The sequence below is a fragment of the Chitinibacter sp. GC72 genome (genome assembly GCF_009760905.1).
Taxonomy (GTDB): domain Bacteria; phylum Pseudomonadota; class Gammaproteobacteria; order Burkholderiales; family Chitinibacteraceae; genus Chitinibacter.
Genome location: NZ_VIRW01000004.1, coordinates 226,561 through 282,654, shown reverse-complemented (window position 1 = coordinate 282,654; position 56,094 = coordinate 226,561). Strand labels below are relative to the sequence as shown.

Sequence of the window (56,094 nt, the reverse complement as noted above, 5' to 3'; positions counted from 1 at the left end):
CAGCGGGGGCTGGCCCGGGTCCATCACCGAATCTTGTATTTTGTCGGCCGCCAAGGGGGGCTATCGGTCAACCAATTGCTCGCCAAGCTGGGCGTGAGCAAGCAGGCGCTGAATGTGCCGCTGCGCCAGCTACAGGAAGCCGGGCTCATTTGCGCCACACCATCCGAAATTGATAAGCGGGTTAAATGTCTGGCTTTAAGCGATGAGGGTATAGCGCTGGAAGAAGCACTGTCAGGCGCTCAGCGGGCAATACTGGACAGGGTATTTGCCGAATGCGGCCAGGAGGCCGAAGCCGGGTTCAAGCAGGTATTGGGCGTGCTGGCCAAAATGACGCAGTAAGAGCTGATGCTACGCTAGACTGATTCAGGGGCTGCAGCGCCCCACTCGGCAATAAAAGTATCGCGAAACTCGCGCAACCAGCGCAGGCGCTGCTCGCCCAGTTTGCGGCCTGCCGCGGTGCTCATGGTGGCGGGCAATGTCGCCAGCTTCACTTCGATGTGATCCAGCGCGTAGGCCTTATCATCCATTTCGCGCCCAAGCGCCTGCGGATCATTCGGATGCGCCAGCGCGCTCCCCATCCTTCCTGCGGTGTAATACAGCCGCGCTAGCCCAACCGCACCCAAGGCATCCAGCCGGTCGGCATCCTGCACGATTCGGGCTTCAATGGTCTGTGCCGTGATACCCGCCGAAAAGCTATGTGCTTCGATCGCATGCACTAGCGCTGGGAGTTGATCGGCTGGAAAACCCAGCGGCGGCAATAACTCGCATGCCTTGGCGGCGGCCAGACGCGAGGCCAGATGCCGCTGCGGATCGTTCTTTGGCATATTGACCAGATCGTGCAGATTGCAAGCCGCCAGCACAATCAGTACATCTGCCTCGGCATGCTCTTTGAGCAGCACCTGCGCGTTCTGCCAGACACGGTGCAAATGATTCAGATCATGCGCGCCATCGTTCTGTGCCTGCATACTTGCCAAATCAATCAGGCGCCAACGCCAGTTTTCAATGTGTTCCAAAGAGGCCATTTGTACAGTTCAGCGTATGAGATGAAAGGGGCTTTCCAAAGGAGAAAACCAGCGCATTTATGTGGCCTGATCAAGCCAGACTTGCACATGCCGCAGCAGCGTTGCCGTTGCGCCGCGATGCGCCTGACTGAAGGCCACCCCAGCCTGTCCCATTGCACTACGCCGCGCTGGATCATCCAGCACCGCCAGGGCTTCGCGACACACCGCGCTGGCGTCATCGCCTTGCCAGGCCGCCCCGGCGGCGATGGCTTCGAGCGAGGCCTGTGCAAAATTGAAAGTCGATGGGCCGATCAGCACCGGGCAGCCGCAAGCGGCGGCTTCGATCAGATTCTGGCTACCATATTTGAGCAAAGAGCCGCCCATCATGGTGACATCGGCGGCGCTATACCACGCGGCCATTTCGCCCATAGTGTCGCCCAGCAGCACTGAGGCTGTAATGGCTTCACCCTGCCACTGGCTTCGGCGCACATAGCTCAAGCCCATTGACTCGATTAGCGCCGCAACAGCATCAAAGCGCTGCGGGTGACGCGGGACGATCATCAGCAGCGTGTCTGACAGCCGATCTTGCAAAGCCTGCAGCACCAGCGCCTCTTCGCCATCGCGACTGGAGGCCAGAAGCATGGTTTTGCGTGCCAGTGCGCTTTTCCAGCCTTGCCCGCGCTCGATCAATAATGGGTCAAGCTGGTTGTCAAATTTAACATTCCCCATCACCTGCACGTGCTGTGCACCCAATTGCGTTAAACGCTCGGCATCTGCGCGGGTTTGGGCGTAAACACCAGCCAGCTTGGGCAAGGCCCAGCGAAACAGCGGGGCCAGTTTCAAATAGCCATTGAGCGATTTTTGCGACAGGCGCGCATTGGCCAGCACCAGTGGCACCCCTGCCTGCTGGCATTCGGCGATGCAATGCGGCCAGATTTCGGTGTCGATAATCAAGCCCAGGCAGGGCTTGAACGTGCGCAAAAAACGCCGGATAGCGGCAGGATAGTCGTAGGGAAGAAACACCACGCGGGCATGAATGCCTGATGCTGCGCCAAACAAATCCTGCGCGGTGGCACGCCCGGTGGGCGTCATGCAGGTCAGCAGCAAGGGGCGTTGCGGGTATTGCTGGTGCAAGGCCAGCACAATGCTTTGCGCTGCGCGCATTTCGCCAACCGAAACGGCATGCACCCAAACAGGACAGGTATTGCCCTGAAAATCTTTTCCAGATTGCTCTAGCGGATAATACCCTAAGCGTTCGCCCCAGTGATTCCGGTATTCAGGCTGCTTGCGGCTGCGTTTTAGCAGATACAGCCAGACCAGCGGAAAAACCAGCCACAGCAGAACGCGGTAGCAGGCGCGTGCCAGCCAGGCGCTCATAGTGTGTTTGATCCGGCCGGCCAGCCAGCCAGCATGGCATCCCACACCGCCTCAACACCGGGCGCAGCACCACGTTGCCCCAGATTGACCGCGTAGCTGCTCGCCCGGATACCGGTCAAGAGCGGATCGGAGGCGCAAAAAATCGCGATGGTTGGCACGGCGACTGCTGCAGCCAGATGCACCAACCCGGTATCAACGCCCACCACCATCGTGCTACCCGCCAGCAAGGTGGCGGCATCGGTTAAACTCAGGCGGGGAGCGACGATCGCCGCAGGCAATGCGGCGGCCAGACGCTCGGCACGTTCGCGCTCAGCCGTGCTGCCCCATGGAAACACCGGGCGCACGCCGCGTGCCAGCAATTTTTGCCCCAGTACAATCCAGTGCGCCTCCGGCCATTCCTTATCGGCGCGGCTGGTGGCCGTCAGGCAGACGACATACGGCGAATCGGGCAGCCAGCTCAGTGCTGGCCGATTCTCGATCTGATCACTCATCCGTAGTCCATAATCAATTGCGCCTTCGGCACGGTAGCCCAGCGCTGCGGCGCTCAGCTGGCGGTTACGCTCGATGGCGTGCAGCGCCTTGCTCACCGGATAGGTACGGCAATACGCCAAACTGGCCAACGGCTCGCGGATCGAGTGACGGTCAAATCCGGCCACCGGGCCGCACGCCATTCTGGCAATGGCCGCACTTTTGATCAGCCCCTGCGCATCAAGCACCAGATCATAACGGCAGGCCAGCAACTCGGTTTTAAATGCTTGCCATTCGCGATGCGACTGCGTTGCCAGCAGCGATTTGCGCCAGCGACGCAAGGCCACCGGAATCACCCGCCGGATGGCCGGATGCAAGCGGGGCAGCTCGGCAAAACCTTCTTCCACCACCCAGTCGATCACCGCTTCGGGATAGGCGCGCGCCAGATCGGTCACCGCTGGCCATTGATGGATCACATCGCCCATCGATGACATGCGGACAATCAGGATTTTCTGTACGGTCGGTTTACTTTTCATTCGCATATTCTAACAGGCTGGCTGGTCGCTGGCTGATGCTTTATACGCTTGGCGGCAGCGCTTGCGCCTTGAATCGGCCACGGCCAATACGCGCGCAAAACTGCAGATTTCAAATGCCCTGCTACGATAAAAGGTAAACCCCAAGCTGGTGCGGCCCATGTGGATTATTCTCGGTATTGCATTATTGATTGTGATTGTCTGGCAATGGCACACCATCCGGCAATTGCGGCAGGATTTGTTCAATAGCGGCCTGAACGACAAGCTGACGGGCCTGTATCATCGCCATCACCTGATGGCGCTAGCCGAAAGTGAAATCAACCGCGCCCAGCGCAGCAATAGCAAAGTATCGGCCATGATTGTGGATCTGGATTACTGCGCCAAAATCAATCATCAGCACGGTCATCAGGCGGGCGATCTGGCCTTGCAGCATGTGGCACGCGCCGCCAATGAGTCGATCCGCGACTTTGATCTGGCCGGACGTTTTTCTGGTGAAGAAATAGTGCTCATCCTGCCCAATACCGACCAGCATGGCGCATGTGTTGTCGCCGAGCGGCTACGCAATAAGGTCAAACAAAGCACGGTGGTGCTGCCCGATCAGCAGCAGCTGAATATCTCGGTCACCATCGGTATTGCCACGCTGCATGAAGAAACCGAAACGATTGAAGACCTGCTGCTGGCCGCCGACACGGCGCTACAGGCCGCGATGAAAGCCGGAATCGACCATATCCACCTGTATCAAGTCGAAGACGAGAACGCAAGCCCGACGTAAAAAATCCATTTGCCCAAGCCCCGCCATACGGCTAAAGTCAGGCCATTCGTTTTTTGCCGACTAGCAGCCTACCATGACCCAAATACAACATTCTCTGGCCGACGCCGCACGCGAGCGCCAGCAACAACTCACCAAACCTGCGGGTAGCCTGGGCCGACTGGAAGAGCTGGCCATCTGGTTTGCTGCACGCCTGCCCAGCCCGCTACCGAGCAGGCTGAACCCCAAGCTGGCGATTTTTGCTGCCGATCACGGCGTTGCCGCCGAAGGCGTTTCAGCGTTTCCAGCCGAAGTCACCGCCCAGATGGTGATCAATTTCATGAACGGTGGCGCAGCGATCAATGTGCTGGCGCGCCAGCATCAGATTTCGCTCTCGGTCATCGACGTTGGCGTCGCCACCGAATACCCGATGCCCGCACAAAGCAATGCCCGCCTGTTCCGCACGCCGATTGCCAAAGGCACTGCCAATCTGCGCCATAGCCCGGCCATGAGTGCAGCCGACTGCACCAAAGCCTGGCAAGTAGGCTATGGCGCAGCCATTGAAGCGGCCAAGGCCGGTAAAAACCTGCTGATTGGCGGCGAAATGGGGATTGCCAATACCACGGCTGCGGCTGCGCTGATTTGCGCCTTAACGGGGTATGGCCCTGAAGAGATTGTAGGCAGAGGCACAGGGATTGATACCCTGGCTCATGAATTAAAAATCCAGGTGGTCAAAGATGCGCTGGCGCGGGCCAGCGCCGCAGGTGCGCATAGCGCAATGGACTGGCTGCGCGAAGTGGGCGGCTTTGAAATTGCCGCGCTCGCCGGCTTCTACGCGGGCGCGGCCGAAGCGGGCGTGCCAGTCTTGCTCGACGGTTTTATCACCACAGCAGCAGCGCTGGTAGCGGTCAAAGACAATCCGGCCGTTGGCGACTGGCTGCTGGCCAGCCATGTTTCGCAAGAGCAAGGCCACAAGCTGGCGCTCGATGCCCTGCAATTGCAAGCCATGCTCGATCTGGGCCTGCGTCTGGGCGAAGCCAGCGGTGCGGCCTTGTGCGTGCCACTGCTGCAAAGCGCGCTGGCCCTGCACGCTGAAATGGCCACTTTTGCCGAAGCGGGCGTTGCCGCGGCCAAGATGGTGTAAAGATGGCCTGCCGCTTGACACTGATCCGCCACGGCGAAGCCGAGGGCGCCAACGAGGCCATTTTCGGCCAGAGCAACCCGCCCCTCTCCAAGCTGGGCCGTGCGCAACTGCAAACCCGCTGGCAAATGCTCTCGGCGCAACCCGTTGATGCCATTGCCAGCTCGACCTTGGCGCGCTGCGCGGATTTTGCCCTCGATTGCGCGCAGCAACTGCAAGTACCGCTGCACCTCGACCATGGCTTTCAGGAAATACACCTGGGGTGTATTGACGGTAAAGCCAAGGCAGAATGGAGCCCTGATGACCATACCCATTGGGACAGCTGGCAGCGCAATCCACGTCAACACCCTTTACCGAATGGCGAAGGCTGGGATGATTTCCAGCAGCGCGTGCTGGCGGCACTGGATGGCTGGTTTGCCCAAGGCGAGGCCGAGCATCGTGTACTGATTGCGCATCAGGGCACGATCAAGGCGATTTTGCTGGCGGTGTTTAATTTGCCGCCCGAGCGCCACCAGCAATTCTGGCTCGCCACGGCAGGTGCGGTCACGCTGTGGTGGGATGAGCACTACCCACCCATGCTGCTTGAGCTATCCAATACGCTGGCAGCCGACTGATGCGTGCACTGTTCGATTGGCGCCTGCCGGTACTGGCCATTCAATTTCTGACCCGCTTACCAACCCCGCAAATCAAGCAATTTGAGCCGCGCTTATTGGCGCAGTCGGTAGGCTGGTTTCCAGCGGTGGGTGCCCTGATCGGTGCACTGCTACTGATTCCTGCCTATACTCTCGCCCACGAGCCTTGGCTGGCCGCGATTGTGGCGCTGCTCGTCTGGGTGTGGGTCACGGGCGGCTTACATCTGGATGGTCTGGCTGACTTATCCGACGGGCTCGGTGCTGCGCATCGCGACCCCGCGCGTTTTCTGGCGGTATTGAAAGACCCGCATCTGGGCAGCTTTGGGGTCTTGAGCCTGATTATGCAATTGGCGCTCAAGCTGATCGTGCTGATGATCTGCATACGCGAGCAGCAATGGGCGGCGCTGCTACTTGCGCCGGCCTGGGCACGCAGCGGCGTGTATTGCTGGCAGACCCTGGCACCGCTCGCCCCCGGTATGGCCGAGCAATTTGGCTGGCAAAAAACACCTTATCTGGGCTGGCTCTGGTGGCTGGCGCTGCTGGCGTTATCGGCCTGGCTTAGCCCGTGGCTGTGCGCAGCACTGCTGGTGATGGTGGCTTATCGCTACTGGCTCAAGTGCAAACTGGGCGGCGTCACGGGTGACTGCCTGGGGGCAGGGATTGAAATCAGCGAAAGTGCCTTGCTCCTGCTGTTGGCCATCACCGTCAGTCTTTGAGGGCACATCAAAGCGCCAGATTAAAGAGCCAGCGGTGAGCGCAGCTGGACGTAGCACGGCACAGTGGCGATAATCGCGTTTTTATCTGAGCCGGTCTGCACCATGAAAATTATCCGCGTATTGGAAGTCTGGGAAAAAGGCATGGAGGGCGGCTTTGTCGGTACACTGCCACTGAGCGACGAGCTGCCTGTGGATTTTCTGTTTAGCCTGTTTGCCGCCGAACAGGACAAGCCCGACCCGGAAATGAAACTATCCTACTTACTCGACGAAGCCCGGCTGGAAGCGCTGCAACCCTTTTTGGCGCAGGGTACGGATTTTAGCCAGTTTGATTATATCCTTAGCGCGCACGGCATTCCGGATTACGAGTAGGTATTGCCACGCAAAGCTTGCTGAACAAGGCCTCCATGGCAATACCCATCATTCCGGGTAAAACTGCAATGCCACCGAATTAATGCAGTAACGCTCGCCCGTGGGCTCGGGGCCATCAGGAAAAACATGGCCCAGATGGGCGTCGCAGCGCGCGCAACGGACTTCTTCACGAATCATGCCGTGGCTTAAATCGCGGTGACGTTCGATACTGCCCGGCTCGGCTTCCTGCCAGAAGCTTGGCCAACCACAACCCGCATCAAACTTTGTCCCCGATTTGAACAGCAGGCTATCGCAGCAAATGCAGTGATATTCGCCTGCCGCCGTCACCCGATACAGCTCGCCCGAAAAAGGGCGCTCGGTTCCGGCCTGGCGGGTCACGCGAAAGGCTTCGTGGCTGAGCTTCAATTGCCACTCGGTTTCGGTTTTACGGATTTTGTCCATTTTGCTCTCGATCAATCAGTAATCAGGTGTAACGCAAGCGGCTTAACTCCAGCCGCAATGACAATTCAATCTGGCTAAGCGGTTTTTGAAATACCCGGGTCAATTTGCGCTCGGCTTGCCGCTGGAACAAATCCAGCTGCTGGGCATGGGCGTATTCCAGATGCACCAGCGCGCCTTCGTAATCTCCTTGCTGGGCACATAAAGTTTCCAGTAGCTGATGGGCTTGCTGCCCCATGGCAAAGCCACGAATCTGCTCGCCTAGCTGCAGGCATAATTCCAGCGCTGCGCGCGCCTCGAGCAATTTTTGCTGCTTTAAATAAATCCGTCCCAGAATCAGCGCCACATACGAGCGACACCACAAGCCACCCCATTGTTCGGCCAGCACCCGGGCCAGCTGCAGTTGCTCGTTGGCCAGCTCAAGCTGATCCTGATCGAGATAAATCAGCCCGGTGTAGATGTGAAATTCGGCCTGGGTTTCCAGATGCGGACGAAGCTGGAGCTTTTGCTGCAGGCGCGAGAGCAGGGTTTGCATTTCATCGTACTGCTGGCGCCGGTAGCAAGTGGCAATCAGCGCCAGCAGGCAATCAATATTCAATGCAATATCGTCAATACTGCTGGCCAGCGCCAGTGCGCGGCGCTGATATTCAAGCGAAATATCGAGCTGGTTAAATACCAGACACACCTGCGCCACACCGGAATAACCACGGATAAAGGCACGGCTGTCCTCGGCCTCGATTGCGGTCTGTAAAGCCTGCAGCCAGACATCGAGCGCGCGCATGTATTCGCCACGCAGCAGCTGGCTTTGCGCCTGCCAGTGCAGCGTTTGTGCCAGAAGGCTCCAGTTGCGCAGCTGGCGGGCAATCAGCCCGGCTTCACGAAAATCTTTCAGGGCGGCAACGGGCTGCTCACCAAGATCAATCAGATATTCGCCGCGATAGAGCAAAGCGACAGCCTGGCCCTGCGGATAAGGTATGCGCTTGGCTTGCTCGATGGCTTGCGTCATCAGCTCCGGTTTTTTTTCCTGCAGCATGGTCTGTTTTAATTCGGGCAGCGCAAGGTCAAATTCGTCCGGGCTCATACATAAGACTCCACACGGTTTCGGCCATCCCGCTTGGCGCGGTACAGCGCCTGATCGGCGTGCTGGAGCAATTCATTGCAATCGATCTCGCCACACAGCTCGGCCACACCAATGCTGCAGGTGGCCTGCAGCTGCGGGTGTATATCGCTCCAGCTATAATTTTGCAGCCGGGCCCGAATCCGCTCGGCGACCTCGACTGCCACATTGGCAGCCGCACCGGGCAGAAGCAGGATAAATTCTTCACCACCAAAACGGGCGAGCAAATCACCGCCCCGGCAGGTTTGCAGCAAAATAGTCGCCGCAACCCGGATCACTTCGTCACCCACCGCATGTCCAAACGTGTCATTCACAGCTTTGAAATGGTCCAGATCCAGCATCAATACCGACAAGGCACGCTGCTCTTCGCGGCAGCGTTGAAAGAGCACCGGCATTTCCTGATCCAGCTGCCGACGATTGCCGATGCCAGTCAGCGGGTCTTGCAAGGACGCATTACGCAAGGTTTGCAGCAATTCCGAATCGGCATTGCTTTGCTGGCGCAGCATGACGTTTTCCTGCCTGGTTTGCAAAACCATCAACTGGGTATCCAGTTCGCGAATGCGGCGCTCCAGCGCGGTATTGAGCTTGTCTTTGGCTAATTGCTGTGCATTCTGAATGGCCAGCTCATGATATTTTCGCCGGTTTTTCCAGGCCATTTCATGATCACCCATCAACTGCCCTAATTCGGACAATTGCGAGTAAACCCGGAGCATCAAGGTTAATGCGCCAATTGAAGCAATTTTGTGGCGCGCCAGCTCAAGAAACTCAGCTGCTTGGGGATAATCCTGCAAAGCAACACACACCTTGCCCAGATTGAGTAAATTGAGCGACTGACTCCACAAATAGCTGGTTTTCCGGTTAATTTCCCAAGCTCGGTATAGCCAATCCTTGGCTGCGTCGAGCTGACTCAAAGCCAGATAGGCTTCGCCGCGATAGCTATACCAGTCCGCCAGCCAGGCCGGGTGCCGGGTATTGAGAAAAGCGGCTTCCCCTTTGTGCGAGAGCGCCAGCACTAGCTCATAATGCCCCAGTGCATTCATGTCTGCGACAGTATGCAAATAGCTTTCGGTCAGCAAATCCTGATCATTGACCTGCAAAGCAAATTCCAGTGCTATTTCATGCCAGCGCAGGGCATCGCCCGCTTGCTGATGCGCGAAATAGACATTGCCAACCCCTAAGCAGGCCTCGATATACAGATCAACAGCCTGAATACTCAATGATTTTCTCAGGCAACTCATCCAACTTTTTAGCGCTGCGCCATATTCACTGCCAGAGAAATACAGCCGCCCGCGGGTGAGCTCAAGCTCTGCAGATAGGCGGGGGTGTTTGATTTTGGCATCCAACACCAGCAAACGAGCGATGGCTGCATGCCCATCGGCCAAATTGCCCAAGGCCCAGTGGCTACGAGCCAGCAGCAGCTGCGCCTGCGCTTCCTTGTCGAGAATCTGCAATTGCTGAGCCAACCGAACAGCATCGGCCATCAGTTCCACCGTACGCGCGCAATCCGGCACAAACCAGGCCAGGCCTTCAGCCAGCAGTTCATCCAGCTTGCGCTGCAGATCGTCGGTCATCGGTAAATTCACTACAGGCATAGTTAAACCAGCCATCCACCCTAGTCTTTCACTATAGCGTTGATTAAGCACAAAAGCTAAAACCCTGCTCGCGCAGGGTTTTAGCTTTTGTCGCCAATTGCCCAATCTATGCAGGCACACCTTCGGCGATGAACTGACGGATCATGCCCAATAGTTCATCTTCCTGATATGGCTTGCCCAGATAGGCATTCACACCCAGATCAAAAGCATATTTCTTATGCTTATCCGCAGTACGCGACGTGATCATGATGATAGGAATATGGCGCGTGTCATCAGCAACCCGGACATTCCGGGTTAATTCAAAGCCATCCATACGCGGCATTTCAATATCGACCAACATCACGGCCGGTTTCACATCGTGCAATTGCTGCAAGGCATCGACACCATCTTTGGCCGTGACCACCTGGAAGCCTTCACGTGCCAACAAGCGACCCGTGATTTTGCGCACGGTGAGCGAGTCATCAACAACCATCACCACAGGTGCAGTAGCCAGTTGTTCCGGCATGGTCGGTTGCGATGCTTGTACATCAGCAGTATTGGCATGTTGCTGCACCGAGCTAGCGATCTGCGTTGACTGTGCCAACAAAGCCAGCGGATTCATAATCAGAATGATCTCGCCAGTACCGAGTACAGTGGCACCAACCACACCGGGAATACGCGCCAGTTGCGGACCAATCGGTTTAACCACGACCTCCTGGTTTTTAACCAACTGATCCAGATGCAAGGCAATACGCTCGGCTCCAGAGCGCAGCAACACTACAGTGGAATAGCGCTTTTGCTCAGGAACAGCGTCAATATCGCCGAGCAAACGCGGCAAGTAGGCAAAGCGATAACGCTGCCCCATCCATTCCTGCGCCTGATTTTTGTAGAGGTCAGCCAGAGCTTCCTGCTTGAGCTCCTGAACCTGCTCCACCATCACCGATGGAATGGCAATCAACCGGTCGCCACCTTTTACCAGCAAGACCTGTGCGACAGCCAGTGTGAGCGGCAGATGGATCGTGAAGCTTGTTCCTTGGCCAGCCACGGTAGCCACGTCGATTTTACCGCCCAGATTGCTGACTTCATTCTTGACAACATCCATGCCGATACCACGACCCGACAACTGAGTCACCGTCGAGGCCGTAGAAAAACCGGGCTCGAAAATCAGCTGGCATACATCAGCGTCAGACATGGTTTGATCCGCTGCGATCAAGCCTTTCTCCAAGGCTTTCTGGCGGATGCGGGCAATATCCAGACCACGTCCATCATCCTTGAGCAACAATACCAGCTCATTGCCTTCCTGCCGGACCTCGATCTGGATCTCGCCAAATTCCGACTTGCCATTGGCAACACGCTCTTCGCTGGTCTCAAGACCATGGTCGATCGCATTACGCAGCATGTGCTCAAATGGCGAAATCATTTTATCGAGTACGCCACGGTCAATTTCAACGCGACCACCTTTCAACTCCAGATTGACCTTTTTGCCGACTTCCTTGCCAGCTTGCCGGGTCAAACGGTACAAGCGCTCGGAAACACTGGAGAAAGGTACCATCCGTACACGCATCAGACTTTGCTGCAACTCTTTGGTCATTCGCGATTGAGCCAACAGTGCCGCCGATGATTCATCGAGGTTTTTCAATAAGTTCTGCTGCACCGTGGCCACGTCATTAACCGATTCGGCCATAAAGCGCGTTACTTCCTGCAGACGGCTAAAACGGTCAAACTCCAGCGGATCAAACTCCCGGTGCATGTCCTGCACTTCTTTTTCACGCGCTTGCATCTGTGATTCGGCCTGAATTTCCAGCTCGCGCAACTGGGCCCGCAAACGCGCCACGTTTTCAGTCAAGTCGATCAACGATGACTTGAAAGCAATCATTTCCGACTCGATTCGGGTGCGGGAGATGGCAACCTCACCGGCCTGATTAACCAATTGATCAATCAATTCGGATTTAACCCGAATCACTGTTTTATTATCAGGGTCAGCGGCAGCCAACAGCTTGGGCATCACTGGCGAAACCTGGGCTTGCTCGACTTCAGGTTTTTCCTGAGCAGCAATCGCTGGCTTAGCGAGTTCGGCAAAGAGTGCCAGCACGATATCGTAGTCAGCCTCCAGACGAGCCACCAGCGTAGGATCGCTCGCCTGACTGTCGATCAGGCGTGACTCCATGATGTGCGCAGCTTCACCCATGCGCATTGCACCGCTCATGCGGGCGCTACCTTTGAGTGTATGCAGAGTCCGTTTGAGTCGTTTGAAAATCAGCTCTGCGTCGTCGCCTTGCGCCAGATTGCGAATATCCTCGCCAATCAAAGGCAGGAGCTCTTCCGATTCCTCGATAAAAATCGGCAATAACTGCTCATCAATATCGTCGTTAAGCGTAGCATCAAGTTCAAGTGCATTCACAGCACGCGGCTCGTCCACTGGTGCAAACAATTGCGCCACAGGCGAAGCATCATGTGGAACCACATCTGCCAGAGCTTCCGGCATGATCAATGCGGAAAGAACTGCTTCTGCTTCTGCTTCTGCTTCTGCTTCTGCTTCTGCTTCTGCTTCTGCTTCTGCTTCTGCTTCTGCTTCTGCTTCTGCTTCTGCTTCTGCTTCTGCTTCTGCTTCTGCTTCTGCTTCTGCTTCTGCTTCTGCTTCTGCTTCTGCTTCTGCTTCTGCTTCTGCTTCTGCTTCTGCTTCTGCTTCTGCTTCTGCTTCTGCTTCTGCTTCTGCTTCTGCTTCTGCTTCTGCTTCTGCTTGCAATGGTGTTGCCTCACCCAGATCCAAGTCCAGCGAAAGTTCTGCCAACTCTTCGCTTAATTCCAAAGACTCGGACAAACCAATCCATTCAGGCACTTCGGTTTCTGTCGGCAAATCGAGTAGCAACTCACCAATTTCGGTAGTTATCTGCGTTTCAGGCGATATATTTTCTACCGGCAAGGTATCAGGCAGGGGTAATTGTTCCTGCTCGGCGGCAAGCTCTAGGGCAGGCTCCTGATTCTGGATTTGAGCAAACAACGCCAATAAATGAGGGGCTGTTGCGGGCGGCTCTTGCTGCAAAATACTGGAGAGCATGCCGTGTAGCGCATCAGTTGCATCAGCAAACAATCCAACCTGCTCTACTGCATCTTGACCCAATTGCTGCAAAGCGTGCTCGACCGCATAAGCAAGCTCACCCTGCGGCAGAAATCCTGCCGTTGATGCGATGCCGCCCAGAGTATGAGCCGCAAGAATAAACTGCGGCTCAACTTGCTTGGTTTCAGCCAATACCGCAACACCATGCTGCATGGCCTGAATATGCTTTTGTGCCTCTTCGCAGAAAATACTGAATAGAATCGGTGAAACGCTAACGCCACCAATATCCAGACTGGCTTCTTCTTTCGCATCGTCCTCAAGACTTAACTCAAGTGGTGTACCGGCAGTAGGCTCATCAAGTTCAGAGTCCTGATCTGCATCCTGACGCAAGGTATTGGCTTCAGCTTCAATGGCGCTGGACTCAACAATAACCTGGCCATTTTGTTGTAGTTGTTCAACCCAATGCACAAAAGCCGTGTGGGTTTGCTGTAGCAGGCTGAGCAGTCGCCTAGAAACCGGCTTTTCGAGCTGCAGCCATTTGTTCATGACCTGCTCGATAGCCCATGCAACCTCACCAAGCTGGAACAATCCGACCATCCGGCCGCTACCTTTCAAGGTATGGAAACTGCGGCGAATAATGGTGATTGCTTCGTTATTCTGCGGATCGAGCGACAAAATCTCAATATTGGCCGAAATTGCCGCCAGCACCTCAACGGCTTCTTCAAGATAAATTTCCAGCAGTTCGGCGTCCATTGCCGCCTCAGAAACAGGCAATGGCTTATTAACTGGATCATCCCCAATCGGCACTGATGGTAGCTTCTCTTCTACTACAACGGCAGGCGCTTCGGATTCCATTTCCAGCGCAGAAGCGGCTTCTGGGAGAGGCAATTGAACTGCAGCCTCAGGAAGATTTGCCCCTCTCAAACGTGATAAGGCAGGCAGCAGTTGGTCTTGAGTTTCACGCTGCTGGGCCATGTCATCAACATAAAAGCCCAGTGCCGATAATGCTTCCGCAAGTTCTTCCAATTGTGACTGCTCAGGCACTTCGGCAGATTGAATATAATTAGCAATCCGCGACAGGCACTCCTGACATAGCTCTACCGCGGTCTGACGCTCCAGCATCATCAATGCACCTTGAATCTGGTGCAGCATCGGTTCAATCTGGGTCAAGCTCGCACCTTGAGTGAGATCCCGGAAATAGGCATCCAGAATTTCTTCCACCCCGAGCAAATTGCTGCGGATTTCATGCGACAATTGACCGAGCAACATTCTTTCCTGGGCTTCGCGGCTCACCTCGTCCAGTTGTGGTAAATCCAGACTCGCAGCAGGATCATTCAAGCGCGCAATCAGCGCATTGACCTGCTCCAGATAATCATCAGACTGGCTAGGGAAAATCAGCAGGGCATTTTCTGCCAGCAATAGACCAGTTGCGATCTCCAATGCCAGAGCATCACTGGCATTCGGAGCCTGCGCTGCTTGCAGCAAGGCGTCCCACAACAAATCAAAGCCGACAATATGCAGTTGAGCCGACTTTACTGCCAGTTGCTTCAAACTGGCTTGGACCGCTGGAATCTTTTCTGAGCTGCCGCTGGCAACTCGCGACCATAACTCTTTGGTCTGCAACACATCATCACGCAAAGCACGAGCAATCTGCTGGGCTGCGATTGTTTCAGGCAGGATAAGATCTTGCTGCTTTGGCAATAACTGAGCCAGTTCAAACTGCTGTGCCAGACCTTTGGCCAGCGGACTATCCGAATCCATCTGTGCCAAGACATACAGCAAATCGCGAAACAGGCGTTCAGCAACTTTGCTTGAACCATCAGTCAAACGGCGGATCTGCAAATTCAAGCGCAATAATAGCTGCCTGATTTCAAGATCAAGTTCTGTGCGATTGCTGCCCAAACCATCCACGACCCCTGCGGCAGTCCACCAAAACGTACGCGGAACGCTTAGACTTTGCGCCTTGGCAATATCTGCCAAGGCTGCGGCCATGACTGCACTGACCTCACTTTGCCCTTTCAACCAGCGCAGTAAACCACTTTCGTAACGAGTACGCTGCTGACGAATATGCTTGACCAAATCCTGGGCATTCAAAGGACTGCTTGGTAAGCCTGCAGGCAAATCGAGAATCAGCTGGGGAAAAAACAGCTCAGCACCCGAAGCACTGCTATTGCGCAATTGCGCCAGCGCCCGAAAGGCGGGCAATAGCGTCAAAGGCACATTGGGCATGCCAGCCATCAGCCGCATCAGATATTGTTTAACATCTGCCAGGGCTTGCTGCAGTTGCGGAACGCATGAATTATCGAGCTCTCCGCGCTCAAGCAGAAGAACAACCTGCTCGATTTCCTCACAGAATCTCGCCGCACCAGCCAACTCAACCAGCTCTAGAGCGCCAAAGGCCTGATGCAAATAGCTGGCTGAGTGTTTCAGGTTGGCGGCGTCTGCCGACTGTACAAAAAGTGTAAGCGCATCACCGGCTTTTGAGAGGGCGCTATCAATTTCAGCGTTCACCCACAACAAAGAGCCTTTATCGAATTCAGTATGCATGCTCATGGCAGAATCCCATGAAAGAAGGGCTGAGGCAGCGCTCAACCCTCAGGATAGAAAAATTAGGACAGCTTAAAGCCGGAAACGGAAGATTTCAGTTCTGCAGCCAAACCGGTTAACTCACCAACGGCTGCAGCTGATTGCTTCGTGCCTTGCGTGGTTTGTTCGGTAATGGCAAGAATGTCGCGCATGGTTGTTGTTACTTTAGATGCCAAGGCTGTCTGGCCTTCAGTTTCGTGTGCAATTGACTCAATCAGACGTGCCAACTCACGAGACACCTTACCAATTTCAGCAAGCGCCGTACCGGCTGCATCAGACAATTTGGCCCCCTCAACTACCCCTTGAGTAGAGACTTCCATCGCAGCAACGGCATCGTGTGTATCGGCCTGAATTGTTTTTACAATTGCACCGATCTGTTTTGTTGCTTCACCCGAGCGTTCGGCTAGGCGCTGAACCTCTTCGGCAACAACCGAGAAGCCTCGACCTGCTTCACCAGCTGCAGCGGCCTGAATAGCGGCATTCAAGGCCAAAACGTTGGTCTGCTCGGTAATATCGGAAATCAACTCAACAATCTCGCCAATCTCTTGTGATGACTCACCCAGACGTTTAATCCGCTTGGCGGTTTCCTGAATCTGCTCGCGAATCTCGCCCATACCTTTAATCTGGTTATTCACGGCATCTGCACCCTGCTCGGCTACAGTCAGCGAAGTTTGTGCCACATGGGCAGACTCGGCAGCGGTGCTTGATACGCCTTGAATCGAATACACAATTTGCTCGACATTGTGATTGGTTGTTTCAATCTCTTGGGACTGGCGCTGTGCAGCAACAAGCAACTGCTCGGAAATGGCCTGCGCTTCCGTGGTTGCCGATGTAACTTTCTCGGTTGCGCGGTTAATACCAGTAATCAACGCACGCAATTCTTCAATCGTGAAGTTGATCGAGTCAGCAATGGCCCCTGTCAGATCTTCCGTAACCGATGCACGAATGGTCAAGTCACCATCAGCCAAATCACCCATCTCATTGAGCAAGCGCAAAATAGCATCCTGATTCTTGCGATTCTCGGCCTCTGAAGCAATTCGACGCTTAACCGATTCCTGATTGAATACCCGCACCAGCAAGAGCAGGGAGCTCAATGCGGCCACAATCAGCAACAACTCGAAAATACCAACGAGAAAACCGCCTACTTTGTTTTGATATTGCTCGGCCAACTCAACAGAATCAACGAGCAACTTATCCGAATCACGCACGATCGCCTGATTGGCCAAACGAGTATTCACCAGTGGCTGCATATTTTTGGAGAATGAGGCAACAACCACTTCAAAGTCTTTAAACAGAACATTAATCTGCTCTAGTTTTTCAGCCAGCTCGGCCGTTTCAACTGCACGCAGTTGCAAATCGGCATTACCCTCAGAGAAACCCTGCACAATCTCATTAAAGGTTGAAACGTCTTTACCCAGCAAAAATACCACCTCTGGGTTGATCAATTCCGACGCCAGCATGGCATTGGCGTTCTTCGACATCCGCTGAGACAGCATTGACAACTGGTTGGCATAATCGAGCTCGCGGGCATTGGCTCCCGCATCGCTCAACATCGAAGTAAGCTGCTGAGTCTGCTCAAGTAGCTTGGCATCATTTGTATTGATACCGTCAACGCTTTTACCAATGGTAATCAACTGCGGTTTTTGTTTAAGAATGGTTTCTACCGTTGGACGGCTAGGATTGGGCCGATAGGAAGAATTCCAGGTTTCATTCAATTTATCCAGTTGCTCTTTTCCTGACACCTGGAAAAAACTGAAAATACCGCCACCATCGGTCAACTCAAGCAAATTGCTGTCGAACTTCTGGTAAGCCTCTTCAAGAATGGCAAACGAATCCGCGTTACCCTGAACGGCCTGATTGGACGCACGAGCCAGACGCTGCGAAAGCATCTGCATTTCTGTTGCAATGGCCTGATGGCGGGCATTATTTTCAGCGGCACGGAATGATAAAAATGCGGTCAGGGCAAACAGGATAAGGCTGCTCAACATCACAACCAGCAAGATCGCCATTTGTTGCCGTGGTGGCATATGCCCGATCACAGGTAATGGCTTGAGTGCTTGCGAATCGCCAGCCTCGGGAAGACGCATTTTGTCCAGAATCCATGTTGTCCTGGACGGATCAAATGACTGCTTTTTAGCCGTAGTTTTACCCGCTTGGTCACTACCGGAAAAAAGCCCTTTAATCTTATCTAACACACCCATTGCAGCCTCCCAAACCACATCCGTTGTGATCTAATTTTTATGCGATACCTGTTTGCAAAAAGCTCGGTTGTGCAACCAGCTCCGCGACATTTAATGTTTTCCACAGCTGGCCTGCCGCATCCTGATATAAGTCACCAGTCCATGGCGATAAATCTGCAGAACGGGGTATAGGAGTCAAATCCGCCAAATGCTTTAAACCCAGCATGCGATTGACCAATATGGCGGCATGAGGCAAATGGCGAGCCTGCAGCAAAATCAGCCGTGACATCGCAGAGAATCCAGGATTGGTGATGCCGAAAAAGGCCGGCAAATCAGACACACTGACCAAGTTACCACGAATATTGGCAACGCCTTTAAACCAAGAAAAGCCCAATGGCACAGAGGCCACCGCAGGTACAGGCATCACTTCGGCAACGTCGGACAAATCAACCAGCCAATTTTCGGTACCAATCATTAGCCCCAATCGGGCGTCGACCTGAGCGACGGCTGCTGCGCTTTGCAATCGGCTCATCACCCCCTGCTGGTACTCCCGCAAACTAATGCGTTTTGCCATTTGATACACCCATCCAGTTAATTACAGACTGGCAATTTTGTTGAGCAACTCTTGCGAATCGACAGGCTTCACGACGTACTCAACCGCACCTTGGCGCTTGGCCCAAACCATGTCAGTTTCCTGATTTTTGGACGTGCACATGATAATCGGAATATTTTTTGTCGCTTCATCGCGGCTGATGGTGCGGGTAGCCTGAAAACCGTTCATGCCTGGCATCACAACATCCATCAGGATCAGGTCAGGCATCAGCTCTTTGGTCTTGAGCACAGCCTCTTCGCCCGACTCCAGAGTCATGATCTGAAAGCCATTTTTAGTGAGCAACTCACCGAGAAAATGACGCTCGGTAGGAGAATCATCAACAATCAGAATCTTTTTGATCGCCATAATGCTTTATGTCCATAGATAAAAAATTCAAACAATCCCCGCGTGCACACGCACTGCGGCTAACAAACTGTCTTTGGTAAATGGCTTGGTCAGATACTCATCCGAACCCACCATGCGGCCACGCGCACGATCAAACAAGCCATCCTTGGAGGAAAGCATCACCACCGGAGTAGCCTTGAAACGGGGGTTTTTCTTGATCAAGGAGCAAGTCTGGTAACCATCAAGACGAGGCATCATCACATCAACAAAAATCACGGTTGGATGATGATCGGCGATTTTCGCCAAGGCATCAAACCCGTCTTCAGCCAGAATGACTTCACACCCAGCTTGCCCTAGAAAAATTTCAGCGCTGCGGCGAATGGTATTGCTATCGTCAATTACCATGACCTTTACACCCGCTAAATTGGACATGACACTCCCCTGGATTAGGCTGCAGGCCTTCGCGCTCAGCCATAACTAGCAACGATAACACACCAAAACAAAAGTAGATGCTATCAAGATCAGTTTTAGTTTTAAGGGAAAAATCATATGCTGCGTCCCTGTATTAGACAAGGGCAACGAGGAAAGCGTAGAAAAAAAGAAACCCCAGTCCGAAATTGGCAAGACTGGGGCCACAGATTGCTCCCGATCAAGGAGCCCCGCTCAGGGAGGAAAAGCGGGAGGTGCAGGGGCGCACCTACAGAGTAAGATAGCCGTCCTGACTCAATTCGCAAGGAGAATCATTCTCCGTCTATCGGCTCAAGCAATTCGCTTTGTTGCTGCACATTTTCAAACCAGCCACCAATCACGTTCTCAACCTCGGCCACGCCCTGCTTTTTCAAACTAGAGAACAGCTGCACAGTAATTTGCGGGTTATTTTTAAACTCATCCTTCACGCCACGCAGAGCCAGTACTTTTTCCTGATTATTCAATTTATCCGATTTGGTCAGCACACAATGCACCGGCTTGCCCGTAGGCAAAAAGAATTCCAGCATCACGCGATCCAGATCGGTCAATGGGCGACGGCTATCCATAATCAAAACCAGACCAATCAGATTCGGGCGGCTTTCAAGGTATTTGCCCAGCAAACCCTGCCAGTGGCGGCGTACCGCTTCAGGTACGGCGGCATAACCATAGCCGGGTAAGTCAACCAGACGGCGCTCGGCGCCGAAATCAAAGTAATTAATATGCTGGGTACGGCCAGGCGTTTTTGATACATAGGCCAGCCGGGTGTGATTGGCCAGCGTATTGATAGCGCTTGATTTGCCCGCGTTGGAACGTCCGGCAAATGCCACCTCGACCCCCTCGGGTGGAAGTGCTTTTAAATCATTGACAGTAGTAAGAAAAGTGAGGCCTTGAAATAGGGACATCTGTGAGCGCCATAGTGGTTTGTATCGGGGTCTTGCTATAGAATACCAGCATTTGATAGACCATCGTCGGCATACTAGGGTGAAAACCCACAAACAAACGACCGACGTACGCTTAAAATTATGGGAGCGGATTTATGCGCAGCATGACTGTGGCGGTAAAGCTAGCAGCATTTTTGATGATGGCACCGGCTGTTTTTGCCGCAGGTACCAAAGGTGACCCTGCCAAAGGGAAAGTAATTGTCGATCAAGTCTGCGCAGCCTGTCATGGCGCCGATGGTAATAGCGTTGCCAGTGCCAATCCAAGCCTGGCTGGCCAGCACCCAGAATATATCGTGAAGCAATTGCAGGAATTCAAAGCGCAAAAGCGTAAAAATCCGGTCATGCTCGGCATGGCAACGCCGCTGTCAGCCGCTGATATGGCCAATGTTGCAGCTTACTACAGCCAGCAAACGCCCAAAGCCAAAGGCGCATCAAACAAAGACCTGATCGAAGCGGGCAAGAAAATCTACCGTGGTGGCATTGCCAGCAAGAATGTTCCTGCCTGTATGGCCTGTCACGGCCCTTCTGGCTCGGGTATCCCGGGTCAATACCCGCGCCTGTCTAGCCAGCATGCGTCTTACACCACCGCACAACTCACCGCCTTCCGTGTTGGCGAGCGCACCAATAATCAGGTGATGAGCGAAATTGCGGCCAAATTGTCGGATCAGGAAATTAAAGCCGTTTCCGAGTATATCCAGGCTATTCATTAATCACTGATTAGGAACTGTTTGCTCTTGCAGCAGACCAAGAGGGGTCGCGATCAAGCGCCCCCTTTTTTGTTATGACTCAAAATACCCGCCACACCTCTTTTTCGCGTGCTTTGTTTGAACTGCTGTCATCCATGCGCTTTGCCATCAGCTTGCTGACCATTCTGGCAATTGCATCGATTATCGGCACGGTACTCAAGCAGAATGAGCCTTACGTTAATTACCGCGTCGAGTTTGGCGACTTCTGGTTTAGCATTTTTCAGCCGCTTGGCTTGTTTGACGTTTACCATTCAAGCTGGTTTTTGCTGATTCTGGCGTTTCTGGTTTTATCGACCAGCTTGTGCATCTGGCGGCACTTCCCCGGCGTTGTACGGGACATTAAAGGTTATCGCGAAAAAGCCAGCGCCAATTCTTTGCGCCTGATGGGTCATCACGCTGAAACCGGCATCGCGCTCGCCCCACAAGCCATCACCGAGCACCTCACCCAGCACGGCTATCGCTTCAAAACCCGGCAGGACGGTGAAGTCACGCTGATCGCAGGCAAAAAAGGCAGCTGGCAAAAGCTGGGCTACCTGTTTGCCCACGCGGCCATTGTGGTCATCTGTATTGGTGGCTTGATGGATGGCAATTTGCCGCTCAAGCTACTGGAAACCAGCGGACAGAAAACGCCGGAAACCCGTGATATACCGCAAAGCCAGATTCCGCCCAGTGCGCGCCTTGAGAGTAATAATCTGTCTTTCCGTGGCAATGTCACGCTCTCGGAGGGTGGCTCGGCCTCGGTGGTGTTTCTGAATGCCGGGCAAGGCTATTTTGTGCAGGAGCTGCCATTTGTGCTCCAGCTCAAGAAGTTTCACATCGAGCACTACTCAACCGGCATGCCCAAGCTATTTGCCAGTGATGTGGACGTACTGGATTTGCACAGCGGCAAAATCATTCAAAGCGGCACCGTCAAAGTAAACCACCCGCTGATTGTCGATGGCATCGCGATTTATCAGGCCAGCTTTGGCGATGGCGGCTCAGGCTTGGATTTTGTGCAGTGGGACCTGAATAGTGGCAAAACCCAGCCACTAAAAACGCGCTCGCAAACCACGCAGTCACTCAACCTAGGGCAAGCGCAATATCAGCTGGAAGTGGGCGATTTGCGGCCATTCAATATTGAAGATCTGGGCAAAACACAGGCCGCCACCTCAACAATGGCCGTCGATCAGCTGCAGGAAGCGATGGCCAGCGCACAATCGGTGCGCAGCGATAAAAACCTGCGCAATCTGGGGCCCATGATCCAGTTCAAACTGCGAGACGATACCGGTCAGGCGGTGGAATACCAGAACTATATGGCGCCTTTCTTTGAAAACGACGCCAGCTATTTTATGACGGGTATACGTCGGGAAGTCTCTGCACCATTCAGCTTCGTGCGCATACCCTTTGACAATGACATGAAGCTTGATACCTTCATGCGCTTGCGCCGCGCTATTCTGGATCCGAATCTGCATGTGGAGATTGCGCGCCGTACCGCCGCCAAAGCGCAGGCCGGAGGCGGTGTTTCGGCGGAAAGCCAAGCTCAATTTGCCGATGTCACCCGTAATGTCCTGACCCAGTTTGCCAGCGGCGGTCTGCCAGCAATCGATCGCTTTATCGCCGAAAAAGTCCCTGCAGACAAACGCACTGCCGTGGCGCAGACTTACTTGAAAATCTTGCAAGGCGCGATGATTGACGCCATGGATGTCACCCAAGAGCAGGCCGGATTGCCAGCCGTTCCTGTCAACGAAGCGCAGTACCGGTTTCTGATGGACAGCCTGGTGGCCAGCAGCCAGCTGTTTGACTATGGCGCTCCTACCCTGCTGCAATTGAGCGGATTTGACGAAGTGAAAGCCAGCGGCTTCCAGCTCACACGTTCACCAGGGAAAAACGTCGTTTATCTGGGCTCATTACTGCTGATTCTGGGCGTGTTCTGCATGTTCTATGTCCGGGAAAACCGGATCTGGGTTCGCCTCAGCCCGCAGGGCACCTTGCTGGCAATGAGCAGCAATCGTAAAACTCCAGAGCTGGAAAAAGAATTCTCAATGCATCGCGATGCCTTGATCAACGAAACCAAAGAGTAACCATCATGACCTCACTCTTGCAAACGCGCCGCTGGCCTGATTTTGTTTTTGCCGCGATCATCATCGCCACAGGCTTGCTAACCTGGAAGCTGTACGGCAATTACCTTGATTATTACGAGCAAGGCATTCTGATCGGCTCGGCTGCGGGCTTGATCTGGCTGGGCTGGTTCTGGGCACCGCTACGCTGGTTTTTCCCGCTGTGTGGCGCAGTTGCGCTTGGCAGTATCGCCCTGTATCAGGGCGAGCTGGCGCGCGGGCAAAGCGCTTTCTGGCTGAAATATGTCCTAGCCAGCCAGTCGGCCGTGATGTGGATGTGCGTGCTATTTTTCCTGGCCATGCTGCTGTACTGGCTGGGGATGTTCAAACGCTCGAACACGATACTGGGCATCGCCAGCGGCCTGACCTGGGGTGCGGCGGCGATGGCGATGATTTCCAAGCTGGTTCGCTGGTACGAAAGCTATCTGATTGGCGCCGATGTTGGCCATATTCCGGTCTCCAATCTGTACGAAGTCTTTATTCTGTTCTGCCTGATGACGGCGCTGATGTATCTGTATTACGAAGCCAAATTCAACGCCAAAGCAATGGGCGCATTTGTCTTGCCGATTATTTGTGCCGCGGTGGCCTTTATCATCTGGTATTCATTTGATCGTCAGGCGCACGAGATTCAACCCCTGATTCCGGCACTGCAATCGTGGTGGATGAAAATCCACGTACCGGCCAATTTTGTCGGCTACGGGGCCTTTGCCTTGTCGGCGATGCTGGGCATTGCGCAGTTGATGGTCTCGAGAGGCTGGCTGGTCAATCGCCTGCCTAGCTACGACACGCTGGGCGAAGTCATGTACAAGGCCATTGCGGTGGGTTTTCTGTTCTTCACCATTGCCACCGTGCTGGGTGCCATGTGGGCGGCCGATGCCTGGGGTGGCTACTGGAGCTGGGACCCGAAAGAAACCTGGGCGCTGATCGTCTGGCTCAATTACGCCGCGTGGCTGCATATTCGCCTGGTCAAAGGCTGGCGCGGCGATGTGCTGGCGTGGTGGGCGGTGATTGGCCTGCTAATCACCACATTTGCCTTCATCGGTGTGAATATGTTCCTCTCCGGCCTGCATTCCTACGGCGGTCTGTAAACCTCACAATAACGCAGATGATGGCCGACCCGGACGCCATCATCTGCAACCATTTCGCCACACCACCAGCAAGTGCTGCAGTGCAGCGCAAGCCCTCACGAATACTGGGTTTCCCCGTCTTTTCACCAGAAAAACACGCCGCTATTATGCTGATGTAACAATTTGATATGTTCAAGGCTGAAAGCAGGCTTTAACATGATTTCCCCGCATACCTCTACATTGCATGCAAGCTCACGGTCATTGCCATGAATAATAACACCCTGTTTTTCCGGACCGAACTCGGCAATCACGAGCTGCAAGCACGCACGCCCGGCTTTCCGATCAAGCAAAGACAATTGTTATTTCTGGTTGACGGACAAAAACGGATTGAGGATATGCTGGCCTTTAATCCGGACATCGAAGATTTAAAACTGCGCCTAGTCAAACTACAGGAAATGGGGCTGATCGCCACCGAGGATCTCAAATCCTTCGCCATGCCTAGTATTTTTGACGCCACCATTCAGGGCGAACCCGAGCCAGTGAGCAACAACAAGGCGCTACCCTCTGCCAAAGCCCTGCAGAATGTGCGCCGCATTATCACGATGACCGACCAGACCTATCTGGGCAACAAGCTTGAATTCATGCTGACCGATGTATTTGACGTGCTAAAAAGCACCGACGAGCTGCAATTCTGTATTGACCGCTGGCAAAGGGCGATGCGAGAAGCCGGGCATAGTGACCTAGCCGATAGCTATATGTGGCAAATCCGCAGCGCGCTCAGCGATTAAAGCGGCGTCATCAAGCAAGCGAGTAATCGCGCTTCCAGCGGCGCCCAATCAGGCGCGGCGCTGGCTTGGACAATCACTTCAAAACGGCTATCGCGGCGGTAAGCGCTCGGCGCTGCGCCCACCATGCCTTCGACCCAATCAAAGCGATACCAGTCGCGCTCGGTTTGAAAAACACCCTTTGCGCGGCTTAACCCACGCAAACTCAATCCGGCCTCAGCATTCAGACCAGACTCGAGCGCTCCCTGCTCACCTTGCGGCGAAAGTTCATCAAACAATGCCGCCACTTTGGCACTGGCAAACAGCACTTGTGGCGGAAAAATCCAGCCGCAGCTATGCGAGCCCATACTTGATTGCTGCTTGCGCACCGGCCAAGCTGTCGGCTCAGTGGGCTCAGTCGCCACGCTGACCTTGCGGCGCGGCATCAGTCGGTGGGAGTGCGTCTGGGCGATCGACTCCGGCACATCGGGCCAGCGCTCGGGATGTAATTCCAGATCAAGCATTTCGGGCGCAAAAACGCCTTGCCTTGCGTGCGCTACCGCCAGCTTGGGCGGAAATTGCGCTGCGGCCATTTTTTCAGCGATGGCGATTTGCTCGGCATCGGCCAGATCGCATTTATTTAAAATCAGTACATCAGCCAGCTGCAGTTGATCACGCCAGGTTTCGTGTGTGGTATAGCGGCTATCGTTTAAATGTCGCGGGTCGAGCAGGGTGACAATCGCGCGCAATTCAAACGCGCTGGCCAGCATGGGATCGCGGAGCAAATCAACTATACCCGCCGGGTGTCCCAGGCCAGAGGGCTCAATCAGCAAGCGGTCTGGCCGTATACCCCTTGCCAGCTTAGTCAAAGTCACGCGCAACTGCGGGCTGGTCGTACAGCAAATGCAGCCGCCAGGCACTTCCGCCACCTGCAAACCCTCACCCGCCACCGACAGGCTGGCGCCATCAATGCCCACCTCGCCAAATTCATTCACCACAATCGCCCAATATTCGTTGGTAGGCTTATTGGCCAGCAGATTCATCAAGGCCGTGGTTTTGCCCACGCCGAGAAAACCAGTGACGATATTAACGGGGATGGGCGTTCTGGCTTCACTCATGGCTTGATTTCTTTATTCAGCAGCTTTGGGGGCGGGTTTGTGCTCGCGTTTTTTGCTCTCGTCGGTGTGCAGCAAACTCATTGCCGGGCCCGATTGCCCGGCGAGCAGTTTGGGCAGCACTACCAGCGATTTGATCAGCGCATCGTCGATCAAAGCTTGTTCTTCTTTACGTGGCGGTTTGAGGACAAAATTCGCCACTTCGGTCTTATTGCCCGGATGCCCTACGCCAAGACGCAAACGCCAGAAATTGGGCGTACCCAGATGTGCCTGAATATCACGCAAACCATTGTGGCCACCATGCCCACCGCCTTGCTTGAGCTTGGCTAGACCCGGCGCGATATCAAGCTCGTCGTGCACGACCAGGATTTCATCAGGCAGGATTTTATAAAACTGCGCCAAAGCCACCACCGCCAAGCCGCTGCGGTTCATAAAGGTTTGCGGCTGCAAGAGCCAGACTTCGTGCCCGGAGATATTGACCCGGCCAATCAGGCCGTGAAATTTGCTGTCGTGGCGCAGCATAATTTTGCCGTCGCGCGCGAGCTGATCGACCAGCCAAAAGCCAGCATTATGCCGCGTGGCCTCATAGTCAGCACCGGGATTACCCAAACCTACGATTAATTTGATTGCCATATCCAACTCAATAAATAACCCGCAAAACGATCGGGCACATGATACCGCACACAGGCTCAAACAGCCCAAACAGGCTAACTAGCTAGCTGGCACCATACTCCATGATTTCCTCATCTGCACTCAGCACCTGCACCGAATGCCAGCCCTGCTGACGATAAAAACCATAAGCTCTTAAGCTCGGATCAGGCACGGCGCTGAGCCAGATTCGCGCCGCAGCGTGTGCCTGCAAAGTGGCCACCGCTTGCGCAAGCAACTTCCGGCCAATGCCCAAACCCTCGTATTCAGGTGCAACGGCCAATACCAGCATTTCACCAGAGCGCACATCAACAGCGCAAAAACCGGCATAACACCCATCCAGCTCGCACAGCCAACCTATATGCCAACCTTGCTCCAGCGCAATAGCGCTACTACCTAGGGTAATACCCAATGCTTCCAGCTGAGCCAAAGATACCGGGTTTTCCCGCGTCCGGGCGCGCAAAGCAAACAGATGCGGCAAATCGTCGGCTTGTGTTTTTCTAATCAGCATTATTTTCCGCCAGATTGATATGAAAAAACCCCGCCAAAGCGGGGTTTCTCGTCAGGCAATGCCGAACAGGAAAAGGGATTAGCCTTTTGCGCCGTTGAGCAAAGACACAGCCAGATCCGCGCCACGCAGCAGGGATACCAGTTGTACGCCTTCTGGCAATACCAGATCAGACAAGTGAACTGACAGATTACCAACCGCCAATTTAGATTGGTCAACGGTAATGAATTCTGGCAATTTAGAAGCAACGCAACGAACCATTACTTCGTTCAGTACGTTACTGATCGCGCCGCCTTGCAGCTTAACGCCCAGACACGTATCAGCACCAACAAAGTGCAGTGGCACTTTCAGTTCGATCACAGAGTCAGCAGTCACACGTTGGAAATCGATGTGCTGTACTTGCTGTTTGAACGGGTGGTATTGAACTGCACGTACCAGAACTTGTTCAGCAGCACCGCCGTCGATCGACAAATTGATCAGCGCAGTGTGGAATTTCTCGTCTTGCAGCGTGTAGTACATGCTGTTGTGATCCAGATTAATCGCTGTAGGGGCAACAGAGCCACCGTAAACGATACCTGGCAATTGACCGGCTTTACGCAGGCGGCGGCTCGCACCAGTGCCCTGCTTTGCGCGGCTTGTAGCATTCAATTCGAAAGTCATTTTAAAACTCCAGTATGGAAATAAACATCTGCCCCCCGCGACCAGAGAAGCAAATGATTCGAGGGTATCGCCCTCGAACTCTTTTACAACAAAGCCTACAGGCATATACCCATAGGCTTTATCAAATCTTTAATCAACGAACAGGCTGGAAACCGACTCTTCGTTATTGATGCGGCGCATGGTTTCAGCCAGCAATCCGGCAATCGATACGACACGGACACGGCCGCTGGCTTGCGCTTCTTCCGACACCGGAATCGTATCGGTCACCACGACTTCATCCAGAGCCGATTGCAAGATACGCTCAACCGCAGCGCCAGAGAACACCGGATGCGTGGCGTAAGCCATGACTTTTTTCGCGCCGAATTTTTTCAGCGCTTCAGCGGCTTTACATAGCGTATTGGCGGTATCGATCATGTCGTCGATGATGATACAAGTACGATCTTTCACGTCACCGATGATGTGCATCACCTCAGCCACATTGGCTTTCGGGCGCCGCTTGTCGATGATCGCCATATCCACGCCCAACTGTTTCGCCATCGCACGAGCGCGCAATACGCCGCCAACGTCGGGAGAAACAATCATCAGGTCTTCGTGGTTTTTGGCGCGAATATCGGCCAGCAACACCGGCGTTGAATAGATATTATCAACAGGAATATCAAAGAAGCCCTGGATCTGGTCGGCATGTACATCAACGGTCAGCACACGGTCAACACCAGCGACTTGCAGCATGTTGGCGACGATTTTGGCTGAGATCGGTACGCGAGCAGAACGTGGGCGACGATCCTGACGGGCATAACCAAAGTATGGAATGGCTGCGGTGATCCGGCCTGCAGAGGCGCGTTTCAGGGCATCAACCATCAGCATCATTTCCATGATGTTGTCGTTGGTCGGCACACAGGTCGATTGCAATACAAAAACGTCGCGACCGCGTACGTTTTCAAGCAACTCTACCGTCACTTCGCCATCGGAGAAACGGCCAACGGTGGCGCGTCCCAATGAAATGTCGAGGTGGTTTACTACACGTTCAGCAAGACGCGGGTTAGCGTTGCCGGTAAATACCATGAGGCTGTCGTAAGCCATTTCCGTTTCCTGAAAAAACGAAAAGCGTGTAATTGGTGATTACACGCTTTTCTTTTTATAGGTGGCAGGGGAAGAAGGATTCGAACCTTCGCATGTCGGAATCAAAATCCGATGCCTTAACCAACTTGGCGACTCCCCTAACGATGCTGTAGCAAGTTAATCCAGAAGACTAATCAAGTACAAAATCGAATAACTGGTGCTGACTCAGTGTTGAACTAACAAAACCGGTCATCTCTTTAGGAAGGCAGGATATTACGGCATTTGCCTGATTTTGTGAAGCGTTTTTTTCACCGCTTTCCCCAACAAAACATGCAAACACGCAGCTGCCAGACCCGGTCATTCGCGCTGGTGCATACTGGCTAAGCCATTGGATATGCTGTGCAATTGCCGGATACTTCCTCACCGCAACACTTTCCAGATCGTTCCGCAGAACGCGCCAGTCGGCCTCGCCGTCGAGGAGCGAAACTCTAAGTGATGGCGTATCCCTTGTCAACCCGGCGTCGCCGAAAATCGCTGGCGTCGGCACGTGAACTTGGGGGTGCAAAACCACAAAAGTCGCTGCTTCGGTTTCAATTGGCGTCATGATTTCGCCAATTCCCTCAACCAGCGCATTGCGGCCAAAAATGAAGAACGGCACGTCTGCGCCCAGTTGCACACCCAGATCCATCAACGGCTGGCGGCGCAGATTAAGCTGCCACAGGCGATTGAGCGCCAGCAGTACGGTTGCGGCATCCGAGCTACCGCCGCCCATACCGCCGCCCATCGGCAGCCGTTTATCGACGCGAATATCAACACCCAAATTCGTTCCACTCGCCACTTGCAGCAATCGGGCGGCCCGAACGGTCAGATCGCTGTCGGCAGGCACATCCGGCATTGGATTGTGGTGAACAATCTGCCCGTCATTGCGCACACGCAGCCAGATGGTATCGTGCACATCGACCAGCTGAAATATCGATTCAAGCAAATGGTAGCCATCAGCCCGGCGGCCAACGATGTGCAAAAACAGATTGAGCTTGGCCGGTGCGGGATAAGCCGCAAAGCCCTGCGCGTCAACAGGCGGGATATAGCTCATGGTGCTGCAGTATTCCATTCGGTAATCATGATGCGAACTTTCAGATCAGCGCGCGATAGCTCGATGCGATACGGATAAGTGCCCGAGCGATAATCGCTGGCACTGATTCGCCAGCCATTTTGTATTAATACCTCGCCATCGCGCTCATACGGCGTATCGGGTCTAGCCTGCCCACGCAGCCACCAGCGCAAGCCTGACACGGGCAATTGCAAACCGGTGAGCGTGTGCAACAGCGCTTCGGGATCGTCAGCGCGGTCTATCTGCGTACCGCGATTAAGCTCCGCCAGGCGGATAGTATCGCCCTGATAATGCAGCACCAGCTCGGCCAGCACGCTGCCAAATGGCGTGGACAGGCTGAGCTGATCCTGTGCCGGGCTCGCCAGCCAGACAAACTGGGCAGTATCGGATTGATTGCCCTGACGGATATTCACCTTCCCTTGCGCCGAAAAACCGGCGGCAGGCGGCGAGGGAAGATGCGTACAAGCACCCAGACAAAGTACAGCGCTGGCCAGCACCAGCTTGACGAGCTGCATTTACAGACCCAAACGCTGGCGAACTTCCAGCGCCACTTCGTCATCCGGCTGGATGCTCAATACATCGGTCAGAATTTGCTGCGCTCGCGCCTGCTCATCTTTGCCGCCTTTCACCCACAACACTTCGGCCAGATGCGCCCCCACCTCAGCATCCGGCATCAGCTGGTAGGCTTTTTCCAGCAAGCTCAAAGCTTCAGACAGACGCCCCTGCTTGAAACGCAACCAGCCCATCGAATCGAGAATAACCGGATTATCCGGTTGCTGAGCCAGGGCTTTACCCAGCAGGGTATTGGCTTCTACATATCTATTGGTGCGGTTTGCAAGGATATACCCCAGTGCATTCAAACCATTAACGCTATTGGGTTCCATCTCCAGATACTTGCGTAAATCAGCCTCGGCGGCGGCAAAGTCCCCGGCCAGATCAAGATACAGCGAGCGATCGTAATACAGCTCACCCTCGCCGGGCTGCTGCTCAATCGCGCTAGTCAGCACAGCCACGGATTGCGCCAGCTGCTTGCGTTCACGCCAGACTTGCGCAGCGACCTGTGCGTAATCAATCTGATCTTTCAGCGTCTCTCTGGGCAGGGCGGCCAAAGCCTGATCGGCCTTGTCCTGCTGCCCCAGCTTGGCATGCAGGCGCGGAATTCTTGACACAACACCCGCCTGACGCTCGGCGGCCACCTTGCCATACCAGTCCAGCGCCAGCGAATACTGGTGACGCTGTTCAGCCAGCTGCCCCAGATAAGGTGCCAGCTGCGGCACACTTTTTGGATTCATCTGCACGGCACGAGTCAGATACTGCTGGGCTTTGGCTACTTCATTGAGGTGCATGGCCACCAAGCCGCCGCCAACCAAGGCTTCCAGCTGATTGGGATCACGCGACAACACGGTTTCATAGGCTTGATAAGCCTGCAGATATTGCCCAGTGTCGGCTGCAATTCTGGCCTGCATCAGCAAAATGGCACTGGAGCCGGGATTGGCCTTGGCCGCCGCGTTCAGCAGTGCGGTACTGGCTGCAGCGTCTTTACCATCGAGCAATTGCACTTTGTACAAAATGGCAGGCTCCCACTGGGGGCGCAATTTCAGGGCGCTATCGAGTGCCTGCTGAGCCTGATTCGTTTGCTGCGCATGACCATAAGCCAGTGCCAGTGCAAAATAGGCTTCGGGCATGCCCGGATACGCGGCTGCCAGATGCTGGGTGAGCGTCAACACGGCTTCCCGGTCTGCATCCTTGCCCCATAACTGGTGCATTTGCATAAAGAACGGTGCGACTTCCTCCGGCTTGGCGGCAAACATGGCATTCAAATGCACTTCAGCATCAGCAATCCGGTTGCTGCGCAGCAACAAACTGACCATCAACTGGCGGGCTGGCAAGGCAGCGGGCGCAGCCGCAATCCAGATTTCGGTCGCTTCCTGCGCCAGAGCCAGCTGCCCTGAGGCAACGGCCAGCTGTGCCGCGCGCTGCGCCACGCGCGGGTCTTTAGTGCGGCGCGCCGAATCAAGCCAGGCTTCGGTGGCCAGCGGGACATTGCCGCGCTGGGCCGCCACATCGCCGAGCAGGAATCGCATCACCAGCTCGTCATCCAGCTCTTGCTTGGGCAATAGCGCCGGGTCATAGTCGGGCAATGCAGCCCGCTCGCCAGTCTGCGTAGACTCGGCAGCCACGGGCTCCTCCGCTGGCGGCGGAGCTGGGTTGCTCGCACAAGCCGTAACTCCGAATAGCAGGACAGCGAATAAAGCCGAAACGCGCAAGGTCATAAAGATGATCCAATCAGAGAGTAAACACTCGGGCAAAATTTGACATCATATACGCCGCCAAAAACGGTAAGCCAGGCACCCGCATCGCCAGACAAAGCAGCGCAGGCTGTGGCGTATATTAAAGACAGAATGCCGATATTAGGTAAACTAGAACTCAAAGTCCAACCCCAAGCCCGTGACCATGCCCGAATTACCCGAAGTCGAAACCACTCGCCGTGGCATTCAAGACCATCTACTCAATGCCACGATAGAGCAAATCATAGTCCGCAACCCTCGCCTGCGCTGGCCTGTGCCTGCCGATTTATCCGCGCTAGCCAGCGGCGAGCGCATATTGTCAGTGCGGCGGCGTGCCAAATATTTACTGCTTGAGCTGGCCACCGGCAGCATTCTGATACATCTGGGCATGTCCGGCAGCCTGCGGGTACTGACCGAAGCGTTTCCGGCGGAAAAGCACGATCATATCGATCTGGTGTTGCAAAATGGCATACGCCTGCGCTATCGCGATCCGCGCCGCTTTGGAGCCTGGCTGTGGCTGACGGGCAACCCGCTGGAACACCCGCACCTTGCCAGCCTCGGGCCAGAGCCATTAAGCCTTGAATTCAACCCAGCCTATCTGGGTGCACAACTGGCCAATAAACGCACTGCCATCAAACCGCTGATTATGGACAACCATCTGGTCGTCGGCGTGGGTAATATCTACGCGTCCGAATCGCTGTTTCGCGCCCGCATCAACCCGACCAAATCCGGCCAGACTTTAAACGATGCAGAAATCCTGGCGCTGAGCGAGCAGATCAAAGCCACGCTCACCGAAGCGATTGCGGCCGGAGGCAGCACTTTACGGGATTATGTCGATAGCGATGGCAAGGCGGGTTACTTTATGATCAACAGCTATGTGTATGGCCGTGCAGGCCAGCCGTGCCGGGTGTGCGGCACACCCATCAGTCAGATTCGGCAGGCGCAGCGTGCAACTTTCTACTGTCCGCAATGCCAGCATTGACAATCTGACACGCAAGCGGCATAAATCAGAATACGAATAAGGCTTACCCAAGGCCACGCAGACGACGCACAGCGCGTAAGGGGACGAGATGAGTACCGATTACCTGCATCAACAGGAAGTGGCAGCAAACGATCACTTGGTCGCCAACTTTCAGGCCTACAGCGCCTGGCGTGGCAATCTGACGCATTCGATAGCCCAGCTCTCGCGCTGGCTGAATGATCAGGATCTGAACGATTCGCAAACCGCCTTGCGCATTGCCGGCATGATTGAGCGTCTGAAAGAAGACAAACTCAATATCGCCTTTGTTGCCGAGTTCTCGCGCGGCAAATCCGAGCTGATCAATGCCATTTTCTTTGCCCATTATGGCAAACGCATTCTGCCATCGAGCGCTGGCCGCACCACCATGTGTCCGACCGAGCTCTTGCACGATGCGAGCAAAGCACCGTGCCTGCAATTGCTACCGATTGAAACCCGCGCCGACAACGTCACCACCGTTGAATATCGCCGCTATCAGGACGAATGGCACAATATTGCGCTGGATATTGATGACGCCGATTCGATGCAGGAAGCCTTCAAGGAAATCGGCCGCACCCAGCGCGTGAATGTCGAGACAGCCAAAAAATTTGGCCTGTTTGATGAAAGCGACCCGGATCAGGTCGTTGCGCTCGACGCCAACGGCGAGGTCGAAATTCCGTGCTGGCGCCATGCCATCATCAATTTCCCGCACCCGCTACTTGAGCAAGGTCTGGTGATTCTGGATACGCCGGGTCTGAATGCCATCGGTACCGAGCCGGAATTGACGCTGAATTTGCTGCCGAACGCGCACGCGATTCTGTTTATTCTGGCCGCCGACACCGGCGTGACCAAATCGGACATCGAAGTCTGGCGCAATCATATTGTGCGCAACCAGAGCGGCAAACGTGGGCGTCTGGTCGTACTGAACAAAATCGACGGTTTGTGGGACGATCTGAAGTCGGCTGATGAAATCGAAGCCGAAATCGTCAAGCAGGTGAAAACCACCGCCGAACTGCTGGCCATGCCCGCGTCACAGGTTTATCCGGTTTCGGCGCAAAAAGCGCTGGTTGGCAAAGTACAGAACGATGAAAACCTGCTGACCAAATCACGCCTGATGTCGCTGGAAAAAGCGCTGTCGGACGATCTGCTGCCAGGCAAACAGGACATCGTGCGCGACGCCACGCAAAGCGAAGTTGAAGATGTGGTGACGGCCGTGCGCGGCATTTTGCAGGCGCGTCAGGATGGCGTGAAAGAGCAGCTCACCGAGCTGACCGGCTTGCGCGGCAAAAACCAGGACGTCATCGTGCAGATGATGGACAAAGTCCAGCTCGACAAAAAGCAATTCGAGCAAGGTTTGGTGCGCTTTCAGGCGCTGCGCTCAGTCTTTACGCAGCAGACCAACAAGCTGTTTTCACTGCTCGGCAAAGATGCGCTCAAAGCCGAAATCGAGCGCATTCGTGACCAGATGGAACGCAGCCTGTTCTCGTTTGGCGACGGCGGCCTCTCGGCCACAATGGATAAATTCTTTGTCGACGTGAATGGCTCGATTTCCAAATCAGCCGAACAGGTTGCCGAAATCCAGGCCATGATGGCCGCGATGTATAAAAAATTCAGCGAAGAGCACGGCCTGGGTACCGCCACGCCGCCACCGTTCTCAACCTTGAAATATCATAAAGAGCTGGCGCGGCTGGAAAAATCCTTCCGCGAGCATTTCAACACCGTCGGCAATCTGCTCACTACCAGCCGCGGCCGCTTGACGCATAAATTCTTTGAAACCGTCGCCAGCCGCGTGGTGTATGTCTTTGAAGTGGCCAACCGCGATGTCGAAAATTGGCTTAAAGCTGTGATGGCACCGATGGAAACGCAGGTACGCGAGCATCAATTGCAGCTGCGCCGCCGCCTGGAATCGATCAAACGCATCCACAAAGCGACCGACACGCTGGAAGACCGTATCCAGGAACTGGATGAAATGAGCCGCCAGCTGGTCGAGCAAATTGCCGAACTCAACAGCCAGCTGCGCGGTGTTTACGGCGCACTGCACGCCGAGATGCAAAGCAAAGCCGCTTAAATCGCCATAGCCCACAACAACGCCGCATATTTGCGGCGTTTTTTATTGATTCAAGCAGAAATAAACGGGTATTACTCTACAAGCCATATTCCAATTGATCTACGTGGCAATACCCAAAGATCGTCAGAACATGTTTTTCGCCATCAGGCACGGAGATCAAATCCAAAATGAGCAATGAGATTGTGTTAGAAATCTGCGCCGGATCGGTGACTTCCTGCCTGGCCGCGCAAGAAGGCGGCGCGCAGCGTGTCGAGTTTTGCGACAACCTGCTCGAAGGCGGCACCACACCATCGTACGGCGCACTCGCCGCAGCGCGCGACCGGCTGTGGATCGGCCTGAACGCCATCATTCGTCCGCGCGGCGGCGACTTTCTTTACTCCGAAGTCGAATTCGAAGTGATGGAACGCGATGTCCTGATGTGCAAGAAGATAGGGGTGGATGGTATTGTCATCGGACTATTGAACAGCAATGGCTCTATCGATATACCCCGAACAAAACGTCTAGTTGAATTGGCAGGCACCATGCCGGTCACTTTCCACCGCGCCTTTGACGTTGCCGCCGATCCGCAGCAAGCACTCGAAGACATCATCGCCACCGGCTGCACGCGGCTACTCTCCAGCGGTCAGGCCGCCACAGCAATGGAAGGCGCAGCCTTGCTGAAACAATTGCAGCAACAAGCAGGAGAGCGGCTGATCGTGATGCCCGGCGCCGGCGTACGCGGCCACAATATCGCCGAGCTGGTACGGCAAACCGGCTGCAGCGAATTTCACAGCTCAGGCCGTGCCCCCTTCCCCAGCGGCATGACTTACCGCAACCCGGCAGTCAAAATGGGCGCACCAGGGCAGGACGAATACAGCATCGTCGAAACCGATGCAGCGCTGGTGAGGGAATTGCTGGCAAATGCGCAGGTGGACAGGGATAGGGTGTGAGAATTCCGTAGGCATTTGCGCACCCTAATTCGCATGGAATAAAGCCAATATGCTTCAATCAACAACATCCCCACGTGCGCAAATCAGGATTTGCGCACGCAACACAACTGATTGCGTCCAGCGAAGCTCGTTCCGCAACTTCTAAACATTTGGGCGACAACGCATGGCACAAAATTTTTTTGATCGGCTTCGTGATTATTACAAAAAAGTTGCAGAGGTACTACGAGGCGAAGCCGAGGCTGCCTCCGTCTTTGCTAACACAACAGATATTGGAATCTCTCGCGAACTTGCATATGCAGAGTTTCTAAAACAGCATGCTCCATCAAAATGCAATGTGTTCTTAGGCGGCTTTCTATTTGATCAGGATGGTGCCGAATCGAAGCAACTCGATATCATCATTACCACCGACACAACACCCAGTTTCAATTTTCATAACAAAGATGGTTCGGGAAAATCCTTTTCACCCGTGGAAGGTACGCTTGGAGTTGTATCAGTCAAATCAACCCTAAACCGAGCGGAGCTTTTTGATGCACTTGGAGGACTCGCCTCAATTCCACCAACAAGAGACTTGGGAAGGCGAGTCAATCCTTCTTTGAAGCTTAGAAATTATGATGATTGGCCGATGAAAATTGTATACGCCACCAGTGGCATTGCGCCTAACACCGTGCTCATGCATCTAAACGAATATTATGTCACACACCCTGAGATACCATTAAGCAGACGACCGGACTTCATTCACGTCGCGGGATCCTATTTTATTGCCCGCATCAAAGAAGATATGAACATGCATCAGCTTAATACTGGTTCATATGAAGCTCCCAATATGGGCACATATCACCTCATAACAACCGACTCCGATGTGCAAGCAATTGTTTGGACTCTATATCGGCTTCAAGTGTATGCATCCGCATCAACACACATACATTTCCAATACGACTTTATAATCAACAAAATCAATTGCTTAGACTAGCTTCATGTCGCAATTCAGATAGTCAAGTAGGGTGTGCGAATCCTGATTCGTGCACGCTGTTTATCCGCATCCCTGTGCACAAATTCTGCGGTATTTTCAAACCTTACCGTTTAAATCACCGCAATTTTTCGCCCTTCCGCGCTGCTCTGGCGTGCCAGATCGAGGATGCGCATGACCTCGCGGGCGTCGCGGGCGCTGACGGGGTTGGGCGCGGTGCCGTGAATGGCGTCACGGATTGCGGCGTAATAGGCGGCGTAGTTGCCTTGTGGCAAGGCATGCTGCTCGGTATTGATTTGATCGTCGATCGAGCGATACAGCGTGGCGCAACGGGTATCAACGCCCCAGTCGGCCCGATCCGGGCGTGACCCGGCTTTGAGCCAACCCTCCTGCATATCGAGCCCGTCAACCGAATACGCCGCCTCGGTGCCCTGCACCAGAAAACGTGGCGTACCGCCGTGCACCAGCGTGCTGGCGGCCAGTATGGCGCGCATGGTTTTGTAGTGCAGCACCACATGAAAATCGTCCACTGCTTGCGCGCCATCACGGCGCAGATTCAGATCGGCGCTCACGGCATCGGGCAGGCCGAACAATTGCAGCGTCTGGTCGATCAGGTGCGGCCCCAGGTCGTACCACAGGCCGGCTCCGGCAATATTGGCTTCGCGCCAGCGCGTGCGCACTTGCGGGCGAAAGCGATCGAAGTGCGAGCTAAACTCAACCACCCGCCCCAGCGCATCCTGCTCCAGCTGGGCTTTCAGATGCAGATAATCGCTATCCCAGCGGCGGTTATGAAACACCGACAAAATCTTGCCCGCCTCTTCGGCGCGCTGCAGCAAATCATCGGCTTCGTGCAGATCGAGCGTAAACGGTTTGTCGATCACCACATGCTTGCCCGCCGCCAGCGCGGCGCGCGCCAGCGGATAATGCGTATCGTTGGGCGTGGCAATCACCACCAGATCAAGGCCGGGGTGAGTAATCAGCCGGTCGGGCTCGGTTTTGACGACAATATCCGGCCAGTCGGCAATCACATCAGCCGGGCGTGAGCTGGCAATGGCGGTCAATTTCAGACCCGGTGTGGCATCAATTAGCGGCGCATGAAAAGTTTTGGCGGCGTAGCCATAGGCAATCAGGCCAACGCGCAAGCGTTCAAACTGGCTCAAAGTGAGCTTCCTTCTGGTGAGCGGTGGCGAATTTATATCGAAAAGTGATCGACTTGTCTGTAAGGTTTTGTCGCAAATCCATGTCCATCAGGACACGCCGGATGGCTCAGATCAGCACTTGCCGGATTTCAATCAAGAAACGGGCAATCTGCCGGTCTATCTGTGGCGCAACCATCACTGCCGGTGCGCGCCCGTGCGGGCATGGCAGACGCGGCGTGGTGCCAAACAAGCGGCAAATCAGCGGCCGCTCGCTGTAGACGGTGCAGCCGTTTTCCCCCAGATGGACGCAGTTGTAATCGGCCAGTGCCTGCTCGCGCTGCGCTGCCGTTTTGCGCGGCAGGCGCGAAACTTCCTCGCTGGAAGCGAGCACCGGGCCACAGCAATCATGGCAGCCGGGAATGCAGTCAAACGCCGGAATACTGGCGCGCAAGGCTCGAATTTGGTCGCGTTGCTCAAACATCGGCGGCGCTCGCCTGCCAGAGCATATCAACGTGGGCAATACCGTCCTCAATGTACGGTTCGCTCACCGTCACAAAACCGTGCGCGGCATAAAAAGCCTGCAAATGCGCTTGCGCGCCGATATGATTTTTATGCCCAGGGTATTGCTCTGCAGCACCTTGCAAACCAAGCTCCATCAGCATATGCCCTACCCCCGTACCTCGTGCTTGCGGCGCAGTAATCACGCGACCGATTGAAGGTTCGGCAAATTTCAGCCCGGGTGGCACCAAACGCAGGCAGGCGGCGATCTGACCATCTTGCCAGCCAAGCAAATGGGTGGAAACCAGGTCCAGCTCGTCAATATCGGGATAAACGCAAGCTTGCTCGACAATAAACACGTTCTGCCGCAAACGCAGATAGGCAAACAGGGTTTGCGCGTCAAAATCGGCAAAGGCATACCAGCGCCAGGTTAACATCAGCACAGCTCAAGAGGGAAAAGCGCCATTTTAACCGAGTTTAAATCGCGCCGTGTTGCCGCCCGGCGCGGTGTCAGGCTGTGCTGGCTCAACAGTTGCGGTGAATTATTCTGCAGGCAGGCTCTCGGGCGCGCGTAGCGGCAGAATTAGCGTAAAGCTTGCGCCCTGCCCCGGCACACTCTGCGCCTCGATCTCGCCGCCCAGTACCGAGTGCACAATGTTGTAAACAATATTGAGCCCCAGTCCCGAGCCGCCATGCCCCAGTTTGGTGGTAAAGAAAGGCTCGAAAATATGCGACAGATGCTCGGGCTTGATCCCGACCCCATTGTCGCGCACCCGCAAACGCACCCTCTCGCCATCCAGCACATCGGCCTCGATCATCACCTGACCATCGGCCACGCCGTCAAAAGCATGAATTTCAGCGTTTGAGATCAGATTGTTCAGCACCTGCACCAGCGCGCCCGGAAAACTATCCAGCACCAGCCCCTCGGGCAGACGCGCCTGCAGGCGGTCGTTGCCATAGAGTACGCCCATGGTTTGCATGACCTGCTGCACCAGCTGGGCCAGATCAAACTGCCGCCGCTGATCGCTGGTCTGGTCCACCGCCACCTGCTTAAAGCTGCTGACCAGCTGTGCGGCCTGCTCCAGATTACGCATCAGAATTTGCAAGCCCTGCTCGGCCACCTCGACATAATCGGCCAGCGCGGCCTTGCGCAAGGTTTGCGCAGTGATTTCCTGCGCCAGCTCGCGGTTTTTTTCCTGCAATGTGGAGCCCATTGTCACGCTCACACCAATCGGGGTATTGAGCTCGTGCGCAACTCCAGCCACCAGCGAGCCCAGCGCAGCCATTTTTTCCGATTCAACCAGCATCTTTTGCGTGGCCTTGAGCTGCTCTATCGTCTGCCGCAATACATCGTTGGCTTGCAATAGCTCGCGCGTGCGCAGATTCACCGTCTGCTCCAGGCTTTCGGAATGCCCTTCCAGCTCGGCCAGATAGTCGGCACGCTCTTTCGCCGTGGCCGCCACCTGGCTAAACGAGGATTGCCAGACCTTGGGGACGCTGGGCAAAGCCGACTGCGGATTGCCCTGCAAATGATTCAGAAAATCAACCAGCCTGAGCGCCGGCACAGCAAACAGATAGGATATTGCCCAGATGGCCATCAGCAACACTGCCAGCAAGCCCAGCAGAATCAGCGGCGTATTGATCACCTGACGCGCCTTGGCCTGTGCCAGCTCCAGCTCGGAAAAATACACCAACAAATACCATTGGCTGCCGCGCAAAGGGAGCACCCGCCAGCGCCACTGCCCGTTCGATTGCAAAGAGCTTTTGTCTTTGAGTAGCTGCGAGAGCGGCAATTGCAGCATGGCAGCGGGCAGCACCTGATCGGCCTTCAGAATATCTTTGCTCTCCAACACCTGCCCGGCGTCATCGGCCAGCACATGACCCAGCGAGTTGAGCACCAGCGCATGCCCCAGCTCGCCACCTTCCTTATGCAATACCTCGGCAAACATGCGCAAGGTAACATCCGTCCCCAGCACCCCGGCAAACTGGTCTTGCAAATACAGGGGACGCAGCAGGCTGACCATGGCCCCTTTGCCACCGGCATCATAGTAAGGCGCCGTCCAGCGGCTTTCGCGCTGCGGATTGCGATTGGGCGACATCATCTGCACCGGCGTCGTGCCGCCTGCGTCAAAAATCACCTTCAGCATGGCATCAATATCCTGCGTGCCCGTGGCTTGCAAAATATCGCGCTCGGCAACAAAAGGGTAAATGCTGGAAAAATCTTCGCGGGGCGAATAGAAATACGACCATTGAAAATACGGGTGCGCCTGATGAGCGGCATACATGGCTGGAAACAGCGCCATCGACGCGCGGATTTCCCGCTCCAGATCAGGCTGCTTGAGCGCGCGGGGCGCAACAAACAATTGGCCAAAGCGCGCCTGCCACCATGGGTCAAGCTGGGCATCAATCAAGGCACCACTACCCAGGCGGCGAGCACCGTATTTTTCCAGCGATTGCCAGGCACCGGGATCCAGACCCAGCTCTGGGCGTGACATCGAATCGCCCATTTGCAGCGCCAGCCTTTGCAGATGATTGGTCGCCACCTGCAGCACCTGCTCGAAAGCCAGTTGCTGCTGCAAAACATGCGATTCGGCAGACGCCAGCAGGCGCGATTCCTCTACCGATTCGGCGTAATGCTGATACCACCACAGCGCCAGCAGCGCTGGCGTCAACACCGCCAGCAGCAACACAACAAAATGCCGTTGCAAGCGCCGCAGCGCCAGCAAGGACGGTGGCTGCGCAGCTGGGCTGGTCTGCATGATGCACCTCGAACGCCGGAAAAAGCATACTTGACTATAGCGAGGGCAGGCACGCTGCGCCAGCAACGAAAAACCCCGGCTTAAGCCGGGGTTGCGGGGGCGAATCAGCGGCTCTGTTTAGCCGCCCAGACGCTCGCGCCACTTGGCGATTTGCACCAGCACCTGGAATGGCGCAGTGCCGCCCACATGGTTGCGCGCATCCAGCGAGCCTTGCAAAGTCAGCACGGCTTGCACGTCGGCTTCGATCAGCGCCGAGAAGGATTTAAGCTCGACCAGCGTCAGATCGGCCAGATCTTTTTTCTTCTCTTCGGCGTAACGCACAGCCAGCGCCACCGCTTCGTGCGCATCGCGGAATGGCAGGCCGCGTTTCACCAGGTAATCGGCCAAATCAGTCGCCGTGGCAAAGCCTTGCTTGGCGGCGCGTTCCATCGCTTCCGGTTTCACGGTGATGCCGCGCATCATGTCGGCGTAAATCCGCAATGTGTCGGTCAGCGTGTCGACGGTGTCAAACAGGCCTTCCTTGTCTTCCTGATTGTCCTTGTTGTACGCCAATGGCTGGCCTTTCATCAAAGTCAGCAGCGCGACCAGATGACCATTCACACGACCGGTTTTGCCACGAACCAATTCAGGTACGTCCGGGTTTTTCTTTTGCGGCATGATCGAAGAGCCGGTGCAGAAACGGTCGGCAATATCGATAAAGCCGTAGCGCGGGCTCATCCACAGGATCAATTCTTCCGACAGGCGCGACAAATGCGTCATGACCAGCGCGCCTGCGGCGGTAAATTCAATCGCAAAATCACGGTCTGACACGGCGTCAAGCGAGTTTTCACAAATGCCTTCAAAACCCAGCAATTTGGCGGTAATACTGCGATCAATCGGAAAAGTGGTGCCGGCCAGCGCCGCCGAGCCCAAAGGCATACGGTTGACCCGTTTGCGTGTGTCGATCAGACGCTCGGCATCGCGACCGAGCATTTCAACGTAGGCCAGCATATGGTGGCCAAACGTCACCGGCTGTGCCACTTGCAAATGCGTAAAGCCGGGCATCACCGTGCTGGCGTTGCGCTCAGCCAGATCCAGCAGCGAATGCTGCAACTCGCGCACCAGCCCCAGCAGCACATCAATTGCGCCACGCAAATACAGGCGGATATCCGTCGCGACCTGATCGTTACGCGAACGGCCAGTATGCAAGCGTTTGCCCGCATCGCCGATTTTATCGGTCAGGCGGCGCTCGATATTCATGTGCACGTCTTCGAGATCCAGACTCCATTCGAAACGGCCAGCACGGATATCATCCAGAATATCGGCCATGCCGCCCTGAATCGCGCGCAGATCATCGTCGGACAGCACCCCTACCTGATTGAGCATACCGGCGTGCGCCAGCGAGCCCTGAATGTCTACTTCCGCCATGCGGTTATCGAAAAACACCGATGCGGTATAGCGTTTTACCAGCTCGGACACGGGCTCGTTAAAACGACCGGACCAGGCTTTATGAGCGGAATCAGACATTGCAAAACTTCCTGAAATAGATAGGGAAAATCGTTCGCGATTATACGGTAAAAACAGTCGCCAAATGGCATTGAATGATGCGGATCAAGCCTCTGCGACATATTTGTTCAATGCCTGCCATCCGCTGGCACAATCGGCCAACTTCAATTGAAAAGACCCTAATCACAATGGCACAGATTGAACAACTCCCTGATTTGGCGGCAATCCGCCCTTTTCTGCCCCTCTTGGGGCACGCCGAATTCACTCTGTATGACGGCAATAAGCCCGAACATAGTCGATGGCTAATCACCAAAATCGACCGCTTGTTCTATTGCGGCGCGCAATTTTTTGGCGCAGTGGGCGAACAGGGCGAACCGATCGGCATCATCTCGGTACTGATCGAGCCGCGCCCTGCCGATTTGTGTGGCGGCTGGCAAAGCGCCGAAATTACCCAGCTTGCCGTCGCTCCCGAGCGTCAAAAACAGGGCATCGGCTCGCAACTCTTGCTGCAGCTTGAGGCTGCCTTGCGCGGCCAGCAGGTGTATTGCGTGTATTTATCGACCTATCCGGCCGATTTTGACGTGATTGCGTTCTATGGCAAAAATGGTTTTATGCCGACCGGCATCGTCCCCGATGTATACGGCCCAGGTCTGGAAGGCAAGCTTTACCTGCGCAAAGTGCTGGCCAATCAATAGGGGTATTGCCATGCAGATATTGACAGGAAATGCATACATGGCAATACCCAACAGACCTATTGCTTATTGAGTACCGCCAGCTCGGCGTCGGTCAGAAAACGCCATTCGCCGATGTCCAGATTCAGATCGGCCAGTTGCAAATCGCCAATCGCGGTGCGGCTCAGCGCCGCGCAATGGTTGCCAGCGGCGGCCAGCATGCGTTTGACCTGATGATATTTGCCTTGTTCGAGCACGATTTCAATCTGATGATCGCCGCGTTTCACCGCTGAAACCGCAGCGATTGGCTCATCTTCGTCGATCAGCTTCACCCCGGCGAGCAGATCGGTGACCAGTTTGTCGGTGACGGGCTCGGCGGTGGTCGCCAGATAGGTTTTAGGCTGATGCCGCTTGGGCGAGCTTTGCGCGTAAATAAACGCGCCATCGTCCGATAGCAGCAGCATGCCGGTGGTGTCGTGATCAAGCCGCCCCACCGGCTGCACATCGCGCCACTCCATGTTTTCCGGTAGCAGCGTCAGCACCGCCGGGTGGTGCGTGGGCTTGCGCGAGCACTCGTAGCCGCTGGGTTTATTGAGCACCAGATAGACTTTTTCGCGGTACTCCCACTCCTCGTCAAACACGGTAAATTGCAATCCGGCCGGATCAAACTCGGTTTTCCATTTGGTGATCAGCTCGCCATTGACCTTCACCTCGCCTTCTTCAATCAGGTCGCGACACCCTTTGCGCGAGCCAAAGCCCTGACTTTGCAAAATACGATCCAGCGAGGTTTTTTTCATCATGCAGCTCTTTATCGGTTTATCAGTTCAAGGACCGTATTGTAAAACGGCCAGCCAGCGCGTGGGCGAGGTTTTAGCGCTCGTCAAGGCCGTCTCGCCCAAAAGTAGTGCACGCCGCAGCTTTCGTACTACACTGCAAATTATTTGTAATCTAAGGGCTTACGAATAATTTGTTTGCCTAAGACCCACATGAAATCAAGCTCATCATGAAAAAATATGCAGCGATCACCAAGCTTTTTTTCGCCAGCCTGACCTTGCTGGCGGCATGGCCGGCAGCGGGGCAGGACGTACTACGGGTGCTGGCCTGGCCGGGCTACGCCGAGCCCGAACAGGTCAGGCTGTTTGAAAAGCAGCACGATGTGAAAGTCGAAATCAGTTATGTCGACGACGACGATGAGCTGTGGCAACGAGTCAACCGCAATCATGGGCGCAATTTCGACGTAGTGGCGCTCAATACCGCAGTACTGCAGCAGCTGATCGATCAGGCGCTGACCGTAGCAATCGATATGAAGCAGATTCCGAATGGTAAAAAACAGCTAAGCCGCTTCCGGAATATCCCGGTGCTCAGCCGCAACAATAGCCGTTACGCCGTACCCTACACTTATTCGGAAATGGGGCTGATTTACAACCGCAAGCTGGTGAAAAAACCACCGCAGTCGATCAATGAGCTATGGAATCCGGCGTATAAAAATCAGGTGCTGGCGTTTGATGGCAGTGCGCACAATTTCAGCATTGCCGCCATGCAGCTGGGCTATCGCAACCCGTTCCGACTCAGCCGCGAGCAAACCTTCAAGTCCGTCAGCAAGCTGGTTGATTTGCGGCGCAATGTGTACCGCTTTTATAAAACCCCGGAAGAAGTGGTCGAGATTTTCAAAGACACGCCGATTGCGCTGATCTACGCCAACTACGGCAGCCAGCAGGTCAGCTTGCTGAAAAAAGCCGGCGCCGACATCGACTATGTCATCCCCAGAGAAGGCGCGCTGGCCTGGCTGGACTGCTGGGCCATTCTGCCCGGCGCGGAAAACCTGCCGCTAGCGCACGCCTGGATCAATTTCACACTGGGCAAGGAAATGAGCCGCCAGCTGGTCGAGCAACAAGGGCTGGCCAATACCTTGCAGGAATCGGACACTGCGCATGCCAAAGACAAGCTGATCTGGCTCGAGCCAGTAGAAGACAGCGCTGAGCGCGCCCGGCTCTGGACGCGCATTCTGTCGGGACATAAAAAAGACGGCTTTTAAACCAGCAGCCAGCAAAGCAGGTAAGATCGGTTTCATCTTGTCGGGCGACGCCCGGCACGGTTTCTGACCCACTTCCAAGCCATACACCGCCATGCTTTTAGTCCAATGCCAGTTTGATCGTCACGCCGCCGCCATTTTGGCGATTTTCAACGACGCCATTGTGCACACCACCGCGCTCTACGACTACCAGCCGCGCACCATGGCCAATATGGCCGACTGGTTTGCCGCCAAACAGGCCGGTGGTTTTCCGGTACTCGGACTGGAAAACGAGCAAGGCGTGCTGATGGGTTTTGCCAGCTACGGGCCATTTCGCGCTTTTCCAGCCTACAAATACACCGTCGAACACGCAGTGTATGTCGAGCAAAGCCATCGTGGCCGCGGGCTGGGCGAAGCACTCTTGCGCCATCTGATCGACGCGGCACAAGCACAAGGCAAGCATGTACTGGTCGGCGCAATCGATGCCGACAATAAAGGTAGTATTGCCCTGCATGAGAAGCTGGGATTTGCCTACAGCGGTATACTCCCGCAGGTGGGTTTCAAATTCGGTCGCTGGCTCGATCTGGTTTTTTATCAGAAAATCCTGAGCACACCGCAGCAGCCGGTGGATGGCTAAACCGGATAGCAAGGAGATCACCATGCCCCAACGCAGCTGGCACCCGAAAAAACTGCTCCATAGCAAATGGACCGCTGTGGTGCCGCAACATCGTGAAAAGCATTTCATCGTCGTGCAAGTGACAGTCAATCCCGACGACGCACAAAAAATCGAGCAAGTAACGCTGGAAGCAGTGCTGAGCAAGCGCCATTTCACGCTGCACTGGAGCGCGCTGGCCGACGAAACGCAGTGGCGCGTTGGCTGGGACTAGAATGAACTATGGGTATCGCTCTGCAGCACTTACCCAGCAAGCGCTACAAAGCAATACCCATTCGTTTGATGATCCATCTGCAGCAGAGGCAGACGGACCCACCCCATTAGCCGCGGCTAGTTACCACCAGCAAGTGGTAGCCAAATTGCGTTTTCACCGGGCCTTGCACTTCGTTCAGTGGCGCGCTGAAAACGACTTTGTCGAATTCCGGCACCATCATGCCCGGGCCAAACGAGCCCAAAGCACCGCCTTGGGCACCCGATGGGCAGCTTGAATGCTCTTTAGCGACGGCGGCAAAATCTGCACCAGCGGCAATTTGCTCTTTCAGAGCGATACATTGTGCTTCGGTGCTCACGAGCAAGTGGCTGGCAGTGGCTTGAACCATGGGAAACTCCAAATTGAAACAATAAAAAAGGCGACTGTTCATCGCCTACTGCCGTTTAGGTCGTGGCAGACACATAGTTTTTCAAGCGCAACGGCCACTCAATCGAGAAATTCGTCCACGTCGATGGCGGGGTCAAAATGATGCAAAAGCAGGCAATCTTCCCAGCCGTCATCGCCCTGCGCAATGGCCATGCTGGCGCGCTGCAATTGAAAAGCCAGCAAGGAATTCTGGTAAATCCGCTCTTGGCATTCATGCCATAGCGCCGCCAGATCTCTGGTTTTGTATTCAAAATTGATAAATACGCCGTTTTCGTCGCCTTCGGTGACGCGGTGGCCAATCACCAGCGGCTGCTGGGCAAACTCGGCCAACGCGGCGCGGGCTTTGGCTTCATCCATGGTCGGCACCCGATGCGGCTGCAATTGGATCATTAAAATTCGTGTTGTCATTCGATTTCCGCTGTGGCGATTCAGGCTAAGCGCCGATTTTACGCGGTAAAATCGCTTTCTCGCAAAGGAGCATGGCTATGGCGCAATTTCAGGTTTTTATCATTGGCGATGAAATTTTAAGCGGGCGGCGGCAGGATCAGCATTTTGCCGTGGCCTTGAAAACCTTGCAGCAGCATGGGCATCAGCTCGCCGGGGTGCGCTATTTGCCGGATGTGCCTGCCGTGATCGAACGTGCTTTCCGGGACACGCTGCATGATGCCGCAAATGTCATTTCCTTTGGTGGCATCGGTGCCACGCCGGATGACCATACGCGGCTGGCGCTGGCAAAGGCCGCCAACGTCAAGCTGCTGCGCCACCCTGAAGCCGCCGCCTTGATCGAACAGCGTTTTGGCGCAGACGCTTTCCCCTATCGCATCCAGATGGCTGAATTTCCCAGCGGTAGCAGCCCGATTCCCAATCCGGTCAATCAGGTGGCCGGGGCTTTTTTCCGCCAGCACGCGCTATTGCCCGGCTTTCCCAGCATGGCCTGGCCGATGCTGGAATGGGTGCTTGCCACGCACTACACCGATGGCATCGCCGCCCATGTTTGCAGCGTCATCGTGCCCGATGCCAAAGAAGGCGAGCTGGTTGGCGTGATGCAGGCGCTACTCGACGCTTACCCCGGCATCGGCTTTAGCAGCCTGCCCAGCTACGGCAATGCGCGGCATGCCACGCCGCATATCGAGTTCAGCACCAGCGGGGATCCTGCCAGTGCTCAGGCGGCGATGTCGCTGCTGCAAGCGCAGCTGGACGCGCTGGGCATTGGCTGGTTTACGCCGGATAGCTTGACCTGATGGCATTGCGCAACAGCGAAGATAAATTTAATTTGTGCATTGCGGCACAAAAGCTTACCGTCTTTGTCATTCACCCCCAAGCGGAGCACATGATGGCAAAACACAAACGGGCCCTGATTATCAGTGGCGGCGCACCCAATGCCACACTGGTGGCCGGCGCACTGGAAGCCTTTTACGAACAGGGTGTCGAGTTTGACATCATCTCGATGGCCGGCGCCGGCGCCTTGCTCGGCCTTTTGTACGCCGCGCCAAAAAATGGCGATACCGTCGCCTCGCTGCGCGGCATGCAGGAAATGGGCATCGCCGATTTTCTGTATCAGGCTTTTCCGGTCAATTTCAAAGTGTTCAACAAACCCGGCCCGCTGGCCGATGTGTATCGCGGCCTGCTGGCCAGCAATCCGCTGGTGCAAGCACTGCAAAGCTGGCCAGCCAGCAATCCGCTGACGCAAACGATCAAGGATACGACTGAGCTGATGCTCGCTTCAGCCTGCCCCAGCGATTTGTCGGCGCAATCGCTCGGCCTGTGCGCGCACGTGCCGTTTGCCGAAACGCTGATTGATTTTGCCGCACTGAAAGACAGCCCGGTGGATCTGTGGGTCAATGCCTACAATCTGAGCCAGCGCAAAATGGTGAACTGGTCGCAAGCCGACATCGACAACCAGAAGCTGCAAGCGGCGCTGTCTTTCCCCTATCTGTATCCGCCCACCGAGCTCGATGGCGATTTTTATATCGAAGGCGCAGCAATTGATTGCCTGAATTTCAAAGCACTGGTCGATCATTACGACGGCGATCTGGGCGAGATTGTGGTGTTTGACCTGCTGGGCGCGGAAAAGCTGCTGCGCAAACCGCGCGATCTGTACGACGCCTGGGTGATGTCGATTATCACGCCGCTGGTCGAAATCGCCCGCGACGACGTGAAACTGTTCGAGGCTTTGCACAATGCCGACGAGCAGATCACGCTGCATAAAGTGCCGCTGCTCGACGCGATTACGCCGGAAGATCTGCCCGATGTGTTTGACTGGTCACGCAGCAATCTGAGTACGCTGTACCAAGTGGGCTATCAAACCGCCAAAGCCTACGCAGCGCAACACTTTGCTGCGCCCAATCCAAAACCCAATAATGCAAAACCCAACAGCACAAAACCCAAACCCACAGGTATAGCCGCGTAATCATTGATGGGTAAGGCCTGCATGGCAATACCCATCAACTGACTTACAACTGACTTAACCACAAAGCGCCAAGCAGTTGTAAATAGATAAGTCCCTGTTTATACCTAGAAAATGTTGACGTTTGCTTGACTAAACAAGCCAATGTCAACAACCCCAAGCTTCAATTCATCATCTGACACGCAAAGGAATCGGAGTGAGACAGACTGACCAGACACTGCTCGAACAGATGCGGATTACCGATTTCGAAGTTGAGTATCGCAAAAACCTGTTCAATTTTGCCGACGCCGATATCGATGCGCTGGTGCGCTTCAAAACAATGGCCGAATTGCGCATTGATACCGTCGTTGCCAAATTTTACGAGCTGCAAACCAGTGTGCCCGAGATCGCGCTGTTGATTGGCGACGCCGATACGCTGGGGCGGCTGCGCATGGCGCAACGCAAGTATGTGCTCGATTTGTTCAGCGGCGTGTACGATCTGGAATACGTCAACAACCGACTACGTATCGGTCTGGTTCACAAACGTATCGGCGTCGAACCCAAGCTGTATCTGGCCGGGATTTATACGCTCAAACAATTGCTCAATGAGCTGATCGAACTGACACTAAACGATGAAACCGAGCGCAAAGCTACGCTGCTGGCGCTGGAAAAGCTGTTCATGTTCGATATTGCGCTGGTGTTCGAAACTTATATTCGTAGCCTGGTTTCCGAAATCGAGACGTCGAAAAACAAATCCGAACAATACGCCCGCTCGCTGGAAGAAAAGGTGCGCGATCGCACCCGACAGCTGGAAGACGCCTCACGCACCGATCCGCTGACTGGCCTGTTCAATGTGCGTGATCTGAGCGAGACGCTGACCAAGGTGCTGCGGCTGGCCGAGCGGCGGCATGAAACGGTGTCGCTGGTGTATATCGACATTAACGACTTCAAGCAAACCAACGATACGCATGGCCATCAGCGCGGCGATGAAGTCTTGCGCTATGTCGCAAGTTCCATTCGCCGCATTTCGCGCATCGAAGACAGTTGCTTTCGCTATGGCGGCGACGAGTTCTGCATTATTCTGCCCAATTGCACGCAGGCGCAGGCCGAAGAAATTTATATCCGCCGTCTGTACGAAGAAATGTACAAACACGAGGAATGCATTTCGCTCAGTATTGGCTGTTCCTCAACCGGGCCTGAGGTGTATTGCTCGCCCGAAGAGCTGATTCATCACGCCGATGCGCAAATGTACATTATGAAAAGCGCCTACAAGGCGCACAAAGACAACGCCGCACAAGATTCCGAAGGTATTGGTTTGCAGATCAGCTAAATTAAGACCTGTATGGCTATACCCCTATCAAGATATCGAACGTACCTGCCTTGCCATCCAGATTGCCACCAGCCCGGCTGCGCAGCTGAGCAAACCCACCCAACCGTAATGGCTTAGATAACCGCTCGGCTGCTGCGTCAGAATCAACCCGGCCAGCAAAGACGCCGCACCGGAAGCAAAATTCTGGATCGCCGAATTAAACGCCATCAGGCGGCCGCGCAAATGCGGCTGCGTTGCACCGGTCACCAGCGCGGTCGCCGGAATAAAGCGGCCGCTGACAAAAACAAAAAACAGCAATGAAAACAGCAAATGCCAGGCCAACGAGAGCTGCAGCGTCTGCGTTACCAGCACAATCGGTATAAAGCTGAGCACCACCAGCACCGCCACCACATTGGCCAGCGGGTAGCGATCAGCCAGACGGCCGATCAGCGGGCGGCTAATCAGGGTACCAGCGCCACCCACCAGATAGACATACATCAGATCATGCGGCGAAATGCCCACATTGGCGACCATCGTCGGTGCAATGTACGGAATGACCAGAAAACCGGACACCATCAGCATCGCCGTCAGGCCCACCGCCCACCAGTGATTTTTATTCTGCAATAACTCACGGTAATTCTCGACCCAACCGGCATCGCGATTAAACGTCGCTAGGTGCGAGCGCACTGGCGGAATCCAGCACATGATCGCCAATGCCACGGCAACGCACATCAAGGTTAACACCAGAAAAGGCACGCGCCAGCCATAATGCGCCGCCAGCCACAGCCCCAGCGGCACGCCCGCGACCGCCGATAGCGAAAAGCCTAGCATCACCCAGCTCATGGCCTGCCCGCGTCGCTCGGGAGGAATGACATCGCCAACGATGGCCAGACAGATCGAACCGATCACGCCACCAAAAACCCCTGCCAGCACCCGCGCCAGCAGCAAGCTGTAAAACCCGCTCGCCAGACCGCAAGCCAGCGTCGCCAGCATCAGCCCGGCATAGCAGAACAGCAGCGCATGGCGGCGATCAAAACGGTCGGCCTGCGACGAAGCCAGCAGCGCCGATGCCCCCGCAGCCAGCGAATACGCTGACACCAGCAAGCCAAATTGCGCTGCATTGACGTGCATCTCGGCCATCAGATACGAGGCCAGCGGCATCATGATCATAAAGTCGGCAATGGTCGTAAACATCACCAGCATCAGGGTGATCAGCATAGCCATTTCCTGGCGGGGATTTTTCGGCATGACTGCCTCGCTTAAATTCATCAGGGGTATATTCTTGCAGAGTCGATACAAAATAGCTTGTGTAGCAATACACTGGCATGTATCCACTCAAAGTGAATCAGCTTCGCTGGCCTGCCGCGTTACCAGAAGCTGGTCGATTTTGTAATGGTCAATATCGACCACCTCGAATTTGAAACCGGCGTGCAGCACAAAATCGGTGCGCTTAGGCACTTTGCGCAGCATATACATCATGAAACCGGCGATGGTTTCATACTGATCGTCATCGGGAAATGACTCAATCTGGAAGACGCGCTCCAGATCGCCAATCGCCGTCACGCCATCGACCAGCCAGCTATTGGCGTCGCGCTGCACGATCTGTTCTTCATCGAGCGCCACGCTCTGGTCGCCCATCAGCGCGCCGGTAATATCGTTGAGCGTAATCAGGCCAACGACCAGGGCGTATTCATTGATAATCAGCGCAAAATCTTCGCGCGCCGATTTGAATTGCCCCATGATTTCGGCCAGCGACAGCGTTTCGGGCAGGATCAGCGCATTGCGCAGCAAGCCATCGCCGCGCAGCGAAATACTCTCGCCGCGCAAGACATTACACAGAATATCCTGCGCATCCACGTAGCCGATCACCTGATCAATATGGCCCATGCACACCGGAAATTTGGCGTGCGGATTGGCCAGAATCTTGGCCTTGATGCTGTCTTCCGATTCCAGCCTATCGATCCAGACAATGCTCTCGCGCACCGTCATGCTCGATGGCGCAGTGCGCTCCTCCAGCTCGAACACGTTTTCAATCAGCTGCTGCTCCTGCTTGGCCACCACGCCGCTGAGCGCACCTGCGCTGGCCATCGCCAGAATATCGTCGGTGGTAATGTCATTGACACGGGCATTGGGCAAACCCAGTGCTTTCATCGCCTGATTGGCCAAACCGTTAAAAAACCAGACCAGGGGGCGCAGGCACAGCACGCACAGGCGGATGGGGCGCACAATCCTGACTGCCACCGCCTCGGAAACCACCATGCCGATCCGCTTGGGAATCAGATCCGCCAGCAGGATAAATGCCCCCGTAACCAGCAGAAAAGCCGAGGCCGAGCCCAGCGTTTGCGCCAGCTCCGGCGCAAACAGACGCGAGAAAAACCCGGTCAGCGCCGCCGAGTAGACACTTTCACCCAGCACACCGGCCAGAATCGCCACGGCATTCACACCAATCTGCACCGCAGTAAAAAAATGCCCCGGCTGCGCCAGCAAATCAAGTACCAGCGCTGCGCGCTCGTCGCCTTCATCGCGCATCTGCGCCAGCTTCATTTTCCGGCTGGCAGCCAGCGAGATTTCCGAAATCGAGAAAAAAGCGCTGATCAGGATCAGCAATCCGATCAACAGGGAGCTTGTAAGAAGACTCATCGTTCAAATCCTGAGAAGTACAACATCAATCATAGAGCAAAGTGATGATGTTCTTGTGTTCGCCCGCCGCCTCCTGACGCAATACTGCTTGGGCTTTATGGCAGGAGCTGCTACACCAAAAGAGCAGCAAGACCAATGAATCTTGCATTTGAAGATGTGGAGGACAAGATGGGAAATAGCAAAACCAAGGGCCGTATTACCGTTTCTTCGCGCATTGATTTCGTTCGCCTGGCTTCCGAACAAATGAGCGACGCCATTCTGGTGCTGATCTACGATCATGCTGACGAGCGCACCACCAAATCCCGCACCAGTCTGGTCAATTATCTGAACGATATTGGCATGATGACGCTGGCTCAAGCCATCGAGGCCCACAAATCAATTGTAATGTTTGAAAACCCCGACGATGCGATCCGCGCCTGGCAGCAAGTCAGCGACCATAGCCATGCCCTGGGCGCACATTTATTCTGGCAAGGCTTGCAGGATGATGCCGTCCACCACGCCAGCGTGCAAGCGCGCCCGAAAGAGACCAGCCCGCTGGCACACCATCACGCCTAGCAATAAGTAGGTATATCTACCTAAATCAACACCAACAAGCCCTACAACAATATACCCCCTCAGCATCAACAGTCCTGATGGTCTGTTGATGCGGGCATCTCCCCGCTGTCCTGCAGCCTCGCAGTCAGGCAAGTCGGGCACAGGCAGCGGGCGTCCGCTGAAGGAATCGGCATTACCGGCGGCAAGGCCATGCACCAGCAGGGCGCGTCCATGTCGTCAGCACCACACTCAAACGCTGCGCCGCACGACGCGCAAATCAAGGCCTTAGCGGACATCGGGCTGCGCCGCCAGATGCTGGATCATCTGTGTTAACGCCTGCGTTAATTGCCGGATCGAGCCGGTAAAGTCCCACTCGTCATCACCGACACGCACCACATTGGAAATGGCGCGCAATTGCAAAAAGCGTTGCTGCTCGGCCAGACACACGCGGAAAAATGCAGCACCTTCCATATTTTCAATATCAACGTCCTGCTGCGAAACAAAGGGCGCCATCGCGGCATTGAGCGAATTGCTGCGTGCCACGGCAAAAGGCGGATGAGCCGGAATATAGGGGCAATGCCAGTCACGCTGCCGGTCAAAATCCATCTCCAGAGCCAGATCGGCCAGGTGGGTAAACCCTTGCGGAGTAAAAAACCCCAGATCCGCCTCGCGCTCACGACCCACCAGTACCACCTCGCCAATCTGCAGCGACGAGCCAGGGTACACCCCGGCGATACCCGCCATAATCAGCCAGTCAGGCCGGTGCTGGGCAATAATCTGGCTGGTGCGGTAGGCCGCACTGCTTAAACCGACGCCACAAAATTCAACGATCACCTCCGGATGGCTAAAGAACTGCGCCTCGGTAAGGGTGGGAAAAACAACGACGATTTTCATTTTTCTACAGACCAAATTGAACGGGCAGAACCCGCTTGTTGATAATTGTTCTTGCACGAAAACAACACACCAAGTCATGTATTGAGCAATTTTCAATACATCATGATTTCCAAATACATTGATGGATCTTCACCCTCCAGCCCCCAAGGTGATTTAAATGGATGTCAGGCCGCATTAAACGAATTTTTTGAACACTTTGGGCTAGCCTATTCGGCCCTGGACGTTGATCGCGTCGCGGCGACATTTGTCATGCCATTCACCACCAATGTGCAGGGCGATATTACGCACTGGTCGGAATTTGAGCCATTGCGGCATACCACAGCGGTGCTGTTTGACTGGTATTACCAGCAAGGATTTCGCAGCGCGCATTACCGGGTTGTCGAGCAAGTGATGGTCGGGCGTGATCACGCCACAGTTGAGCTATGCTGGCATGTCGCCCGTGCTGACCAGCATTTCTGGGTTCATCATACGGGCTATCAATTGCGCTGGGTGAATGAAGAATGGAAGATTTGCGGCATCATGCAAATCACCGAACCGGAGCAAACCCATCTGGTGGGTGAAGATGAGGAAATCTGGACGCCGCTGGCGCTGGCTGAAGCGGCATTGGCTCACGCCATTCAAAGGCCGGGCAGCCCATTAACAACCGAGTAATGCCACTGGGTATATCTATACAAATCCTATTCTAATTGGATTGCATAGCTATACCCTTCTACTTTCCTGTCAAGGCGCTGAGGATTTGCTCGGGTGTTTCATTGCTGAGCAAGATTTCCCGCAGACGATTGAACGCCGCTGCGGCTTCTTCCGGGTATTTGCCAAACGAGGTCAGATTGCTGTGCTTCCAGCCTGCGGCATGCATCACCTGATTACGGAATTTTGGCCCGTCCAGTTTGCCCTCTGCCATTTGCAGCAGAGCACGCTCAATCAGCACATGCGGAAAAGGATCGCGGGCGATGGTACTAAAATGCTGGGGCAAGACTTCATTGAACTGCATGATGGCACCTGAACAGACAAAATAAGGTATCTGTATCTAAGGCCATAATGCGCGATATTGCCAGCCCTAAAGTCGTTACGCTGGCACATCCGCACGGCTAAAAACGCCAGGCCACGAGACGGCTGACTTTTTGTCCTTGTGCCATCGACTCGGTTTTCACTGC

The 56,094-nt window shown here is 54.9% G+C and carries 57 protein-coding genes and 1 tRNA gene (2 of these 58 cut by a window edge); 23 read left to right on the top strand and 35 right to left on the bottom strand.

The annotated features are described in order from the left end of the window. On the top strand, positions 1 to 339 hold the 3' portion of the coding sequence (locus FLS37_RS06240; RefSeq protein WP_157315088.1) for a MarR family winged helix-turn-helix transcriptional regulator. 123 nt of this gene lie to the left of the window's left edge; only the last 339 of its 462 coding nucleotides appear in the window; its start codon lies off the left edge, out of view; its stop codon occupies positions 337 to 339. Positions 340 to 353: 14 nt separating this feature from the next. Here the strand turns inward: FLS37_RS06240 and FLS37_RS06235 are convergent, their stop codons facing one another. The 3 genes from FLS37_RS06235 to waaC are packed head-to-tail and all read right to left on the bottom strand — an operon-like array spanning position 354 to position 3,382. After that, positions 354 to 1,022, bottom strand: coding sequence for an HD domain-containing protein (locus tag FLS37_RS06235; RefSeq protein WP_157315087.1), 669 nt, complete (start codon positions 1,020 to 1,022; stop codon positions 354 to 356). A 57-nt stretch (positions 1,023 to 1,079) separates the two neighbouring features. Next, the gene (gene waaA, locus FLS37_RS06230; RefSeq protein ID WP_157315086.1) at positions 1,080 to 2,378 is read right to left on the bottom strand and encodes a lipid IV(A) 3-deoxy-D-manno-octulosonic acid transferase; all 1,299 of its coding nucleotides are present in this window, start codon (positions 2,376 to 2,378) and stop codon (positions 1,080 to 1,082) included. Beyond that, a complete protein-coding gene (gene waaC, locus FLS37_RS06225; RefSeq protein ID WP_157315085.1) occupies positions 2,375 to 3,382 on the bottom strand; it encodes a lipopolysaccharide heptosyltransferase I in 1,008 nt (335 codons plus the stop codon). Before waaC ends, waaA begins: the two co-directional genes overlap by 4 nt. A gap of 157 nt (positions 3,383 to 3,539) precedes the next feature. On the opposite strand from waaC, the gene FLS37_RS06220 reads away from it, so the two are divergent. The 5 genes from FLS37_RS06220 to FLS37_RS06200 all read left to right on the top strand — a co-directional run bounded on the left by FLS37_RS06220 (position 3,540) and on the right by FLS37_RS06200 (position 6,985). Further along, positions 3,540 to 4,151: a diguanylate cyclase gene (locus tag FLS37_RS06220; RefSeq protein ID WP_157315084.1), complete on the top strand. Its 612-nt coding sequence runs from the start codon at positions 3,540 to 3,542 to the stop codon at positions 4,149 to 4,151. 73 nt (positions 4,152 to 4,224) lie between these two features. After that, positions 4,225 to 5,271 carry a nicotinate-nucleotide--dimethylbenzimidazole phosphoribosyltransferase gene (gene cobT, locus FLS37_RS06215; RefSeq protein ID WP_157315083.1) on the top strand — a complete coding sequence of 349 codons (1,047 nt, stop codon included), beginning with the start codon at positions 4,225 to 4,227 and terminating at the stop codon, positions 5,269 to 5,271. 2 nt (positions 5,272 to 5,273) lie between these two features. Continuing rightward, positions 5,274 to 5,882 carry a histidine phosphatase family protein gene (locus FLS37_RS06210; RefSeq protein ID WP_157315082.1) on the top strand — a complete coding sequence of 203 codons (609 nt, stop codon included), beginning with the start codon at positions 5,274 to 5,276 and terminating at the stop codon, positions 5,880 to 5,882. Then, positions 5,882 to 6,616 carry an adenosylcobinamide-GDP ribazoletransferase gene (gene cobS / locus FLS37_RS06205; RefSeq protein WP_157315081.1) on the top strand — a complete coding sequence of 245 codons (735 nt, stop codon included), beginning with the start codon at positions 5,882 to 5,884 and terminating at the stop codon, positions 6,614 to 6,616. Before FLS37_RS06210 ends, cobS begins: the two co-directional genes overlap by 1 nt. Before the next feature lie 102 nt (positions 6,617 to 6,718). Further along, entirely contained in the window at positions 6,719 to 6,985 is a 267-nt protein-coding gene (locus FLS37_RS06200; protein WP_157315080.1) for a hypothetical protein, read from the top strand. A 48-nt stretch (positions 6,986 to 7,033) separates the two neighbouring features. Here the strand turns inward: FLS37_RS06200 and msrB are convergent, their stop codons facing one another. The 9 genes from msrB to yihA form a co-directional block, all read right to left on the bottom strand. Further along, on the bottom strand, positions 7,034 to 7,426 hold the full coding sequence (gene msrB / locus FLS37_RS06195) for a peptide-methionine (R)-S-oxide reductase MsrB (RefSeq protein ID WP_157315079.1): 393 nt from the start codon (positions 7,424 to 7,426) through the stop codon (positions 7,034 to 7,036). Between the two features lie 22 nt (positions 7,427 to 7,448). After that, positions 7,449 to 8,504, bottom strand: a complete 1,056-nt coding sequence (locus FLS37_RS06190) for a hypothetical protein (protein WP_157315078.1) — start codon at positions 8,502 to 8,504, stop codon at positions 7,449 to 7,451. Continuing rightward, on the bottom strand, positions 8,501 to 10,147 hold the full coding sequence (locus FLS37_RS06185) for a diguanylate cyclase (protein ID WP_157315077.1): 1,647 nt from the start codon (positions 10,145 to 10,147) through the stop codon (positions 8,501 to 8,503). The genes FLS37_RS06190 and FLS37_RS06185 overlap by 4 nt, the downstream gene beginning before the upstream one ends. Before the next feature lie 91 nt (positions 10,148 to 10,238). Then, the gene (locus tag FLS37_RS06180; protein ID WP_157315076.1) at positions 10,239 to 15,722 is read right to left on the bottom strand and encodes an Hpt domain-containing protein; all 5,484 of its coding nucleotides are present in this window, start codon (positions 15,720 to 15,722) and stop codon (positions 10,239 to 10,241) included. Positions 15,723 to 15,778: 56 nt separating this feature from the next. Beyond that, a complete protein-coding gene (locus FLS37_RS06175) occupies positions 15,779 to 17,956 on the bottom strand; it encodes a methyl-accepting chemotaxis protein (protein ID WP_157315075.1) in 2,178 nt (725 codons plus the stop codon). 37 nt (positions 17,957 to 17,993) lie between these two features. Further along, positions 17,994 to 18,467 carry a chemotaxis protein CheW gene (locus tag FLS37_RS06170; protein WP_157315074.1) on the bottom strand — a complete coding sequence of 158 codons (474 nt, stop codon included), beginning with the start codon at positions 18,465 to 18,467 and terminating at the stop codon, positions 17,994 to 17,996. Between the two features lie 63 nt (positions 18,468 to 18,530). Continuing rightward, positions 18,531 to 18,893: a PleD family two-component system response regulator gene (locus FLS37_RS06165; RefSeq protein WP_157315073.1), complete on the bottom strand. Its 363-nt coding sequence runs from the start codon at positions 18,891 to 18,893 to the stop codon at positions 18,531 to 18,533. Positions 18,894 to 18,920: 27 nt separating this feature from the next. Beyond that, complete coding sequence (gene pilG, locus FLS37_RS06160; RefSeq protein WP_157315072.1) at positions 18,921 to 19,304, bottom strand: twitching motility response regulator PilG; 384 nt, start codon at positions 19,302 to 19,304, stop codon at positions 18,921 to 18,923. Between the two features lie 308 nt (positions 19,305 to 19,612). Then, entirely contained in the window at positions 19,613 to 20,242 is a 630-nt protein-coding gene (yihA, locus tag FLS37_RS06155; protein ID WP_157315071.1) for a ribosome biogenesis GTP-binding protein YihA/YsxC, read from the bottom strand. Between the two features lie 134 nt (positions 20,243 to 20,376). On the opposite strand from yihA, the gene FLS37_RS06150 reads away from it, so the two are divergent. The 4 genes from FLS37_RS06150 (at position 20,377) to FLS37_RS06135 (ending at position 24,978) form a co-directional block, all read left to right on the top strand. Further along, on the top strand, positions 20,377 to 20,991 hold the full coding sequence (locus FLS37_RS06150) for a cytochrome c (protein ID WP_157315070.1): 615 nt from the start codon (positions 20,377 to 20,379) through the stop codon (positions 20,989 to 20,991). 71 nt (positions 20,992 to 21,062) lie between these two features. Beyond that, positions 21,063 to 23,087, top strand: a complete 2,025-nt coding sequence (locus tag FLS37_RS06145; RefSeq protein WP_157315069.1) for a cytochrome c biogenesis protein ResB — start codon at positions 21,063 to 21,065, stop codon at positions 23,085 to 23,087. Positions 23,088 to 23,092: 5 nt separating this feature from the next. Then, on the top strand, positions 23,093 to 24,211 hold the full coding sequence (gene ccsB / locus FLS37_RS06140; protein WP_157315068.1) for a c-type cytochrome biogenesis protein CcsB: 1,119 nt from the start codon (positions 23,093 to 23,095) through the stop codon (positions 24,209 to 24,211). A 245-nt stretch (positions 24,212 to 24,456) separates the two neighbouring features. After that, positions 24,457 to 24,978 carry a hypothetical protein gene (locus FLS37_RS06135; RefSeq protein ID WP_157315067.1) on the top strand — a complete coding sequence of 174 codons (522 nt, stop codon included), beginning with the start codon at positions 24,457 to 24,459 and terminating at the stop codon, positions 24,976 to 24,978. Here FLS37_RS06135 and FLS37_RS06130 read toward each other — a convergent pair. The 9 genes from FLS37_RS06130 to FLS37_RS06090 form a co-directional block, all read right to left on the bottom strand. Continuing rightward, positions 24,975 to 26,072, bottom strand: a complete 1,098-nt coding sequence (locus tag FLS37_RS06130) for a GTP-binding protein (protein WP_157315066.1) — start codon at positions 26,070 to 26,072, stop codon at positions 24,975 to 24,977. The two genes, FLS37_RS06135 and FLS37_RS06130, sit on opposite strands and share 4 nt — an antisense overlap. A 12-nt stretch (positions 26,073 to 26,084) precedes the next feature. Next, positions 26,085 to 26,702 carry an aminoacyl-tRNA hydrolase gene (pth, locus tag FLS37_RS06125; RefSeq protein ID WP_157315065.1) on the bottom strand — a complete coding sequence of 206 codons (618 nt, stop codon included), beginning with the start codon at positions 26,700 to 26,702 and terminating at the stop codon, positions 26,085 to 26,087. An 82-nt stretch (positions 26,703 to 26,784) separates the two neighbouring features. Then, positions 26,785 to 27,228, bottom strand: coding sequence for a GNAT family N-acetyltransferase (locus tag FLS37_RS06120; RefSeq protein WP_157315064.1), 444 nt, complete (start codon positions 27,226 to 27,228; stop codon positions 26,785 to 26,787). Between the two features lie 78 nt (positions 27,229 to 27,306). Beyond that, a complete protein-coding gene (locus FLS37_RS06115) occupies positions 27,307 to 27,885 on the bottom strand; it encodes a 50S ribosomal protein L25/general stress protein Ctc (protein WP_157315063.1) in 579 nt (192 codons plus the stop codon). Positions 27,886 to 28,014: 129 nt separating this feature from the next. Next, the gene (locus tag FLS37_RS06110; protein ID WP_157315062.1) at positions 28,015 to 28,965 is read right to left on the bottom strand and encodes a ribose-phosphate pyrophosphokinase; all 951 of its coding nucleotides are present in this window, start codon (positions 28,963 to 28,965) and stop codon (positions 28,015 to 28,017) included. A gap of 62 nt (positions 28,966 to 29,027) precedes the next feature. Further along, positions 29,028 to 29,104, bottom strand: a tRNA-Gln gene (locus FLS37_RS06105). Between the two features lie 30 nt (positions 29,105 to 29,134). After that, positions 29,135 to 30,055, bottom strand: coding sequence for a 4-(cytidine 5'-diphospho)-2-C-methyl-D-erythritol kinase (gene ispE, locus FLS37_RS06100; RefSeq protein ID WP_232522513.1), 921 nt, complete (start codon positions 30,053 to 30,055; stop codon positions 29,135 to 29,137). Beyond that, positions 30,034 to 30,570: a lipoprotein insertase outer membrane protein LolB gene (gene lolB / locus FLS37_RS06095; RefSeq protein ID WP_157315061.1), complete on the bottom strand. Its 537-nt coding sequence runs from the start codon at positions 30,568 to 30,570 to the stop codon at positions 30,034 to 30,036. The genes ispE and lolB overlap by 22 nt, the downstream gene beginning before the upstream one ends. Beyond that, positions 30,571 to 32,235: a tetratricopeptide repeat protein gene (locus FLS37_RS06090; protein ID WP_198314506.1), complete on the bottom strand. Its 1,665-nt coding sequence runs from the start codon at positions 32,233 to 32,235 to the stop codon at positions 30,571 to 30,573. A 274-nt stretch (positions 32,236 to 32,509) separates the two neighbouring features. On the opposite strand from FLS37_RS06090, the gene mutM reads away from it, so the two are divergent. The 4 genes from mutM (at position 32,510) to FLS37_RS06070 (ending at position 37,307) form a co-directional block, all read left to right on the top strand. Continuing rightward, on the top strand, positions 32,510 to 33,325 hold the full coding sequence (gene mutM / locus FLS37_RS06085) for a bifunctional DNA-formamidopyrimidine glycosylase/DNA-(apurinic or apyrimidinic site) lyase (protein ID WP_157315059.1): 816 nt from the start codon (positions 32,510 to 32,512) through the stop codon (positions 33,323 to 33,325). Positions 33,326 to 33,413: 88 nt separating this feature from the next. Beyond that, a complete protein-coding gene (locus tag FLS37_RS06080; RefSeq protein ID WP_157315058.1) occupies positions 33,414 to 35,408 on the top strand; it encodes a dynamin family protein in 1,995 nt (664 codons plus the stop codon). A 167-nt stretch (positions 35,409 to 35,575) separates the two neighbouring features. Further along, complete coding sequence (locus tag FLS37_RS06075) at positions 35,576 to 36,337, top strand: copper homeostasis protein CutC (protein WP_157315057.1); 762 nt, start codon at positions 35,576 to 35,578, stop codon at positions 36,335 to 36,337. 163 nt (positions 36,338 to 36,500) lie between these two features. After that, positions 36,501 to 37,307, top strand: a complete 807-nt coding sequence (locus FLS37_RS06070) for a DUF6602 domain-containing protein (protein ID WP_157315056.1) — start codon at positions 36,501 to 36,503, stop codon at positions 37,305 to 37,307. Positions 37,308 to 37,417: 110 nt separating this feature from the next. Here the strand turns inward: FLS37_RS06070 and FLS37_RS06065 are convergent, their stop codons facing one another. The 5 genes from FLS37_RS06065 to argH form a co-directional block, all read right to left on the bottom strand. After that, positions 37,418 to 38,464 carry an oxidoreductase gene (locus FLS37_RS06065; RefSeq protein ID WP_157315055.1) on the bottom strand — a complete coding sequence of 349 codons (1,047 nt, stop codon included), beginning with the start codon at positions 38,462 to 38,464 and terminating at the stop codon, positions 37,418 to 37,420. Between the two features lie 106 nt (positions 38,465 to 38,570). Continuing rightward, a complete protein-coding gene (locus FLS37_RS06060; protein ID WP_157315054.1) occupies positions 38,571 to 38,924 on the bottom strand; it encodes a YkgJ family cysteine cluster protein in 354 nt (117 codons plus the stop codon). Continuing rightward, a complete protein-coding gene (locus FLS37_RS06055) occupies positions 38,917 to 39,378 on the bottom strand; it encodes a GNAT family N-acetyltransferase (RefSeq protein WP_157315053.1) in 462 nt (153 codons plus the stop codon). The genes FLS37_RS06060 and FLS37_RS06055 overlap by 8 nt, the downstream gene beginning before the upstream one ends. 105 nt (positions 39,379 to 39,483) lie before the next feature. Continuing rightward, the gene (locus tag FLS37_RS06050; protein ID WP_157315052.1) at positions 39,484 to 41,700 is read right to left on the bottom strand and encodes an ATP-binding protein; all 2,217 of its coding nucleotides are present in this window, start codon (positions 41,698 to 41,700) and stop codon (positions 39,484 to 39,486) included. 117 nt (positions 41,701 to 41,817) lie between these two features. Next, positions 41,818 to 43,206 carry an argininosuccinate lyase gene (argH, locus tag FLS37_RS06045; protein WP_157315051.1) on the bottom strand — a complete coding sequence of 463 codons (1,389 nt, stop codon included), beginning with the start codon at positions 43,204 to 43,206 and terminating at the stop codon, positions 41,818 to 41,820. Positions 43,207 to 43,373: 167 nt separating this feature from the next. On the opposite strand from argH, the gene FLS37_RS06040 reads away from it, so the two are divergent. Continuing rightward, positions 43,374 to 43,880: a GNAT family N-acetyltransferase gene (locus tag FLS37_RS06040; RefSeq protein WP_157315050.1), complete on the top strand. Its 507-nt coding sequence runs from the start codon at positions 43,374 to 43,376 to the stop codon at positions 43,878 to 43,880. Positions 43,881 to 43,936: 56 nt separating this feature from the next. Here FLS37_RS06040 and FLS37_RS06035 read toward each other — a convergent pair whose 3' ends face one another. After that, entirely contained in the window at positions 43,937 to 44,656 is a 720-nt protein-coding gene (locus FLS37_RS06035) for a pseudouridine synthase (protein WP_232522512.1), read from the bottom strand. A gap of 203 nt (positions 44,657 to 44,859) precedes the next feature. Here FLS37_RS06035 and FLS37_RS06030 point away from each other — a divergent pair, with 203 nt between their 5' ends. From FLS37_RS06030 to FLS37_RS06020, 3 genes are all read left to right on the top strand, one after another. Next, positions 44,860 to 45,891, top strand: coding sequence for an extracellular solute-binding protein (locus FLS37_RS06030; protein ID WP_157315049.1), 1,032 nt, complete (start codon positions 44,860 to 44,862; stop codon positions 45,889 to 45,891). Between the two features lie 91 nt (positions 45,892 to 45,982). Continuing rightward, a complete protein-coding gene (locus tag FLS37_RS06025; protein WP_157315048.1) occupies positions 45,983 to 46,504 on the top strand; it encodes a GNAT family N-acetyltransferase in 522 nt (173 codons plus the stop codon). A 22-nt stretch (positions 46,505 to 46,526) separates the two neighbouring features. After that, positions 46,527 to 46,754, top strand: a complete 228-nt coding sequence (locus FLS37_RS06020) for a TIGR02450 family Trp-rich protein (RefSeq protein ID WP_157315047.1) — start codon at positions 46,527 to 46,529, stop codon at positions 46,752 to 46,754. A 106-nt stretch (positions 46,755 to 46,860) separates the two neighbouring features. On the opposite strand, the gene FLS37_RS06015 is transcribed toward FLS37_RS06020, so the two are convergent. Then, on the bottom strand, positions 46,861 to 47,139 hold the full coding sequence (locus FLS37_RS06015) for a peptidylprolyl isomerase (protein WP_157315046.1): 279 nt from the start codon (positions 47,137 to 47,139) through the stop codon (positions 46,861 to 46,863). A 98-nt stretch (positions 47,140 to 47,237) separates the two neighbouring features. Then, a complete protein-coding gene (locus FLS37_RS06010) occupies positions 47,238 to 47,585 on the bottom strand; it encodes a hypothetical protein (protein ID WP_157315045.1) in 348 nt (115 codons plus the stop codon). A 77-nt stretch (positions 47,586 to 47,662) separates the two neighbouring features. On the opposite strand from FLS37_RS06010, the gene FLS37_RS06005 reads away from it, so the two are divergent. The 3 genes from FLS37_RS06005 (at position 47,663) to FLS37_RS05995 (ending at position 50,893) form a co-directional block, all read left to right on the top strand. Beyond that, positions 47,663 to 48,418, top strand: a complete 756-nt coding sequence (locus FLS37_RS06005) for a molybdopterin-binding protein (protein WP_157315044.1) — start codon at positions 47,663 to 47,665, stop codon at positions 48,416 to 48,418. A gap of 89 nt (positions 48,419 to 48,507) precedes the next feature. Then, entirely contained in the window at positions 48,508 to 49,587 is a 1,080-nt protein-coding gene (locus tag FLS37_RS06000; protein WP_232522510.1) for a patatin-like phospholipase family protein, read from the top strand. A 193-nt stretch (positions 49,588 to 49,780) separates the two neighbouring features. Continuing rightward, entirely contained in the window at positions 49,781 to 50,893 is a 1,113-nt protein-coding gene (locus FLS37_RS05995; protein WP_157315043.1) for a GGDEF domain-containing protein, read from the top strand. Between the two features lie 27 nt (positions 50,894 to 50,920). Here FLS37_RS05995 and FLS37_RS05990 read toward each other — a convergent pair whose 3' ends face one another. Next, entirely contained in the window at positions 50,921 to 52,090 is a 1,170-nt protein-coding gene (locus tag FLS37_RS05990; protein ID WP_157315042.1) for an MFS transporter, read from the bottom strand. Positions 52,091 to 52,207: 117 nt separating this feature from the next. Continuing rightward, positions 52,208 to 53,512, bottom strand: a complete 1,305-nt coding sequence (locus FLS37_RS05985) for a hemolysin family protein (protein WP_157315041.1) — start codon at positions 53,510 to 53,512, stop codon at positions 52,208 to 52,210. A gap of 135 nt (positions 53,513 to 53,647) precedes the next feature. Between FLS37_RS05985 and FLS37_RS05980 the strand changes: the two genes are divergently transcribed. Next, entirely contained in the window at positions 53,648 to 54,067 is a 420-nt protein-coding gene (locus tag FLS37_RS05980) for a hypothetical protein (RefSeq protein WP_157315040.1), read from the top strand. 65 nt (positions 54,068 to 54,132) lie between these two features. On the opposite strand, the gene FLS37_RS17120 is transcribed toward FLS37_RS05980, so the two are convergent. Next, complete coding sequence (locus FLS37_RS17120) at positions 54,133 to 54,342, bottom strand: cysteine-rich CWC family protein (RefSeq protein WP_157315039.1); 210 nt, start codon at positions 54,340 to 54,342, stop codon at positions 54,133 to 54,135. Further along, a complete protein-coding gene (locus tag FLS37_RS05970) occupies positions 54,332 to 54,940 on the bottom strand; it encodes a purine phosphorylase (protein ID WP_157315038.1) in 609 nt (202 codons plus the stop codon). Before FLS37_RS05970 ends, FLS37_RS17120 begins: the two co-directional genes overlap by 11 nt. Before the next feature lie 249 nt (positions 54,941 to 55,189). Between FLS37_RS05970 and FLS37_RS05965 the strand changes: the two genes are divergently transcribed. Continuing rightward, positions 55,190 to 55,591 (top strand): hypothetical protein, encoded by a 402-nt coding sequence (locus FLS37_RS05965; protein WP_157315037.1) that lies wholly within the window; start codon positions 55,190 to 55,192, stop codon positions 55,589 to 55,591. Positions 55,592 to 55,649: 58 nt separating this feature from the next. On the opposite strand, the gene FLS37_RS05960 is transcribed toward FLS37_RS05965, so the two are convergent. Next, the gene (locus FLS37_RS05960; RefSeq protein ID WP_157315036.1) at positions 55,650 to 55,931 is read right to left on the bottom strand and encodes a hypothetical protein; all 282 of its coding nucleotides are present in this window, start codon (positions 55,929 to 55,931) and stop codon (positions 55,650 to 55,652) included. A gap of 97 nt (positions 55,932 to 56,028) precedes the next feature. Next, positions 56,029 to 56,094 carry the 3' portion of a 23S rRNA (adenine(1618)-N(6))-methyltransferase RlmF gene (rlmF, locus tag FLS37_RS05955; protein WP_157315035.1) on the bottom strand. It continues 885 nt past the right edge of the window, so 66 of the gene's 951 nt are visible here — the last part of the coding sequence; its start codon lies off the right edge, out of view; it ends in the stop codon at positions 56,029 to 56,031.

Excerpts from the sequence above, each read along its gene's own strand:
- FLS37_RS06235 (WP_157315087.1), bottom strand. The coding sequence starts at position 1,022 with ATGGCCTCTTTGGAACACATTGAAAACTGGCGTTGGCGCCTGATTGAT.
- waaA (WP_157315086.1), bottom strand. The coding sequence starts at position 2,378 with ATGAGCGCCTGGCTGGCACGCGCCTGCTACCGCGTTCTGCTGTGGCTG.
- waaC (WP_157315085.1), bottom strand. The coding sequence starts at position 3,382 with ATGAAAAGTAAACCGACCGTACAGAAAATCCTGATTGTCCGCATGTCA.
- FLS37_RS06220 (WP_157315084.1), top strand. The coding sequence starts at position 3,540 with ATGTGGATTATTCTCGGTATTGCATTATTGATTGTGATTGTCTGGCAA.
- cobT (WP_157315083.1), top strand. The coding sequence starts at position 4,225 with ATGACCCAAATACAACATTCTCTGGCCGACGCCGCACGCGAGCGCCAG.
- FLS37_RS06210 (WP_157315082.1), top strand. The coding sequence starts at position 5,274 with ATGGCCTGCCGCTTGACACTGATCCGCCACGGCGAAGCCGAGGGCGCC.
- cobS (WP_157315081.1), top strand. The coding sequence starts at position 5,882 with ATGCGTGCACTGTTCGATTGGCGCCTGCCGGTACTGGCCATTCAATTT.
- FLS37_RS06200 (WP_157315080.1), top strand. The coding sequence starts at position 6,719 with ATGAAAATTATCCGCGTATTGGAAGTCTGGGAAAAAGGCATGGAGGGC.
- msrB (WP_157315079.1), bottom strand. The coding sequence starts at position 7,426 with ATGGACAAAATCCGTAAAACCGAAACCGAGTGGCAATTGAAGCTCAGC.
- FLS37_RS06190 (WP_157315078.1), bottom strand. The coding sequence starts at position 8,504 with ATGAGCCCGGACGAATTTGACCTTGCGCTGCCCGAATTAAAACAGACC.
- FLS37_RS06185 (WP_157315077.1), bottom strand. The coding sequence starts at position 10,147 with ATGGCTGGTTTAACTATGCCTGTAGTGAATTTACCGATGACCGACGAT.
- FLS37_RS06180 (WP_157315076.1), bottom strand. The coding sequence starts at position 15,722 with ATGAGCATGCATACTGAATTCGATAAAGGCTCTTTGTTGTGGGTGAAC.
- FLS37_RS06175 (WP_157315075.1), bottom strand. The coding sequence starts at position 17,956 with ATGGGTGTGTTAGATAAGATTAAAGGGCTTTTTTCCGGTAGTGACCAA.
- FLS37_RS06170 (WP_157315074.1), bottom strand. The coding sequence starts at position 18,467 with ATGAGCCGATTGCAAAGCGCAGCAGCCGTCGCTCAGGTCGACGCCCGA.
- FLS37_RS06165 (WP_157315073.1), bottom strand. The coding sequence starts at position 18,893 with ATGGCGATCAAAAAGATTCTGATTGTTGATGATTCTCCTACCGAGCGT.
- pilG (WP_157315072.1), bottom strand. The coding sequence starts at position 19,304 with ATGTCCAATTTAGCGGGTGTAAAGGTCATGGTAATTGACGATAGCAAT.
- yihA (WP_157315071.1), bottom strand. The coding sequence starts at position 20,242 with ATGTCCCTATTTCAAGGCCTCACTTTTCTTACTACTGTCAATGATTTA.
- FLS37_RS06150 (WP_157315070.1), top strand. The coding sequence starts at position 20,377 with ATGCGCAGCATGACTGTGGCGGTAAAGCTAGCAGCATTTTTGATGATG.
- FLS37_RS06145 (WP_157315069.1), top strand. The coding sequence starts at position 21,063 with ATGACTCAAAATACCCGCCACACCTCTTTTTCGCGTGCTTTGTTTGAA.
- ccsB (WP_157315068.1), top strand. The coding sequence starts at position 23,093 with ATGACCTCACTCTTGCAAACGCGCCGCTGGCCTGATTTTGTTTTTGCC.
- FLS37_RS06135 (WP_157315067.1), top strand. The coding sequence starts at position 24,457 with ATGAATAATAACACCCTGTTTTTCCGGACCGAACTCGGCAATCACGAG.
- FLS37_RS06130 (WP_157315066.1), bottom strand. The coding sequence starts at position 26,072 with ATGAGTGAAGCCAGAACGCCCATCCCCGTTAATATCGTCACTGGTTTT.
- pth (WP_157315065.1), bottom strand. The coding sequence starts at position 26,702 with ATGGCAATCAAATTAATCGTAGGTTTGGGTAATCCCGGTGCTGACTAT.
- FLS37_RS06120 (WP_157315064.1), bottom strand. The coding sequence starts at position 27,228 with ATGCTGATTAGAAAAACACAAGCCGACGATTTGCCGCATCTGTTTGCT.
- FLS37_RS06115 (WP_157315063.1), bottom strand. The coding sequence starts at position 27,885 with ATGACTTTCGAATTGAATGCTACAAGCCGCGCAAAGCAGGGCACTGGT.
- FLS37_RS06110 (WP_157315062.1), bottom strand. The coding sequence starts at position 28,965 with ATGGCTTACGACAGCCTCATGGTATTTACCGGCAACGCTAACCCGCGT.
- ispE (WP_232522513.1), bottom strand. The coding sequence starts at position 30,055 with ATGGAATACTGCAGCACCATGAGCTATATCCCGCCTGTTGACGCGCAG.
- lolB (WP_157315061.1), bottom strand. The coding sequence starts at position 30,570 with ATGCAGCTCGTCAAGCTGGTGCTGGCCAGCGCTGTACTTTGTCTGGGT.
- mutM (WP_157315059.1), top strand. The coding sequence starts at position 32,510 with ATGCCCGAATTACCCGAAGTCGAAACCACTCGCCGTGGCATTCAAGAC.
- FLS37_RS06080 (WP_157315058.1), top strand. The coding sequence starts at position 33,414 with ATGAGTACCGATTACCTGCATCAACAGGAAGTGGCAGCAAACGATCAC.
- FLS37_RS06075 (WP_157315057.1), top strand. The coding sequence starts at position 35,576 with ATGAGCAATGAGATTGTGTTAGAAATCTGCGCCGGATCGGTGACTTCC.
- FLS37_RS06070 (WP_157315056.1), top strand. The coding sequence starts at position 36,501 with ATGGCACAAAATTTTTTTGATCGGCTTCGTGATTATTACAAAAAAGTT.
- FLS37_RS06060 (WP_157315054.1), bottom strand. The coding sequence starts at position 38,924 with ATGTTTGAGCAACGCGACCAAATTCGAGCCTTGCGCGCCAGTATTCCG.
- FLS37_RS06055 (WP_157315053.1), bottom strand. The coding sequence starts at position 39,378 with ATGTTAACCTGGCGCTGGTATGCCTTTGCCGATTTTGACGCGCAAACC.
- FLS37_RS06050 (WP_157315052.1), bottom strand. The coding sequence starts at position 41,700 with ATGCAGACCAGCCCAGCTGCGCAGCCACCGTCCTTGCTGGCGCTGCGG.
- argH (WP_157315051.1), bottom strand. The coding sequence starts at position 43,206 with ATGTCTGATTCCGCTCATAAAGCCTGGTCCGGTCGTTTTAACGAGCCC.
- FLS37_RS06040 (WP_157315050.1), top strand. The coding sequence starts at position 43,374 with ATGGCACAGATTGAACAACTCCCTGATTTGGCGGCAATCCGCCCTTTT.
- FLS37_RS06035 (WP_232522512.1), bottom strand. The coding sequence starts at position 44,656 with ATGATGAAAAAAACCTCGCTGGATCGTATTTTGCAAAGTCAGGGCTTT.
- FLS37_RS06030 (WP_157315049.1), top strand. The coding sequence starts at position 44,860 with ATGAAAAAATATGCAGCGATCACCAAGCTTTTTTTCGCCAGCCTGACC.
- FLS37_RS06025 (WP_157315048.1), top strand. The coding sequence starts at position 45,983 with ATGCTTTTAGTCCAATGCCAGTTTGATCGTCACGCCGCCGCCATTTTG.
- FLS37_RS06020 (WP_157315047.1), top strand. The coding sequence starts at position 46,527 with ATGCCCCAACGCAGCTGGCACCCGAAAAAACTGCTCCATAGCAAATGG.
- FLS37_RS06015 (WP_157315046.1), bottom strand. The coding sequence starts at position 47,139 with ATGGTTCAAGCCACTGCCAGCCACTTGCTCGTGAGCACCGAAGCACAA.
- FLS37_RS06010 (WP_157315045.1), bottom strand. The coding sequence starts at position 47,585 with ATGACAACACGAATTTTAATGATCCAATTGCAGCCGCATCGGGTGCCG.
- FLS37_RS06005 (WP_157315044.1), top strand. The coding sequence starts at position 47,663 with ATGGCGCAATTTCAGGTTTTTATCATTGGCGATGAAATTTTAAGCGGG.
- FLS37_RS06000 (WP_232522510.1), top strand. The coding sequence starts at position 48,508 with ATGATGGCAAAACACAAACGGGCCCTGATTATCAGTGGCGGCGCACCC.
- FLS37_RS05990 (WP_157315042.1), bottom strand. The coding sequence starts at position 52,090 with ATGCTGATCACCCTGATGCTGGTGATGTTTACGACCATTGCCGACTTT.
- FLS37_RS05985 (WP_157315041.1), bottom strand. The coding sequence starts at position 53,512 with ATGAGTCTTCTTACAAGCTCCCTGTTGATCGGATTGCTGATCCTGATC.
- FLS37_RS05980 (WP_157315040.1), top strand. The coding sequence starts at position 53,648 with ATGAATCTTGCATTTGAAGATGTGGAGGACAAGATGGGAAATAGCAAA.
- FLS37_RS17120 (WP_157315039.1), bottom strand. The coding sequence starts at position 54,342 with ATGTCCGCTAAGGCCTTGATTTGCGCGTCGTGCGGCGCAGCGTTTGAG.
- FLS37_RS05970 (WP_157315038.1), bottom strand. The coding sequence starts at position 54,940 with ATGAAAATCGTCGTTGTTTTTCCCACCCTTACCGAGGCGCAGTTCTTT.
- FLS37_RS05965 (WP_157315037.1), top strand. The coding sequence starts at position 55,190 with ATGCCATTCACCACCAATGTGCAGGGCGATATTACGCACTGGTCGGAA.
- FLS37_RS05960 (WP_157315036.1), bottom strand. The coding sequence starts at position 55,931 with ATGCAGTTCAATGAAGTCTTGCCCCAGCATTTTAGTACCATCGCCCGC.